The organism is Streptomyces griseus, from assembly GCF_900460065.1.
Classification (GTDB): domain Bacteria; phylum Actinomycetota; class Actinomycetes; order Streptomycetales; family Streptomycetaceae; genus Streptomyces; species Streptomyces griseus.
The window spans coordinates 1-57,671 of sequence record NZ_UAVD01000011.1 but is presented as its reverse complement, the minus strand read 5'-3'; the positions used below and the strand labels follow the sequence as shown (position 1 = coordinate 57,671).

Annotated in this window: 42 protein-coding genes and 1 tRNA gene (1 of these 43 running past the window's edge); 27 read left to right on the top strand and 16 right to left on the bottom strand. The window is 73.7% G+C overall.

Annotation, left to right across the window (positions count from 1 at the left end):
- Together DTB53_RS06490 and DTB53_RS06485 are read left to right on the top strand one after the other, a co-directional pair.
- On the top strand, nt 1-716 hold the final stretch of the coding sequence (locus DTB53_RS06490; protein WP_012380950.1) for a S8 family serine peptidase. It extends 2,593 nt beyond the left edge of the window; the window shows 716 of its 3,309 coding nt (coding positions 2,594-3,309); its start codon lies beyond the left edge, outside the window; its stop codon occupies nt 714-716.
- 269 nt (nt 717-985) lie between these two features.
- The gene (locus tag DTB53_RS06485) at nt 986-2,014 is read left to right on the top strand and encodes an aspartate-semialdehyde dehydrogenase (protein WP_012380949.1); all 1,029 of its coding nucleotides are present in this window, start codon (nt 986-988) and stop codon (nt 2,012-2,014) included.
- 77 nt (nt 2,015-2,091) lie between these two features.
- Here the strand turns inward: DTB53_RS06485 and DTB53_RS06480 are convergent, their stop codons facing one another.
- Nucleotides 2,092-2,592 carry a DUF1203 domain-containing protein gene (locus DTB53_RS06480; protein ID WP_012380948.1) on the bottom strand — a complete coding sequence of 167 codons (501 nt, stop codon included), beginning with the start codon at nt 2,590-2,592 and terminating at the stop codon, nt 2,092-2,094.
- A 124-nt stretch (nt 2,593-2,716) separates the two neighbouring features.
- Here DTB53_RS06480 and pepN point away from each other — a divergent pair, with 124 nt between their 5' ends.
- The gene (gene pepN / locus DTB53_RS06475) at nt 2,717-5,290 is read left to right on the top strand and encodes an aminopeptidase N (protein WP_012380947.1); all 2,574 of its coding nucleotides are present in this window, start codon (nt 2,717-2,719) and stop codon (nt 5,288-5,290) included.
- A gap of 68 nt (nt 5,291-5,358) precedes the next feature.
- Here pepN and DTB53_RS06470 read toward each other — a convergent pair whose 3' ends face one another.
- Nucleotides 5,359-5,820 (bottom strand): hypothetical protein, encoded by a 462-nt coding sequence (locus DTB53_RS06470; protein WP_012380946.1) that lies wholly within the window; start codon nt 5,818-5,820, stop codon nt 5,359-5,361.
- Nucleotides 5,821-6,130: 310 nt separating this feature from the next.
- Between DTB53_RS06470 and DTB53_RS06465 the strand changes: the two genes are divergently transcribed.
- The gene (locus tag DTB53_RS06465; protein ID WP_012380945.1) at nt 6,131-6,664 is read left to right on the top strand and encodes a hypothetical protein; all 534 of its coding nucleotides are present in this window, start codon (nt 6,131-6,133) and stop codon (nt 6,662-6,664) included.
- A 95-nt stretch (nt 6,665-6,759) separates the two neighbouring features.
- On the opposite strand, the gene alc is transcribed toward DTB53_RS06465, so the two are convergent.
- From alc to DTB53_RS06440, 5 genes are all read right to left on the bottom strand, one after another.
- The gene (gene alc, locus DTB53_RS06460) at nt 6,760-7,914 is read right to left on the bottom strand and encodes an allantoicase (protein WP_012380944.1); all 1,155 of its coding nucleotides are present in this window, start codon (nt 7,912-7,914) and stop codon (nt 6,760-6,762) included.
- Nucleotides 7,915-7,979: 65 nt separating this feature from the next.
- Nucleotides 7,980-8,891, bottom strand: coding sequence for a LysR family transcriptional regulator (locus DTB53_RS06455; RefSeq protein ID WP_012380943.1), 912 nt, complete (start codon nt 8,889-8,891; stop codon nt 7,980-7,982).
- A 121-nt stretch (nt 8,892-9,012) separates the two neighbouring features.
- Nucleotides 9,013-9,243 carry a hypothetical protein gene (locus DTB53_RS06450; protein WP_012380942.1) on the bottom strand — a complete coding sequence of 77 codons (231 nt, stop codon included), beginning with the start codon at nt 9,241-9,243 and terminating at the stop codon, nt 9,013-9,015.
- A 20-nt stretch (nt 9,244-9,263) separates the two neighbouring features.
- The gene (gene malQ / locus DTB53_RS06445; RefSeq protein ID WP_012380941.1) at nt 9,264-11,783 is read right to left on the bottom strand and encodes a 4-alpha-glucanotransferase; all 2,520 of its coding nucleotides are present in this window, start codon (nt 11,781-11,783) and stop codon (nt 9,264-9,266) included.
- The gene (locus DTB53_RS06440) at nt 11,784-12,095 is read right to left on the bottom strand and encodes a hypothetical protein (RefSeq protein ID WP_003969131.1); all 312 of its coding nucleotides are present in this window, start codon (nt 12,093-12,095) and stop codon (nt 11,784-11,786) included.
- A gap of 352 nt (nt 12,096-12,447) precedes the next feature.
- Between DTB53_RS06440 and DTB53_RS06435 the strand changes: the two genes are divergently transcribed.
- Complete coding sequence (locus DTB53_RS06435) at nt 12,448-15,438, top strand: glycoside hydrolase family 84 protein (protein ID WP_042497187.1); 2,991 nt, start codon at nt 12,448-12,450, stop codon at nt 15,436-15,438.
- Nucleotides 15,439-15,477: 39 nt separating this feature from the next.
- Here the strand turns inward: DTB53_RS06435 and DTB53_RS06430 are convergent, their stop codons facing one another.
- Entirely contained in the window at nt 15,478-16,014 is a 537-nt protein-coding gene (locus DTB53_RS06430) for an HNH endonuclease (protein ID WP_003969129.1), read from the bottom strand.
- A gap of 314 nt (nt 16,015-16,328) precedes the next feature.
- Between DTB53_RS06430 and DTB53_RS06425 the strand changes: the two genes are divergently transcribed.
- From DTB53_RS06425 to DTB53_RS06360, 14 genes are all read left to right on the top strand, one after another.
- Complete coding sequence (locus DTB53_RS06425; RefSeq protein ID WP_042497185.1) at nt 16,329-17,393, top strand: mechanosensitive ion channel family protein; 1,065 nt, start codon at nt 16,329-16,331, stop codon at nt 17,391-17,393.
- A gap of 215 nt (nt 17,394-17,608) precedes the next feature.
- Entirely contained in the window at nt 17,609-18,832 is a 1,224-nt protein-coding gene (locus DTB53_RS06420; protein WP_012380938.1) for an ROK family transcriptional regulator, read from the top strand.
- 59 nt (nt 18,833-18,891) lie between these two features.
- Complete coding sequence (locus DTB53_RS06415) at nt 18,892-20,223, top strand: ABC transporter substrate-binding protein (RefSeq protein WP_012380937.1); 1,332 nt, start codon at nt 18,892-18,894, stop codon at nt 20,221-20,223.
- Nucleotides 20,224-20,229: 6 nt separating this feature from the next.
- Nucleotides 20,230-21,171 (top strand): carbohydrate ABC transporter permease, encoded by a 942-nt coding sequence (locus DTB53_RS06410; RefSeq protein ID WP_012380936.1) that lies wholly within the window; start codon nt 20,230-20,232, stop codon nt 21,169-21,171.
- Between the two features lie 3 nt (nt 21,172-21,174).
- Nucleotides 21,175-22,083, top strand: coding sequence for a carbohydrate ABC transporter permease (locus DTB53_RS06405; protein WP_003969123.1), 909 nt, complete (start codon nt 21,175-21,177; stop codon nt 22,081-22,083).
- 1 nt (nt 22,084) lies between these two features.
- A complete protein-coding gene (locus DTB53_RS06400) occupies nt 22,085-23,350 on the top strand; it encodes a 6-phospho-beta-glucosidase (protein WP_003969122.1) in 1,266 nt (421 codons plus the stop codon).
- Nucleotides 23,341-24,324 (top strand): N-acetylglucosamine kinase, encoded by a 984-nt coding sequence (locus tag DTB53_RS06395; protein WP_042497184.1) that lies wholly within the window; start codon nt 23,341-23,343, stop codon nt 24,322-24,324. The genes DTB53_RS06400 and DTB53_RS06395 overlap by 10 nt, the downstream gene beginning before the upstream one ends.
- Nucleotides 24,325-24,612: 288 nt before the next feature.
- Nucleotides 24,613-26,001, top strand: a complete 1,389-nt coding sequence (locus tag DTB53_RS06390) for a GlnX family signal transduction membrane protein (protein ID WP_042497182.1) — start codon at nt 24,613-24,615, stop codon at nt 25,999-26,001.
- 11 nt (nt 26,002-26,012) lie between these two features.
- Nucleotides 26,013-27,053, top strand: coding sequence for a glutamate ABC transporter substrate-binding protein (locus tag DTB53_RS06385; protein ID WP_042497180.1), 1,041 nt, complete (start codon nt 26,013-26,015; stop codon nt 27,051-27,053).
- A 110-nt stretch (nt 27,054-27,163) separates the two neighbouring features.
- Nucleotides 27,164-28,522 (top strand): coiled-coil domain-containing protein, encoded by a 1,359-nt coding sequence (locus DTB53_RS06380; protein ID WP_012380932.1) that lies wholly within the window; start codon nt 27,164-27,166, stop codon nt 28,520-28,522.
- The gene (locus DTB53_RS06375; protein ID WP_012380931.1) at nt 28,519-31,302 is read left to right on the top strand and encodes a serine/threonine-protein kinase; all 2,784 of its coding nucleotides are present in this window, start codon (nt 28,519-28,521) and stop codon (nt 31,300-31,302) included. Before DTB53_RS06380 ends, DTB53_RS06375 begins: the two co-directional genes overlap by 4 nt.
- A gap of 2 nt (nt 31,303-31,304) precedes the next feature.
- A complete protein-coding gene (locus tag DTB53_RS06370) occupies nt 31,305-32,735 on the top strand; it encodes a PP2C family protein-serine/threonine phosphatase (protein WP_012380930.1) in 1,431 nt (476 codons plus the stop codon).
- A gap of 98 nt (nt 32,736-32,833) precedes the next feature.
- The gene (locus DTB53_RS06365) at nt 32,834-34,195 is read left to right on the top strand and encodes a vWA domain-containing protein (RefSeq protein WP_012380929.1); all 1,362 of its coding nucleotides are present in this window, start codon (nt 32,834-32,836) and stop codon (nt 34,193-34,195) included.
- 131 nt (nt 34,196-34,326) lie between these two features.
- Nucleotides 34,327-35,763 carry an FHA domain-containing protein gene (locus DTB53_RS06360; protein ID WP_012380928.1) on the top strand — a complete coding sequence of 479 codons (1,437 nt, stop codon included), beginning with the start codon at nt 34,327-34,329 and terminating at the stop codon, nt 35,761-35,763.
- A gap of 25 nt (nt 35,764-35,788) precedes the next feature.
- Here the strand turns inward: DTB53_RS06360 and DTB53_RS06355 are convergent, their stop codons facing one another.
- Nucleotides 35,789-36,784, bottom strand: coding sequence for a methyltransferase domain-containing protein (locus DTB53_RS06355; RefSeq protein ID WP_012380927.1), 996 nt, complete (start codon nt 36,782-36,784; stop codon nt 35,789-35,791).
- A 101-nt stretch (nt 36,785-36,885) separates the two neighbouring features.
- Between DTB53_RS06355 and DTB53_RS06350 the strand changes: the two genes are divergently transcribed.
- The 5 genes from DTB53_RS06350 to DTB53_RS06330 all read left to right on the top strand — a co-directional run bounded on the left by DTB53_RS06350 (nt 36,886) and on the right by DTB53_RS06330 (nt 46,356).
- Nucleotides 36,886-37,290, top strand: a complete 405-nt coding sequence (locus tag DTB53_RS06350; protein WP_003969111.1) for a globin — start codon at nt 36,886-36,888, stop codon at nt 37,288-37,290.
- A gap of 246 nt (nt 37,291-37,536) precedes the next feature.
- Nucleotides 37,537-40,821: an FtsX-like permease family protein gene (locus DTB53_RS06345; protein WP_042497173.1), complete on the top strand. Its 3,285-nt coding sequence runs from the start codon at nt 37,537-37,539 to the stop codon at nt 40,819-40,821.
- 1 nt (nt 40,822) lies between these two features.
- Nucleotides 40,823-43,654 carry an ABC transporter permease family protein gene (locus tag DTB53_RS06340; protein WP_012380925.1) on the top strand — a complete coding sequence of 944 codons (2,832 nt, stop codon included), beginning with the start codon at nt 40,823-40,825 and terminating at the stop codon, nt 43,652-43,654.
- On the top strand, nt 43,651-44,655 hold the full coding sequence (locus DTB53_RS06335; RefSeq protein WP_012380924.1) for an ABC transporter ATP-binding protein: 1,005 nt from the start codon (nt 43,651-43,653) through the stop codon (nt 44,653-44,655). The genes DTB53_RS06340 and DTB53_RS06335 overlap by 4 nt, the downstream gene beginning before the upstream one ends.
- 153 nt (nt 44,656-44,808) lie before the next feature.
- Nucleotides 44,809-46,356, top strand: a complete 1,548-nt coding sequence (locus tag DTB53_RS06330; protein ID WP_012380923.1) for an alpha/beta hydrolase — start codon at nt 44,809-44,811, stop codon at nt 46,354-46,356.
- A gap of 30 nt (nt 46,357-46,386) precedes the next feature.
- Here DTB53_RS06330 and DTB53_RS06325 read toward each other — a convergent pair whose 3' ends face one another.
- The 7 genes from DTB53_RS06325 to DTB53_RS06295 all read right to left on the bottom strand — a co-directional run bounded on the left by DTB53_RS06325 (nt 46,387) and on the right by DTB53_RS06295 (nt 55,109).
- Nucleotides 46,387-47,103, bottom strand: coding sequence for a DUF8010 domain-containing protein (locus DTB53_RS06325; RefSeq protein ID WP_012380922.1), 717 nt, complete (start codon nt 47,101-47,103; stop codon nt 46,387-46,389).
- Nucleotides 47,100-47,522 carry an acyl-CoA thioesterase gene (locus tag DTB53_RS06320; protein ID WP_003969105.1) on the bottom strand — a complete coding sequence of 141 codons (423 nt, stop codon included), beginning with the start codon at nt 47,520-47,522 and terminating at the stop codon, nt 47,100-47,102. The genes DTB53_RS06325 and DTB53_RS06320 overlap by 4 nt, the downstream gene beginning before the upstream one ends.
- Nucleotides 47,523-47,527: 5 nt before the next feature.
- Complete coding sequence (gene ettA, locus DTB53_RS06315) at nt 47,528-49,192, bottom strand: energy-dependent translational throttle protein EttA (RefSeq protein ID WP_003969104.1); 1,665 nt, start codon at nt 49,190-49,192, stop codon at nt 47,528-47,530.
- A 125-nt stretch (nt 49,193-49,317) separates the two neighbouring features.
- Nucleotides 49,318-50,802: a Cys-Gln thioester bond-forming surface protein gene (locus DTB53_RS06310; RefSeq protein ID WP_003969103.1), complete on the bottom strand. Its 1,485-nt coding sequence runs from the start codon at nt 50,800-50,802 to the stop codon at nt 49,318-49,320.
- Between the two features lie 198 nt (nt 50,803-51,000).
- Nucleotides 51,001-51,462 (bottom strand): single-stranded DNA-binding protein, encoded by a 462-nt coding sequence (locus DTB53_RS06305; protein ID WP_012380920.1) that lies wholly within the window; start codon nt 51,460-51,462, stop codon nt 51,001-51,003.
- A 135-nt stretch (nt 51,463-51,597) separates the two neighbouring features.
- A complete protein-coding gene (locus tag DTB53_RS06300; RefSeq protein ID WP_042497170.1) occupies nt 51,598-53,469 on the bottom strand; it encodes a YfjP family GTPase in 1,872 nt (623 codons plus the stop codon).
- Entirely contained in the window at nt 53,466-55,109 is a 1,644-nt protein-coding gene (locus tag DTB53_RS06295) for an ATP-binding protein (RefSeq protein WP_003969100.1), read from the bottom strand. Before DTB53_RS06295 ends, DTB53_RS06300 begins: the two co-directional genes overlap by 4 nt.
- A 306-nt stretch (nt 55,110-55,415) precedes the next feature.
- Between DTB53_RS06295 and DTB53_RS06290 the strand changes: the two genes are divergently transcribed.
- The 3 genes from DTB53_RS06290 to DTB53_RS06280 form a co-directional block, all read left to right on the top strand.
- A tRNA-Arg gene (locus DTB53_RS06290) sits at nt 55,416-55,488 on the top strand.
- 589 nt (nt 55,489-56,077) lie between these two features.
- Complete coding sequence (locus DTB53_RS06285) at nt 56,078-56,953, top strand: peptidoglycan-binding protein (RefSeq protein ID WP_012380918.1); 876 nt, start codon at nt 56,078-56,080, stop codon at nt 56,951-56,953.
- A gap of 184 nt (nt 56,954-57,137) precedes the next feature.
- A partial coding sequence (locus DTB53_RS06280; RefSeq protein WP_146777715.1) for a GNAT family N-acetyltransferase occupies nt 57,138-57,671 on the top strand: 534 nt, incomplete at its 3' end.

Sequence of the window (57,671 nt, the reverse complement as noted above, 5' to 3'; positions counted from 1 at the left end):
CGCAGCCCGGCGTGTGGGAGATCGAGGTCGAGGCGCGCCGTACGTCGCCGCTGCTGGACAACCCGTACAAGCTGGATGTCTCGCTGCTCGGCACGACCTTCGACCCGGCGGTGCAGACCATCGCCGAGGCGAAGATCGGCACGCCCGCCCCGGTGAACTGGACGGTCCACAACAGCGCCGCCGCCTTCCAGGGCAAGCTCCAGGGCGGTTCGCTGGGCTCGGCCAAGGTGGCGAAGCCGTCGATCTCCACGGGCCAGACCCGTGAGACCACGGTCACCATCGGCGCGGGTGTCGAGAAGCTCGACATCGCCGTCGGCGGCACCTCGGACACCAACGCGGACATCGACCTGTTCGTCTTCCGCGGCGCCACGCAGGTCGGCAGCTCGACCTCCGCCGGTTCCGAGGAGACGGTCAGCCTGCTCAAGCCCGCCGCGGGCACGTACACGGTCGTCGTCGACGGCTACTCGGTCCCGTCCGGGACCACCACGTACGACTACCGCGACGTCTTCTACTCGGCGTCGCTCGGCACGCTCAAGGTCGACTCGACCAAGGTCGTGAACCTGGCCAACGGTGCGTCGGCCCAGGTCGGCGCCGAGGTCGTGGTCGCCGGGGCGGCCCCCGAGGGCCGGCAGTTCTTCGGTGAGGTCAAGCTGGTCAACACGCGCGGCACCGCCGCGGGCACCGGCAGCGTCGTGATCGAGAAGGTCACGCCGTAACGACCCCTTCGCGGGACGGCGGGGCGGGTGCTCTCACGGGCACCCGCCCCGCTGTGCGTGTTCCTCGTCACACCCCCCGAACACCCGCCGCAGATGTTTCCCCCCGCACGCACGGACGTTGCAGAATCTGCGGTTCTCGCGCGAAGAGTCCGCAGGTCGGACAATGGATTGGACAAGGCGGGCCAGGACATACGCATCATGGAGCGGCAAACGGGCCGCACAGCCGCACGGGCGGGCAGCAGCCGGACGTGCAGAACAGAGGAGTCCTCGTGAAGGTCGGAATCGTCGGCGCCACCGGTCAGGTCGGCACAGTCATGCTCAGGATCCTGGCCGAGCGGGACTTCCCGGTCGACGAGCTGCGGCTGTTCGCCTCGGCCCGGTCCGCGGGCTCCACGATCGACTTCAAGGGCTCCCCCGTCACCGTCGAGGACGCCTCCGCGGCCGACTACACGGGCCTGGACATCGTGCTGTTCTCCGCCGGCGGCGCGACCTCGAAGGCGCTGGCCGAGAAGGTCGCCGCCCAGGGCGCCGTGGTGATCGACAACTCCTCCGCCTGGCGCAAGGACCCCGAGGTCCCCCTCGTCGTCTCCGAGGTCAACCCGCACGCGGCCCGCGTCCGGCCCAAGGGGATCATCGCCAACCCGAACTGCACGACGATGGCCGCGATGCCGGTGCTGCGCCCGCTGCACGACGAGGCCGGCCTCGAAGCGCTGACCGTCGCCACCTACCAGGCCGTCTCCGGCTCCGGTGTCGCCGGCGTCGCCGAGCTGCACGGCCAGGCGGCCAAGGTCGTCGCCGAGGCGGAGAAGCTGGCCCACGACGGCGAGGCCGTGGACTTCCCCGAGCCCGCCGTCTACAAGCGCCCGATCGCCTTCAACGTGCTGCCGCTGGCGGGCTCGATCGTGGACGACGGCTCGTTCGAGACGGACGAGGAGCAGAAGCTCCGCAACGAGTCCCGCAAGATCCTGGAGATCCCGGAGCTGAAGGTCTCCGGCACCTGCGTGCGGGTCCCGGTCTTCTCCGGCCACTCGCTCCAGATCAACGCCCGCTTCGCCCGCCCGATCGGCGTCGAGCGCGCCTACGAGCTGCTGAAGGACGCCGAGGGCGTCGAGCTCTCGGAGATCCCGACCCCGCTCCAGGCCGCCGGCAAGGACGCCTCCTTCGTGGGCCGCATCCGGGTCGACGAGACGGTCGACCACGGTCTCGCGCTGTTCGTCTCCAACGACAACCTCCGCAAGGGCGCGGCGCTGAACGCCGTGCAGATCGCGGAGCTGGTGGCGGCCGAGCTGAAGGGCTGACCCGCGGCGTCACGCGTACGGGGAAGGGGGCGGCCACCGGAGTCCGGTGGCCGCCCCCTTCCCCGTACGCGGCCCGCTCAGCCGCGCCGCACCTCGAAGTGGAAGCACCCGTACTCCACGGCCCGTACGTGCGCCAGGGCCACCTCCGGGTCCGCGAACGCCTCGTCGAGGGCCGCGTCGAAGCCCTCGTCCGGCTCGGCCGGGATCTCCAGCAGCCGCCCGCCCACGATGTGCCCCCGGGCGTCGTAGCGGCGCACCGTGCGCAGTGCGCCCGCCCGTGCGAAGGGGTATCCGCCCCGCCGCGGATCGGGGCCCGCGCACGGCTCGGCGTGGATGAAGACGGGCCCCTGCTCGTCGTACGCCCCCGGGCCCGCCCCGGTCGCGGCGGCCCAGCGGCGCAGCGGGGCGTAGGAGACGAGGGCGATGCGCTCCCCCGGCTCGCTGCCGCGCAGGCAGCAGCGCAGGGGGTGGCCGCCCTCGGTCGCGGTGTACGGGCGGCAGGGCCGGCCCGCGTCGTCGGCGGCGCGGAGTTCGGCGAGGGCGGCGGGGTCGATGGGGCGTGGCTGGTGTCCGGTCATGGTCCGAGGGTGTCCCGGTGAGCGGTTCGCGTCCGGCGGAAAACGGACATCGCGTTGGGGGCACGTGCGTGGAAGGATGGGCCGAAACGCCGCTTATCAAGTCGCACACCTAGGAGATGACCGCGTGCCTGGCACGAATCTGACCCGCGAAGAGGCACAGGAGCGGGCGCGCCTGCTGACCGTGGACGCGTACGAGATCGACCTCGACCTCTCCGGAGCGCAGGAGGGCGGCACCTACCGGTCCGTGACCACCGTGCGCTTCGACTGCGCGGAGGCGGGTGCGGAGTCGTTCATCGACCTGGTCGCCCCGGCCGTCCACGATGTCGTGCTGAACGGCAAGGACCTGGACGTGGCCACCGTCTTCCGCGACGCGCGGATCGCCCTGCCGCATCTGCGCGAGGGCGCCAACGAGCTGAAGGTCGTCGCCGACTGCTCGTACACCAACACCGGTGAGGGCCTGCACCGGTTCGTCGACCCGGTCGACGAGCAGGCCTACCTGTACACGCAGTTCGAGGTCCCGGACGCGCGCCGCGTCTTCGCCTCGTTCGAGCAGCCCGATCTGAAGGCGACCTTCGCGTTCACCGTGAAGGCCCCGTCCGGCTGGACGGTCATCTCGAACTCCCCGACGCCGGAGCCGAAGGACGACGTCTGGACCTTCGAGCCGACGCCGCGCATCTCCACGTACATCACGGCCCTCATCGTGGGTCCGTACCACGCGGTGCACAGCAGCTACGAGAAGGACGGCCAGTCCGTTCCGCTCGGCATCTACTGCCGCCCCTCCCTCGCGGAGTACCTGGACGCGGAGGACATCTTCGCCGTCACCCGGCAGGGCTTCGAGTGGTTCCAGGAGAAGTTCGACTACGCGTACCCGTTCGCCAAGTACGACCAGCTCTTCGTCCCGGAGTTCAACGCGGGCGCGATGGAGAACGCGGGCGCGGTCACCATCCGCGACCAGTACGTCTTCCGTTCCAAGGTGACGGACGCGGCGTACGAGGTGCGGGCCGAGACCATCCTGCACGAGCTGGCCCACATGTGGTTCGGCGACCTCGTGACGATGGAGTGGTGGAACGACCTCTGGCTGAACGAGTCGTTCGCCACCTACACCTCGATCGCCTGCCAGGCGGACGCGGCGGGCTCGAAGTGGCCGCACTCCTGGACCACGTTCGCCAACTCCATGAAGACCTGGGCGTACCGGCAGGACCAGCTGCCCTCCACGCACCCGATCATGGCGGACATCAGCGACCTGGACGACGTCCTGGTCAACTTCGACGGGATCACGTACGCCAAGGGCGCGTCCGTGCTCAAGCAGCTCGTGGCGTACGTCGGCAAGGACGCGTTCTTCCAGGGCGTCCAGGCGTACTTCAAGGCGCACGCCTTCGGCAACACCCGCCTCTCCGACCTGCTGGGCGCGCTGGAGAAGACCTCCGGCCGCGACCTGAAGACCTGGTCGAGGGCGTGGCTGGAGACGGCGGGCATCAACATCCTGCGCCCGGAGATCGAGACCGACGCCGAGGGTCGTGTCACCGCGTTCACCGTGCTCCAGGAGGCCCCCGCGCTGCCCGCCGGCGCGAAGGGCGAGCCGACGCTGCGCCCGCACCGCATCGCCATCGGCTGCTACGACCTCGACGCGGACGGCAAGCTGGTGCGCACCGACCGGATCGAGCTGGACGTCGACGGCGAGCGGACCGACGTGCCCGCGCTGGTGGGCAGGGCCCGCCCGGCGGTCGTCCTGCTCAACGACGACGACCTCTCGTACGCGAAGGTGCGCCTGGACGCCGAGTCGCTGCGGGTCGTCACCGAGCACCTGGGCGACTTCACCGAGTCGCTGCCGCGCGCCCTGAGCTGGGCCTCGGCCTGGGACATGACGCGCGACGGGGAGCTGGCCACCCGTGACTACCTCTCCCTGGTGCTCTCGGGCATCGGCAAGGAGTCGGACATCGGGGTCGTGCAGTCGCTGCACCGCCAGGTGAAGATGGCCCTCGACCTGTACGCGGCGCCGGAGGCCCGTGAGGCCGCGCTGATCCAGTGGACCGACGCGACGCTGGCGCACCTGCGCGCGGCGGAGCCCGGCAGCGACCACCAGCTGGCCTGGGCCCGCGCCTTCGCGGCCACCGCCCGCAACCCGCAGCAGCTGGACCTGCTCCGGTCGCTGCTGGACGGCGCGGAGACCATCGAGGGCCTGGCCGTCGACACCGAGCTGCGGTGGGCGTTCGTGCAGCGTCTCGCGGCCACCGGGCTGCTGGACGAGGAGGAGATCGCCGCCGAGTACGAGCGGGACAGGACGGCGGCGGGCGAGCGCCACGCGGCCTCCGCGCGGGCGGCCCGGCCCACCCCGGAGGCCAAGGCCGAGGCGTGGGCCTCGGTCGTGGAGTCCGACAAGCTGCCCAACTCGCTGCAGGAAGCGGTCATCAACGGCTTCGTCCAGACGGACCAGCGCGAGCTGCTGGCCCCGTACACGGAGAAGTTCTTCGCCGCGGTGAAGGACGTCTGGGACTCGCGCAGCCACGAGATGGCCCAGCAGATCGCGGTGGGCCTCTACCCGGCCCTCCAGGTGTCCCAGGAGACGCTGGACGCCACGGACGCCTGGCTGGCCTCGGCCGAGCCGAGCGCGGCCCTGCGCCGGCTGATGTCGGAGTCGCGGTCCGGTGTGGAGCGCGCGCTGAAGGCCCGGGCGGCGGACGCGGCAGCCACTGCCTAGCGACACCCCCTACGGCCCTGGGGCGTCCTCTCCGTCGCGGCGGAGGGGGCGCCCCTTGGCTGTGTCGGCTACTCCGGCGGGGGAGCCATCACCAGGGGCAGGTCCTCGCCCGACCGGACCAGTGCCACGGCCTCTTCGGCGGGGCTCCCGGCGGGGGCCGTCAGGAGGAGGGTGACCTCCGAGGCCCGCTCGTACGCGGCGGCATCGACGCGCGCCTCCACCCGCAGCAGCCTCAGCGCCGCGGGGTCGGACGACGACCGCTCGGCGAACCCTCCGGGGTCCGCCTCCAGCCCCTTGAGCAGGGCCGGGTACGCGACGATGTCCACGGTCAGCAGCTCGCCGTCCAGCCGCCGTTCGGCCCAGCCGTCCGTCCGCGCCAGGTAGAGGCAGTCCTCCCCCTCGTACCCGTACGAACCGAGCCGGGCCGCGGCGCGCTCCTGGTGGTCCGCCTGTTCCGCGACGACCACGACGAGCGTCGTGGCGTCCGGGTCGTCCGGATCCAGTCCGGCGCACAGCAGTGCCTGGGCCATCCGGCTTCCCCCCGGGGTGTGAGGTTCGGTTGCGATCGGAGGCAGACTAGGCCATGTCGTCAAACCGCCGCATGCCCCGCGGGGCCGCCCTCAGGGCGACGACGGCAGTTTGGCGACATGGCCCGGCGCCCCGCGAGAACCGCGCGTCCGGCGGCCGTCGGCGCGCGGCGGGGCTCCCGTGGCCCGGAGGCGTCCGGCCGTTCCGCGCGGTTCGGCGGGCGTCGCCCGCCCGCGCGGAACGGTCAGGCACCCCCTAGTGTCCGAAGGGTCGTCGCAGGAAGCTTCGGTCGCGGGCCACGGGAGGGTTCGGATGCCCGGATTCGCCGCCGTGCCGGTCGTGCTGGCGCTGTGCGCCGGTCTGGTGACGGGCCCCGCCGCCCCGGTGGCGGACCGCCCGGACTGCCGGGCGGGTCCGGTGGGCTGCTACGACCTCTACACCTACGGCTACAGCCTCGGGCTGCATCCGTTCACCGGCGCGGACGACGTCCGGGAGCAGCTGACCGACCACTTCTGGCTGTTCCCGGTCAGCGGCGGCTGTGCGGGGCGGATCCGGGCGGGGGCGCGCTGCGAGCTGCTGGGCGGCAATCCGGTCGAGGTGGAGTACATCGGGAACGACTTCTTCCAGATCAACACGCTGCCGGGGCACCAGTTGGGCCGGGGCATGCACATCCGCTTCGCCTTCTCGCGGACCCTCGGCTTCCACTCCTTGACGGTCCGGGCCTGGCAGGACCGGCCCACCGACTGCACGGGCGAGGCCTTCTGCAACGCGGTGAACCGGGTGTTCGCCTGGGGGACCTGGAAGGTGCTGGCGAAGACGCTGCGCTTCTCCGCGTACGTCGCCTGAGCCGCCGGCCCGGTTGGAAGCCGCCCGGCGGACGGGCGCGGAAGCGCAGCCGTCCGCCGGGCGGGAACTGGGGGCGCCGGCCCGGATCTACGGGGTCACGCGCCCGACTCCTCGTAGCGGCGGGTCAGCTCGGCCGTACCGGACTCCGTGAGCGTGCCGTGCAGGCGCATCCGGGCCACCCCGCCGTCGGGGAAGGCGTCGAGGCGGACGTGGGTGACGACGGCCTGGGCGCGCAGGACGAAGCGGTGCAGGGTGTCGGGCTGGAGGCGGGTGCGCGGGACGATCTCGAACCACTCGCCGGTGTCGCCGTTGCGGCCCTGGAGGGCGATCCAGCCGGCGGAGTTGCCCTTGAGGTAGGCGGTGTCGATCTCGATCGCGCGGACCGCGCCCTGGGCGGGGAGGCGGAAGCGGACCCAGTCGTTGGTGTCGCGGACCCGGCGGCGGCGGTTCTCCCAGCCGTCGTCCATCTTGCGGGAGGTGCCCGGCAGGATGATCTGGGTGGGCGAGGAGTAGAAGCGGTCGGAGGCGTCCTCGTACGTACCGCCGTTGAGCACGGAGATCAGGTCGATGGTGCCGAGCGCGGCGAGCCAGGCCGGGTCCGGCACGACCTCGCCGTGCACGCGGAGGCGGGCGATGCCGCCGTCGGGGTGCTGGCAGAGGCGCAGGTGGGTGTAGCGGCGGCCGCCGGTGATCTCGAAGGCGTTGGCCGCGTGGCCGCGTACGGGGGTGGGCGGGAGGATCTCCTCCCACTTCACGTCGTCGGCGAGCAGCTGCTCGGGGCCCGGGGCGCCCTCGACGGAGGTGGCCTGCACGGAGACGCGCTGCGGATAGTTGCCGCGGAAGTGGGCGGTGTCGACGATCAGGCCGCGGATGATGCCGGGCGCGCCGAGGCGGACGATGGCCCAGTCGTGGTCCTCGGGGGCCGGGAAGGGGCTCTCGGCGTCCGCGCCCCTGCGGCGGCGGGTCTCCCAGCCGTCCATGATCTTGCCCTTGTGCCCGAAGTGCTCGGGGTCGAAGACGGCGCGCTCACGGATCAGGAGGTTCTCGCGCTCGGCGAAGAACTCGTCGTTGGCGGCGATCACGCCCGCGCCGAGGCGGCGGTCGGCGAGGTCGACCAGCTCGGTGAAGGAGAGGTCCCCGGCTTCGCGGTAGTCGGCGTACGGGTCGCCGCCGCCGTAGGGCGCGGCGTCATTGGCGTGGGGGTCGGTGTCGGGGTCCTGGAATGTGGTCTCGCTCGCGTCGAAGGTCATGGCTCCCACCTTCGCGCCACCGGACCCATCAGGTCCATCGAAAGTTTTCGCACAGGTCGTTCAGTTCAGCTGAACGATTGGGCGGCCCGGGTGAGCGCGCCGATCACCCGCTCCACGGCCGGCCCGCTCTCCGCCCCGTGCCGGACCGCCGCCACCACGTGGCGGCGCGGCCGGTCCGCCTCCAGCACCCGCATCAGCACTCCCTCGCGGCGCTGTTCGCGGGAGGCCATCCGGGGGACGAGCGCGACGCCCATGCCCGCCTCGACCAGGGCGAGGATCGCGGTCCACCCGGCGGCGCTGTGGGCCTGTTCGGGGACGAAGCCCGCCGCCTCGCAGGCGGCGGTGGTGATCTCGGACCAGGGCCCGGAGCCGCCGAAGATCCAGCGGTCGGCGGCCAGGTCCGCGAGCCGCAGCACCGGCGCTCCGGCCAGCGGGTGGTCGGCGGGGAGCGCCACGTCCAGGGGGTCGGCGAGCAGCGGGAAGAGGCTGAAGCGGGGGTCCCGTGCGGTGGGCGCGTGGGCGGCCAGCGAGAGGGCGAGGTCCACCTCGCCCGCGGTGAGGAGCTCGTAGGCCTGGGCCGCCTCGGCCTCCCGTACGCGTACGTCGGGCCCCGGGCGGTCCTCGGCGCGCAGCAGCCGGACGGCGGGGACGACGAGGGCGGGCACGGCGGTGGAGAACGCGGCCACCCTGACCTCGCCCGCCTCGCCGCGCAGATAGCCGGTCAGCTCGGCCTCCGCCCGCTCCAGCTGGGCGAAGACGGCCTCCGCGTGGCGCAGGACGAGGTGGGCGGCGTCGGTGAGGCGGACCCGGCGGCCCTGGGCCTCCAGGAGGTCCACGCCGAGTTGTCTGGAGAGGTTGGTGAGCTGCTGGGAGACCGCGGAGGGGGTCATCAGGAGCGCCTGGGCGGTCGCCGTCACGGTGCCCCGGTCGCGCAGGGTGCGCAGGATGCGGAGCTTCTTGACGTCCCACTCGGTCATGGGCGCAACCTACCGGGCGGGCGCGCTCCCCGGCTGGCCCGCCGGGGGCCGGACGCACGGATGCGCCGCGCGGCAGTCGCTACCGGCGGCGCACCTTTCGCGCTGGGCGTACGTGTGCGGGTCAGACCTGCTTCTTGGACTTGTCCAGGACCATGACCAGGCCCGTGATCACCACGAACAGGGCGATGGGCGCGACGACGTAGAGACCGATGGTCTCCATCGCGCTCAGGCGCGGAGCGGGGTCGTCACCGTCGTCGGGCGTGAGCGCGAGCGCCGGGCTCGACATGAGCAGCATCATCAGCGTCGTCCCGGCCGCAACGACGCCGGCGCGCATAGCGTTCTTCTTGTCCACGGTGCCAACGTAGCGAACGCCTAGGGACGGCGCTCGCCCGGGGGTGCCGTATGAGGCTTTCGGGGCCGCAGGACGTCCATCAGCGCGTGCAGCCGGGGCGAGGCGGTGATCTCCTCCAGGGTGACCGGATGCCCCTCGGCGTCGGCGATCGGGAGGCGCCAGTTGGGGTACTGGTCCCAGGTGCCGGGGAGGTTCTGCGGGCGGCGGTCGCCGACGGTGTCGGGGAGCCAGACGCCGGTCATCCGGGCGGGGGTGCGCAGCAGGAAGCGGTGGACGGCCCGGACGGCGGCCTCCTCGTCGCCGTCGCCCTCGGGGAGCATCCGCAGCCGGGCGAGGAGCGCCAGCCATTCGGCGGTGTCGGTGAGGTCGGCGGTCAGCTCCTCCTCCAGGGAGCGGGTGAGCAGGCCGAGCCGGTGGCGCAGCGTCACATGGTCGCCGGTCAGCCGGGCGGCGGTGGAGGGCAGATCGTGGGTGGTGGCGGTGGCCAGGCAGTCCCGGCGCCACTTCTCCGGGGCGATCGGCCGTCCGTCGCCGTCCCAGTCCCGTTCGAACCAGAGCACCGAGGTGCCGAGCACGCCGCGCCGGGCGAGCGCCTCGCGCACCCCGGGGGCGACGGTGCCGAGGTCCTCGCCGACGACGACGGTGCCGGCCCGGTGGGCCTCCAGGACGAGGACGGCGAGCATCGCCTCGGCGTCGTGGGCGACGTACGTGCCGTCGGTGGGCGGGCTGCCCTCGGGCACCCACCAGAGCCGGAACAGGCCCATGACGTGGTCGATGCGCAGGGCCCCGGCGCCGGCCAGCAGTCCGCGCAGCAGGCCCCGGTAGGCGGCGTAGCCGGTGGCGGCGAGGGTGTCGGGGCGCCAGGGCGGCAGGCCCCAGTCCTGGCCGCGCGCGTTGAAGGCGTCGGGCGGCGCGCCGACGGACATGCCGTGGGCGAAGGCCTCCTGCTGGGCCCAGGTGTCGGCGCCGGCCGGGTGCACGCCGACGGCGAGGTCGTGGACGATCCCGACGCTCATCCCTGCTTCCTCGGCGGCGCGCTGGGCGGCGGCGAGCTGGTCGGCGGTCAGCCAGGCGAGGCGGCAGTGGAAGTCGACCCGGTCGAGCAGTTCGGAGCGGGCGCGGGCGGTCCCGGACGAGCGGGGGTCGCGCAGGGCCTCGGGCCAGGTGCGCCAGTCGGGGCCGTGCACCTCGGCGAGCGCGCACCACAGGGCGTGGTCCTCCAGCGCCTGGCCCTGCTCGGCCAGGAAGTCGCAGTAGGCGGCGCGGCGGCCGGGGGTGAGCGGCACCTCGACGACCAGCTCCAGGGCCTGCCGCTTCAGCTCCCAGACGGCGTCCCGGTCGATCAGGGCGCCCTTGTTCAGCACGGCCTCGCTGAGGGCGTCGGCGCCCTGCCGGAGGTCGTCCAGGGCGGCCCGGTCGCGGACGTGGCCGTATTCGGGGACCGACTCGACGCGCAGGTGCACCGGATCGGGGAACCGGCGCGAGGACGGGCGGTAGGGGGAGGGGTCGGTCGGCCGCCCGGGAACAGCCGCGTGCAACGGGTTGACCTGGACGAACCCGGAGCCGAGGGTCCGACCGGCCCAGGCGGCGAGGTCGGCCAGGTCACCGAGGTCGCCCATGCCCCAGGAGCGGGCGGAGAGCAGGGAGTAGAGCTGGACCAGGAAGCCGTGGGAGCGCTCGGGCGGCTGGGGGACGCGGGCCGGGGCGACGACGAGGGTGGCCGTGGCGCGGCGGTGGTCCGGCGTACGGACGTGGACGCGGTGGACGCCGGGGGGCGGCGGGATCCACCAGGCGGGAACGGCCGCCGGGACCACGGGCGCCTCGTCGGCGCGACGCGGGTGCGTGTGCGGCGCGGATGCCGACGGGAGGGCGGTGGCGGGCGCGGACGCGGTGGCGGGCGCGGACGCGGTGGCGGGCGCGGACGCGGTGGCGGACGGTGACGCGGACGCGGACGCGGACGCGGCGGGGGACGCCGATGCGGTGGCGGTCCCCGCGACGGGCGTCACGGCCGGGGCGGAGTCCGCGTTTCCCGCCTGCGTCACGGGCGGCACGGCGACTGCGGCGGGCGCGGCGGCTTCCGTGGCGGGCGGCGCGGCGGCTGCGGCGGCGACGGGCGCGGTGGTGGTGGCGGCGGTCCCGGGGGGCGTCAGGGGCGCGGCAGCGGCTCCCGGGGGCGGCGGCACGGGCGGGGCGGGGGCCGACGCCCGGGCCCGCATGCTCAGCGGGGCGGGCGGGCGGCCCGAGGGGCCCGGGGTGTCGGCCGGCTCCGGCTCGACCGTGACGGTCGAGCCGGAGGGCAGCCCGGCGAGGGAGGGCGGCAGGGGCTCGCCGGCCCAGACCACCACGGTCGGCGGCAGCAGGCGCGAGCGGGACTCCGCGGCGACGAGGCACTTCCGTACGTCCGCCGGAGTGCCGGCGTCGACGCCCAGCGCGGCGAGCACGGCGATGACCGTGTCGTCGGGGACGGACACCGTGACATCCGGCGACGGGGAGTAGGAGGTGGCGACACCGTGCAGTGCGGCGAGCCGGGACAAGCCCATTCAGACTCCTGGGAACTCCATGCCCCCTGCGGTGCCGGGTGCGGTCGGCTCGCTGGTCAGAGGGGCGACGGCGGCGAGCGGAGGCTCGCTCGTGAGAGGGGTGGCATCGGCGAGCGGCGGCTCGCTGGTCAGCGGCGCGGAATCGGCGAAGGAGGATTCGCCGAGCAGGAGGGAGACGTCGGCGAGCGGCGGCCCGCTGATCAGGTGGGCGACGTCGGCGAGGGGGAGTTCGCTGGTCAGCGGCGCGGACTCGGACTGCGTGGGTACCTGTTTGGAGAGGGCGGAGAACAGAAGCTGCGCGGCAGCGGGCATGGTGGCCTCCTGGCCGTGGAGAACAGGACACAGCAGGCCTACCCAGGCCTCGTCGCGGCAGACGTGGACGTGATGCAGGCGTTATGACAACGAGCCCAACGTGCTCTGGGTCACACTCGGTTCCCCCGGACGGCAGGTATGGGCCGTTTTCAGCCAGTCCCGTCCGCCCCACCGGCCCCAGAGGGCTCGAAGGCGTCGCTATTACCGGCAAATACGGCAGAACGGCCACGCGCATTGACACCCTCGCGCCCGGGTGGTGGGCTCGGAACCCGCCGGGGCCCGCACGCGCGGTCCGAGGGGTCGGCACGGCGGTCCATCGTCGGCTGTTGGTACGTACGAAGGGGAGCGCGACGTGCGGATCGGGCGCAGAAGGCAGGCAACGGCCGTGGCCGTCGCCGTGATCGGCGGACTCCTCGGATCCGTCTCCGTCGCTCCGGCCGCGACGGCCGCTCCCGCCGACCCCGGCAGGCCCGCGGTCGGCTCCGCCGACCGGACCGACAGTCCGCGGACCCCGTCCGTCTGGCCCCGGCCGCAGAGCCTGCGGACCACCGGACCCGCCGTGGAGCTGGGCTCGCAGGCCACGCTCGTCGCCGCGCCCGACGCCGATCCGTACGCCGTCGAGCAGGCGCGCGCGCTGCTGCGCGGGGCGGGCGTCCGGACCCTGCACGAGAGCCTGCCGGGCGGCGGGCCGGTGGTCCGTGTCGGCGGCAGCGGAGCCGTCGAGGCACTGCGGGCGCTGCGCGCGCCCGACCGGGCCGATCTGCCGTCGGGCGGCTACCGGATCGCGGTCGGCCAGGTCTCCGGACGCGCCACCGTCGCTCTGGACGGGCTCGGCGCCGACGGCCTCTTCCACGCCGTCCAGACCCTGCGCCAGCTGATCGCCGACGGCTCGGTGGCCGGTGTGACCGTACGGGACTGGCCGGGAACCGCCGTCCGCGGCATGGCCGAGGGGTTCTACGGAGAGCCGTGGACCAGCGAGGAGCGGCTCGCCCAGATCTCCTTCATGGGCCGCACCAAGCAGAACCGCTATCTCTACGCGGCGGGCGACGACCCCTACCGGCTGGCGCGCTGGCGCGACCCGTACCCGGCCGAGAAGCGGGCCGACTTCCGCGCGCTCGCCGAGCGGGCGCGCGCCGAGCACGTCACGCTCGGCTGGGCGGTCTCGCCCGGTCAGGCGATGTGCATGGCCTCGGACCAGGACGTCCGGGCGCTGACCAGGAAGATCGACGCCATGTGGGCGCTGGGCATCCGGGTCTTCCAGCTCCAGTTCCAGGACGTGAGCTACAGCGAGTGGCACTGCGACCTGGACGCGGAGACCTTCGGCAGCGGTCCGAAGGCGGCGGCCCGCGCGCAGGCCAGGGTCGCGGGCGCCCTCGCCCGTCACCTGGAGGAACGGCACCCGGACGCGGTCCCGCTCTCGGTGCTGCCGACGGAGTTCTACCAGGACGGGGCCACCGACTACCGCACCGCGCTGGCGGCCGAGCTGGACGACCGGGTGCAGGTGGCCTGGACCGGCGTCGGCGTGGTGCCGAAGAAGATCACCGGCGGTGAACTGGCCGGGGCCCGCGCCGCCTTCCGGCACCCGCTGGTGACGATGGACAACTACCCGGTCAACGACTACGCCCAGGACCGCATCTTCCTCGGCCCCTACACCGGCCGGGACCCGGCGGTGGCGAGCGGTTCGGCGGCGCTGCTGGCCAACGCCATGGAGCAGCCGTCCGCCTCCCGGATCCCGCTGTTCACCGCCGCGGACTTCGCCTGGAACCCGAAGGGCTACGACCCCGCCGCGTCCTGGCGGGCGGCGATCGACGATCTGGCGGGCGGCGACGCGGGCGCCCGGGAGGCGCTGCTGGCGCTGGCCGGGAACAGCGCGGGCTCGGTGCTCGGCGCTGAGGAGTCCGCCTACCTCCAGCCCCTGTTCGACGCGTTCTGGAGCTCCCGCGCGGACGCCGCGCGCCGCGACCGGGCGGCGGACGGGCTGCGGGCGGCCTTCTCCGTGATGCGCGGCGCCCCCGAGCGGCTGAAGACCCCCGCCGACGGCCGGCTCACCGAGGAGGTGCGCCCCTGGACGGAGCAGCTGGCCCGCTACGGCCGGGCCGGTGAGCTGGCGGTGGATCTGCTCCAGGCCCAGGCCGCCGGGGACGGCGCCGCCGCCTGGCGCGTCCAACTGGCCCTGGAGCCGTTGCGCGAGGAGATCGGGGCGAGCCGGGCCACGGTCGGCAAGGGGGTGCTGGACCCGTTCCTGGACCGGGCGGCGAAGGTGGCCGCCGGGTGGAACGGCACCGACCGCGCCTCGGGCCGGGTCACGAAGGACGCGCACAGCTATACGGTCGAGCTGGCCGGGCCCCGCCCGGTGGAGGCCGTCACGGCGCTCGCCGAGCCCGGGTCCGCCCTCACCGGCGCGGTCGTGGAGGCGCGCGTGCCCGGCCAGGGGTGGCGGGCGCTCGGGAAGCTCTCGCCGAGCGGCTTCACCCAGACCGCCGCGAAGGGGCTGCGCGCCGACGCCATACGGGTCACGGTGCCCGAGGCCGCCCGGACCGTCCCGCCCTCGTACCTGAGCCCGTCCCTGCCCCCCTCCCCCGCCGTCGTGGCGGGGTCCCCGCAGGTGCGCGCCCTGGTGCCGTGGTTCCGCGACGAGCCCGCCGCCACGCTCGACCTGGCGCGCGGCGAGACGGACGCGGAGATCGGCGGCGAGCCCCAGCGGGTCGAGGCCCGGCTGGCCGGGCGGCGTCCGGTCGAGGTGAAGGGCAAACTGACCGCGAAGGCCCCCGAGGGCATCGAAGTGCGGGTGCCCAAGCAGACGACCGTGCCGCGCGGATCGCGTACCGACGTGCCGGTGGAGGTGACGGTCCCGGCGGACACCCCGGCGGGCGAGTACGAGGTCCCGCTGGCCTTCGGCGGCCAGGAGTCCACGCTGACCGTGCGGGCCTTCCCGCGCACCGGCGGCCCGGATCTGGCACGTACGGCGAGGGCCTCGTCGTCCGGCGACGAGACCCCGGACTTCCCCGCGTCGGCGGCCCTCGACGGCGATCCGGAGACGCGGTGGTCCTCGCCGGTGGAGGACGGGGCCTGGTGGGGGGCCGAGCTGCCGAAGCCGGTGCGGCTGGGCCAGGTGGTGCTGAACTGGCAGGACGCGTACGCCTCGCGCTACCGGATACAGGTCTCCGCCGACGGCCGCGTCTGGCGCACCGCCGCGACGGTGACGGAGGGCCGGGGCGGGCGCGAGTCGGTCCGGATGGACGCGAAGGACACCCGGTTCGTCCGGGTGCAGGGGGACGGCCGGGCGACGGAGTACGGCTACTCGCTCTGGTCGGTGGAGGCGTACGCGGTCGTGGACGACTGAGCCGTACGCCTGACGCGGCGGGACGACGAAGGCCCGGTCTCAGGCGGACACGCCGTCGATCCGGGCCATCACGTCGTCCGCGCCGAACGGTTGCAGATACGGCAGCCAGCGCGGGTCGCGGTGTCCGGTCCCGATGATCCGCCAGGCCAGGCCGGTCGGCGGGGCGGGCTGGTGGCGCAGCCGCCAGCCGAGCTCGGGCAGATGGCGGTCGGCCTTGACGTGGTTGCAGCGGCGGCAGGCCGCCACCACGTTGTCCCAGGCGTGCTGTCCGCCGCGGCTGCGCGGGATGACGTGGTCGACGCTGGTCGCGGCGGCCCCGCAGTACATGCAGCGCCCGCCGTCCCGGGCGAACAGCGCCCGCCGCGTCAGCGGGACGGGGCCCCGGTAGGGGACGCGGACGAAGCGCTTGAGCCGGACCACGCTGGGGGCGGGCACGGCACGGGTGGCGCTGTGCAGGAAGGAGCCGGACTCCTCGAGGCAGATGGCCTTGTTCTCCAGGACGAGGACGAGCGCGCGGCGGAGCGGTACGACGCCGAGCGGCTCGTACGACGCGTTGAGAACCAGGACGTGCGGCACGGTGGATGCCTCCTTGTACGCCGGCGGCGCGTGGCTCGCGCCGGGACGATCCGATCTCAGTCTCTCCTCATGCCTGGTCAAAGCGCCACCACGTACGGGTAACGGGCCGGGAGGATTTTTCTCACTCCGGGCTCCGCACCCCGTCCGCCGATACCGAACAGGTGTTTCACCTGGGAGGCCGTCCGCCCTGTGTGATCGGCCACAGCGGAGGTGTTCCCGGTGAGACCCGTCTCTCCTGCCGCGACGGCAACGATCCACTCCCCCGGCTTCGTTAGTGTTGTTGACCAGCCGTCGTCCCCGTGGAGGTCCCTGTCGTGTCGCTGTCCGTCCTCTTGGCCGCAGCTCCGTCTCCCGAGCCGGGCGGCTCGCTGGGCGAAGCCGCCGAACAGGCCGGGAACGCCGCGGGCTGGGTCGAGGAGAACTGGTCCACCTGGCTGAGCACCGGGTTGCGCATCCTGCTGATCGTGGCCGTCGCGATCACGCTGCGTTATCTGATCCGGCGCGCCCTGACCAATCTGATCGAGCGGATGAACCGCAGCGCCCAGGCGGTGGAGGGCACGGCTCTGGGCGGGCTGCTGGTGAACGCCGAGCGCAGGCGCCAGCGCTCGGAGGCGATCGGCTCGGTGCTGCGCTCGGTGGCCTCGTTCGTGATCATGGGCACGGCCGCCCTGATGGTCCTGGGCGCCTTCAAGATCAATCTGGCGCCGCTCCTCGCCTCCGCCGGTGTCGCGGGTGTGGCGCTCGGTTTCGGCGCCCGCAACCTGGTCACGGACTTCCTCTCCGGCGTCTTCATGATCCTCGAGGACCAGTACGGGGTCGGGGACACCGTCGACGCCGGGGTGGCCTCCGGCGAGGTCATCGAGGTCGGGCTGCGCGTCACCAAGCTCCGCGGCGACAACGGCGAGATCTGGTACGTCCGCAACGGCGAGGTGAAGCGGATAGGCAACCTCAGCCAGGGCTGGTCCACGGCCGGGGTCGACGTCACGGTCCGCCCGACCGAGAACCTGCAGCACGTCCGCGAGGCGATCGCCACGGCCGCCGACGCGATGACGAAGGAAGAACCCTGGTCGGAGCGGCTCTGGGGCCCGGTGGAGGTGCTCGGCCTGGACGCGGTCCTGCTGGACTCCATGACCGTCCGCGTCACCGCCAAGACGATGCCGGGCAAGGCGCTCGGGGTGGAGCGCGAGCTGCGCTGGCGCATCAAGCAGGCGCTGGACGACGCGGGCATCCGGATGGTCGGCACCCTGCCGCTCCAGACGGAGGGCGAGTCCGCGGCGGACCCGACCGCCGCGATGGCGGCCCCCTCCGCGTACGCCTCGGCGACCTCCCCTCAGTCCCTGGCGACGACGCCGATACCGCCGCCGAACCTGAGCAAGTAGTCCCGGCCGCGACGCCCCCGGCCGCCCCCCGCACACCGGGGTGGCGGCCGGGGGCGTCGCCGTGCCGGGTAACACTTTGATTGCCGGACGGGGGTCACCCATTGACGCCCCGGTGACCTGCGCCCTACCGTCCTCTCAACCGAATAGGAAACTTTCCTAACAGAGTTTCTCCGGATCCGCTCCGGAGCTCCCGAACAGAGGGCGGTGCATCCACGATGGCGGGAACCACTCCCGGCGCACCCGGCACACCGGGCACACCACGGGTGCTGCGGGCCATGAACGACCGGGCCGCCCTCGATCTGCTGCTGGAGCACGGGCCGCTCTCCCGGACCCGGATCGGGAAGCTCACCGGCCTCTCCAAGCCCACCGCCTCCCAGCTCCTGGCCCGGCTGGAGGCGGCCGGCCTGGTCGTCGCCACCGGGACCAGCGAGGGGCGCCCCGGGCCCAACGCGCAGCTCTACACCGTGAACGCGCGGGCCGCCCATGTGGCCGGGCTCGACGTGAACGGGCGGCGCATCGTCGCCGCCGTCGCGGACGTGACCGGGCGGACCGTCGGGGAGTTCGAGCTGGCGACCCCGGGGCGGCGCGCCGACAGCGTGGTGCGGCAGGTCGCCGACGCGCTGGACGGGGCCGTGAAGGACGCCGGGCTCACCCGCGCCGACGTCCACCGGATCGTCATCGGCACGCCGGGCGCCTTCGACCCGGGCACCGGACGGCTGCGGTACGCCTCGCACCTGCCCGGCTGGCACTCCTCCACCCTGCTGGACGAGCTGGCCGCGTTCCTGCCGATGCCGGTGGAGTACGAGAACGACGTCAACCTGGTCGCCGTCGCCGAGCAGCGCCTCGGTGCGGCCCGCGGCCACGAGGACTTCGTCCTGCTGTGGAACGAGGAGGGCCTCGGCGCCGCCCTCGTCATCAACGGCCGGCTGCACCGCGGCTTCACCGGCGGCGCGGGCGAGGTCGGCTTCCTGCCGGTGCCCGGCACCCCGCTGGTGCGCCAGGTCGTCAAGGCCAACAGCGGCGGCTTCCAGGAGCTGGCGGGCGCCCAGGCGGTGCCCCGGCTCGCGAAGGCGCTGGGCGTCGACACCCCGCAGCAGCCGTACGCGAAGGTCGCCGCCGACCTGCTGGCGCGGGCGGCCGACGCGTACGAGCGGGACGCGGCGCTCACCGAGCTGCTGCGCCAGTACGCCCAGCGGCTCGCCACCGGGCTCGCCTCCGTCACCGCCGTCCTGGACCCCGGGCTGATCGTGCTCTCCGGCGGCGCGGTCGCGGCGGGCGGCGAGATCCTGCGCTCCCTGATCCAGTCCGAGCTGGCCGAGCTCGCCGCCTCCCGGCCGCGGCTCGTGGTCGGCGAGATCGACCGCACCCCCGTCCTGCGCGGCGCCCTGGAGAGGGCGCTCGCCGACACCCGCGACGAAGTGTTCGACACCTCGCGCTGAACCACGCTCCTCCCCTGTCCCCCGTCGTCTGCCTCTTCCCCTTCCCTGGGAGTTTTGTCATGCGCACAAGCCGTCTCACCACCACCGCTGTCGCCGTCGCCGCGATATCGGTCCTCGCCACCGCGTGTACCGGCCAGTCCGAGGCCGGGGCCTCCGACGACCCGAACGCGAAGACCACGATCAACTTCTGGCACGGCTGGAGCGCGCCCGCCGAGGTGAAGGCGGTCGAGGACAACATCGACCGGTTCGAGAAGGCCCACCCGAACATCACGGTGAAGGTCTCCGGCAACATCAACGACGACAAGCTCAACCAGGCGCTGCGCGCGGGCGGTTCGGACGGGCCGGACGTCGTCTCCTCCTTCACCACCGCCAACGTCGGCAAGTTCTGCTCGTCCGGCGCGTTCGCGGATCTGAAGCCGTTCATCGAGAAGTCCGAGCTCGACCTGGAGAAGACCTTCCCGAAGGTCCTCCTGGACTACACCCAGTTCGAGGGCAAGCGCTGCGCCCTGCCGCTGCTCACGGACGCCTACGGCCTCTACTACAACAAGGACGCCTTCGAGAAGGCCGGGATCACGGCGCCGCCGAAGACGATGTCGGAGCTGGCGAGCGTCGCCAAGAAGCTGACCGTCGAGAAGGGCGGCAGCTACGAGCAGCTCGGCTTCATGCCGACCTTCCACGGCTACGAGACCGTCGCCAGCCACTACATGTCCTCGTGGGACCACACGTACTTCGACGAGAACGGCAAGTCGAACATCGCCAAGGACCCGGCGTTCGCGGAGATGTTCACGTACCAGAAGAAGCTCGTCGAGGACCTCGGCGGCTACGAGAAGCTGGAGAAGTACCGCGGCACCTTCGGTGACGAGTGGGGCGCCAAGCACCCGTTCCACACCGGCCAGGTGGCCATGCAGCTGGACGGCGAGTGGCGGCTCGGGATGGCCGAGAGCGCGGGGGCCGGCTTCGAGATCGGCGTCGCGCCGATGCCGGTCGCCGACGACGAGGCCGACAGCTACGGCAAGGGCTTCCTCTCCGGCACCATCGTGGGCATCGCCCCGGCCAGCAAGAAGCAGAACGCCGCGTGGGAGCTGGTCAAGTACATGACCAGTGACACGAAGGCGGTCGTCGAGTTCGCCAACGGCATCCGCAACGTGCCGTCCACCCTCGACGCCCTGAAGTCGCCCGACCTGAAGTTCGACCCGCGGTTCAAGACCTTCCTGGACATCGCCCAGCACCCCAAGTCCAGCACCTCGGACGGGGCCGTCAACGGGTCGACGTACCAGCTGACGCTCCAGGACTTCGGCTACCAGTACGAGAAGGGCGCGGTGAAGGACCTCCAGGCCGGCCTGGAGAAGACCGCCCGGCAGATCGACACCGACATCGCCAAGGCCAAGTAGCCCCCGATGACGACGCACACGCTCCGCTCCAAGCGCCGCAGGTCGGCGCTGCGCACGGTGGCCTTCATGTCGCCGTGGCTGATCGGGTTCTCGGTCTTCTTCGCGTATCCGATGGTCTCGACCGTCTACTTCTCCTTCACGCGGTACGACGGCTTCGGGGCCCCGGCCTTCAACGGGCTGACCAACTGGACGTACGTCTTCAGCGACTACCCGATGTTCTGGCCGTCGCTGTGGAACACCCTGTGGCTGGTCCTCGTCATGGTCACCTGCCGGGTCGTCTTCGGCCTCGGCATCGGCATGCTGATCACCAGGATCAAGACGGGGACCGGGGTCTTCCGGACCCTGTTCTACCTGCCCTATCTGGCCCCTCCGGTCGCCGCGACGCTCGCCTTCGTCTTCCTGCTCAACCCCGGTACCGGGCCCGTCAACGCGATCCTCGGGGAGCTGGGGCTGCCGACGCCGGGCTGGTTCAACGACGCCACCTGGTCCAAGCCGGCGCTCACCCTGCTCGCGGTCTGGGGCATCGGGGACCTGATGGTCATCTTCATGGCGTCGCTGCTGGACGTGCCGACCGAGCAGTACGAGGCGGCCGAGCTGGACGGCGCGTCCGCCTGGCAGAAGTTCCGCTTCGTGACCCTGCCGAACATCTCGCCGATCGTGATGTTCGCCGTGGTGACGGGCGTCATCCAGGCGATGCAGTACTACACGCAGCCACTCGTCGCCGGGAAGGTCGCCTCGGGGGTCATCGGCGGCTCCGGCCAGTCCTTCGAACCCGGCTATCCCGACAAGTCGACGCTGACGCTCCCGCAGCTCGTCTACAACCTGGGCTTCCAGCGCTTCGACTACGGCGCCGCCACCGTCGTCGCCCTCGTCCTGTTCGCCCTGGCCATGGCCTTCACCGCGCTGCTGATGCGGGGCCGCAACAACCTGATCCAGGCCGGTGACTGAGCCATGACCCAACTCCTCGACCCCGTCGGCAGGACCGCCGCCTCCCCGGAGCGGCCCGTGCTCACGCCCGCCGCACGCACCGCCCGCCGCAAGGCGCTGCTGCACTGGATCGCCGTGCACTCCCTCGGGATCGCCGCCGCGCTCTTCTTCGTGCTGCCGTTCGTCTTCGTGGTGCTCACCTCCCTGATGAGCGACCAGCAGGCGCTGACCCGCGACCTCACCCCGAACACCTGGGAGTGGGGCAACTACGAGCGGGTCTTCAACACCCCGGGCTTCCTGACCTGGTGGCGCAACACCCTGCTGTACGCGGGTGTCGGCACCGTGCTCACCGTGGTGTCGTCGGTCCCGGTGGCCTACGCCCTGGCGAAGTTCCGCTTCCGGGGCCGCAAGCTGTCGCTGATGCTCGTCATCTCGATGATGATGCTGCCGCCGCAGGTCATCATCATCCCGATGTACCTGTTCTGGGCGAAGCAGATGGACCTGTCCGGCACCCTGTGGCCGCTGATCATCCCGATGGCCTTCGGCGACGCGTTCTCCATCTTCCTGCTGCGGCAGTTCCTGCTGACCATCCCGAACGAGTACCTGGACGCCGCCAAGGTCGACGGCTGCGGCGAGTTCCGTACGCTGATGAAGGTCGTCCTGCCGATGGCCAAGCCCGGAATCGCGGCCATCGCCCTCTTCCAGTTCTTCGCCGCCTGGAACGACTACTTCGGACCACAGATCTACGCCTCCGAGAACCCGGCCGCCTGGACGCTCAGTTACGGCCTCGAATCCTTCAAGGGCGCACACCACACCGACTGGAACCTGACCATGGCCGCGACCGTTCTGGTCATGGCCCCCGTGATCGCCGTCTTCTTCTTTGCCCAGAAGGCATTCGTCGAGGGCGTCACACTGACCGGAGTAAAGGGCTGACATGAAGCTCGCAGTAGTGGGTGGCGGGTCCACCTACACCCCTGAACTGATCGACGGATTCGCCCGGCTGCGGGACACGCTGCCGATCGAGGAGCTGGTGCTCGTCGATCCGGCGGCCGACCGCCTGGACCTGGTGGGGGGTCTCGCCCGGCGGATCTTCGCCAAGCAGGACCACGCCGGGAGGATCACCACCACCACCGACCTGGACGCGGGCGTGGCCGGCGCCGACGCCGTCCTCCTCCAGCTGCGCGTCGGCGGACAGGCCGCGCGGAACAAGGACGAGACCTGGCCGCTGGAGTGCGGCTGCGTCGGCCAGGAGACCACCGGCGCCGGCGGCCTCGCCAAGGCGCTGCGGACCGTGCCCGTCGTCCTGGACATCGCCGAGCGGGTGCGCCGCACCAACCCGGACGCCTGGATCATCGACTTCACCAACCCGGTCGGCATCGTCACCCGGGCCCTGCTCCAGGCCGGCCACAAGGCCGTCGGCCTGTGCAACGTCGCGATCGGCTTCCAGCGCAAGTTCGCCCGGCTGCTGGACGTGAACCCCTCCGAGGTCCACCTGGACCACGTCGGGCTCAACCACCTCACCTGGGAGCTGGGCGTGCGCCTGGGCGGCCCGGACGGCGAGAACGTCCTGCCGAAGCTGCTGGCCGAGCACGGCGACGCCATCGCGGACGACCTCCACATGCCGCGCCAGATCGTGGACCGGCTCGGCGTCGTCCCCTCGTACTACCTGCGCTACTTCTACTCCCACGACGAGGTGGTCAGGGAGCTCGGCACCAAGCCCTCCCGGGCCGCCGAGGTCGCGGCGATGGAGAAGGAACTGCTCGCGATGTACGGCGATCCGACGCTGGACACGAAGCCCGAGCTGCTCGCCAAGCGCGGCGGCGCGTTCTACTCCGAGGCGGCCGTGGACCTGGCGGCCTCCCTGCTGGGCGACGGCGGCTCCCCGGTCCAGGTCGTCAACACCCACAACAACGGGACCCTGCCGTTCCTCCCGGACGACGCGGTCATCGAGGTCCAGGCCCGGGTCGGGCACGACGGCGCGACCCCGCTGGCCGTCCCGGCGCTGGACCCGCTCTACGCGGGCCTCATCGCCAACGTGACGGCGTACGAGGACCTCGCCCTGGAAGCCGCGCTGCGCGGCGGCCGGGACCGGGTCTTCAAGGCGCTCCTCGCCCACCCGCTGATCGGCCAGTACGACTACGCCGAGGGCCTCACCGACCGGCTGATCGCGCACAACCGGGAGCACCTTTCGTGGGCGTGAACGTCTCGGTCGTCGCCATCGACGCGGGCAACAGCAAGACCGACGTGGCGCTGATCGGTGAGGACGGCACGGTGCTGTCCTCGGCGCGCGGCGGCGGCTTCCAGCCGCCCGTGGTCGGGGTGCCGGCCGCGGTCGACGTGCTGGCCGCCGCGCTGGAGCTGGCCGTCGCCGAACTGCCGGAGGCCACCGGCGCGTTCGGCGCGTCCGCCCATGTCTCCGCGTGCCTGGCCAACGCCGATCTACCGGTCGAGGAGGCCGAGTTGGCCGAGGCGCTGGAGGCCCGCGGCTGGGGCGCTTCGGTGGAGGTGCGCAACGACACCTTCGCGATCCTGCGCGCCGGGGTGGACGAGCCCCGGGGCGTCGCGGTGGTGTGCGGGGCGGGGATCAACTGCGTGGGCATGACCCCGGACGGGCGGACCGCCCGCTTCCCCGCGATCGGCCGGATATCCGGTGACTGGGGCGGCGGTTCGGGGCTCGCGGAGGAGGCGCTGTGGTTCGCCGCGCGCGCCGAGGACGGGCGCGGCGAACCCTCCGAGCTGACCCGTGCGCTGCCCGGCCACTTCGGGCTCGACTCGATGTACGCGCTCATCGAGGCGCTGCACCGGGGCGGGATCCCGACGGCACGGCGGCACGAGCTGACGCCGGTGCTGTTCGCGACGGCCGCGGGCGGGGACCCGGTGGCCCTCGCGCTGGTGGAGCGGCTGGCCGAGGAGGTGGTGGCGATGGCCTCGGTCGCGCTGGGGCGGCTCGGCCTGCTGGCGGAGGAGGCTCCGGTGCTGCTGGGCGGCAGTGTGCTGGCCGCACGCCATCCGCAGCTGAACGACCGGATCACCGAACTCCTCGCGGCACGCGCCCCGAAGGCCGGGGTGCGCGTCGTGTCCGAGCCGCCGGTGCTGGGCGCGGCGCTGCTGGGCCTGGACCGTACGGGCGCGGCGCCGGAGGTCCACCGGAGGCTGCGCGCGCAGTACGTCTGAGGACCGCGACCGGTCGGGAGTCGGCGGGGCGTCCTCCCACGCGATGCGCGTGGGGGACGCCCCGCGTTCGTTTCCTCGTACGGGTGAACGGCCGGCGTACGAGGGGCGGGAGGGAACCGATCGGGCCTCCGGAACGTGTACCTGATGGGAAGTCCGTTCGCTTATGGGGATGTATCCGGGCACGTTGTGCTGCTTGCCTTGATCGGCCGCGTCCGCCCTGATCGAATGCGGGGACTGATGACGGGGACGGGACGGGGACCCACTGTCAGTGACCGAGGGGGAGGTCGAGTGACACACCCGCCGAGCGGCGGCACGCGGACACCGCGCACGCCGGACCCGGTGTCCGCTCCCGCGGGCGTGCCCGCGCAGCGCCGCACCACGTGGTCCGGGCAGGCGGAGCGTCTGCGCGCCGTGGCGACGACCGAGCCCGGCCGGCTCCAGATCATCGGGGCGGTCCTGGCCCTGCTGGTCGTGGCGTTCGGCGCGGTGACCACGCTGGAGATCTCGTCGCGGGCGTCGTCGGCCGACGACGTGGTCAGCCGCAGCCAGCCGCTCAGCGCCGACGCGGCGGACATCTACCGCTTCCTGGCGGACGCGGACACGACGGCGGCCAGTGGGTTCCTCGCGGGGGCGCAGGAGCCCGAGGCCGTGGGCCGGCAGTACCGCAAGGACATCGAGGAGGCGGCCCGGCTGCTGGTGAAGGCGTCGGGGAGCACCGAGGCCGACAGCGCGTCCAGCCGTGAGATAGCCACCCTCAACAAGCTGCTGCCGGTCTACACGGGCCTGATCGAGCGCGCCCGGGCCAACAACCGCCAGGGCCTGCCGCTGGGCGGCGCCTACCTCCGGTACGCGAACCAGAAGATGACCGGCGAGATGCTGCCGGCCGCCGAGCGGTTGTACGCGGCGGAGACGGGCCGGCTGGAGACGGACTCCGCCGACGCCCGGCAGTGGCCCCTCCTGTCGCTCGGCGCCGGCGTTCTGGTGCTCGGCGCGCTGGTGTGGATGCAGCGGCGCACCTACCGCCGGACGAACCGGGTGCTGAACCACGGGCTGCTGGCGGCGACGGCCGCCGCCTCGGTGGTGGTGCTCTGGCTGGCCGTGGGACACACGGTGGCCCGTGCGGAGCTGCGGTCGGCGATGGCGCACGGCCAGGCGTCCCTGGAAGTGCTCAACGACGCGCGGATCAACTCCCTGAAGGCGCGGGCCAACGAGAACCTCACCCTGGTGGCGCGCGGTGCGGTGCTGACCCCCGACGGCTCCGCCGACCAGTACGAGGCGGACTACACGACGGGCATGAAGGCGCTGCGGGACCGGTTGGAGAAGGCCGGCCGGCTCGCCGACGACGAGAGCGGGAAGGCGCCGGTCCTCGCCGCGACCGAGGCCGTGACCGCGTGGCAGGCCCGCCACCGCGAGGCCCGCGCCACGGACGACCGCGGCGACTACGACGGCGCCCTGGAGCAGATCATCGGGAGCGAGGGCTCCACCGGGCAGTCCTTCCAGCGGGTGGACGCGGCGCTGGAGGAGGCGCTCGCCCATGAGCAGGGCGAGTTCGGCTCGGCCGCGAAGGGCGCGCGGGGGGCCCTGCGGGGCCTGCCGACCGGTGCCGCGGCGCTCGCGGTCCTGGGGGCCGCCGCCGTGATCGTCGGGGTCAACCGCAGGCTCTCGGAGTACCGGTGAGAGGGGCAGCGATGAGCGGGTCGAGGAAGCGTTCCGCACGCGGCGGCCTGCGCGGCTGGGGCGGCGTGGCGGGGATGGCGGCGGCGTGCGCGGTCACCGCGGCGGTCACCCTGCTGCCGCTGGCCCACCACAGCGACGGGGCGGCCGGGGCCATGGCCCCGGGCGGCGGAGCGGTGACGGCCGCCGATCAGGCGCGGGCGGAGGAGTGCACGGAGCCGGAGGCGAGTCTGCCCCCGTCGAGCGCCGACGGGCCCGGCGTCGAGAAGATCAAGCAGCGCGGCAAGCTGATCGCGGGCGTCGACCAGAACAGCTTCCGCTGGGGCTACCGCAACCCGGAGGCCAGGGAGCTGGAGGGGTTCGACATCGATCTGGTGCGGGCCATCGCCAAGGACGTCCTGGGCGACCCGGACGCGGTGATCTTCCGCGCGATCCCCACCAACCAGCGCATCGCCGCCCTGGAGAACGACCGGGTCGACGTCGTCGTGCGGACGATGACGATCAACTGCAAGCGGCTGGAGCAGGTCTCCTTCTCCACCGCCTATTTCCAGGCCGGGCAGCAGGTGCTGGCCCCCAAGGGGTCGACGATCACCGGCTACGACGCGTCGCTGAAGGGCAAACGGGTCTGCTCGGCCGAGGGCTCCACGGCCTACGAGGCGCTGGAGAAGAAGTCGTTCGGGGCGCTCTACAAGGACGACTTCGACGGCACCGCGCGCGATCCGGACCTGCTGACCGTGCCCAACCAGCTGGACTGCCTGGTGCGGCTCCAGCTCGGCGAGGTCGACGCCGTCGTCACGGACAACGCCCTGGCAGCCGGTCAGGCCGCGCAGGACCCGGCGGTGGAGCTCAAGGGGAAGGCCCCGTTCACCACGGAGTACTACGGCGTCGCGACGAAGAAGGGCGCCGACGACCTGGTGGCCCGGGTGAACAAGGTCCTCGTCGACTACCGGGCGGGCGGTGACAACAGCCCCTGGATGACGTCGTACCGCAAGTGGCTGGCGGCCGGACTGCCCGGCATAGCGGGCCCGCCCGCCCCCAAGTACCGCGGCGACTGACCCCCGGCGCCCCGGGGCGCGCGGGCCGGGGCGAGCGGACCGGAGCAGATACCGAGACAGACCGATCCCGCCGGGCCCATCGGCCCGCGGGGAGAGCGGAGAGGTGATCGATGGGCGTCGCGGGATCCTTCCCCAGCTTCGCGGGGAGGCCCCCCGGCCCGGTCATGGACCGGGAGGAGGCGGACCGGGCGCTGGCCCGGCTCGGTGCGGAGCACGAGGCCATCGAGACCTCGCTCCTCGCCCTCCAGGACCATGCCGGCCGCCGGCTCCTGGAGGGCGCCGAGCTGACCGGTGTCACCCGGGAGCGCTGGGCCACGACCGAGCAGTCGATCACCCTGCTGTGGGGCTATTTCGACGCGTACGCCGGGGCCCTGGCCGAGGCCCGGGAGATCCGCGCCCGGCGGCGCCACCCGAACCGGGAGGACCTCGTCGCGCTGACCGAGCTGCTGCGCGGCGAGGCCGTCACCGTCGCCAACCCGGGCGCGGTGCCGCCGCCTTCGGTCGCGGGTCCGGCCCGGCTCTCCGAGCGGTTCTCGCTCCAGGAGCTGGTCGCCCGGATGAACGAGCTGTACGCCAGGTCCCTGGACATGGTCGTCTCCTCCGACTCCGTGTGGTCGGCGCTGCCCGCCCGGATCGATCTGCTCGCAGCCGAGCTGCACCGGACGCGTTCGCTGGCGCACTCGGTGGGGGTGCGGCCCGGTGAGCATCCGGCCGGGGACGATCTGGCGGAGATCTCCGAGGAGCTGGCCACGCTGCGGGTGCAGGTGATCTCCGACCCGCTGGCGTTCTGGCTGCCGGGGCCCGGCAGCGCCGCGCCGGGCGGCGGCCGACCCGACACCTCGCGCTACGACCGGGCCGCCCGCGCCCTGGAGGACGTGCGGCGGGAGATCGAGGCGGTGCTCACGGTCCGGCAGGACGCGGAGGCGCGGCTGGTGCGGCTGCGGGACGTGCTCTCGCGGGCCGACCGCACCCTGACGGAGGCACGGGCGGCGCGCGGCGAGGTGCTGGCCAAGATCGCCGCCTCCGAGGTGCCCGTGGTCAGCGGACCGCCGACGGCGCTCCAGGAGCGGCTGGCGGCGGCGGCCGACCACCGCAGGTACGCCCAGTGGCACCGGCTGTCGCCGCTGCTGGAGTCGCTGGAGCAGGAGGCCGAGGACGAACTGCTGCGCGCCCGGGAGTCGCTGACCTCGGTGACGGCTCCGCTGGCGGTCCGCGCGGAGCTGCGCGGCCGACTGGACGCGTACAAGGCGAAGGTGGCCCGGCACGGGCTGGCTGAGGATCCGGTGCTGATCGAGCGGTACGACGCGGCGCGCCGCATGCTGTGGAGCGCGCCGTGCGATCTGCGGGTCGCCGAGCAGGCCGTCCTGCGCTACCAGCACGCGGTGGCGGAGACGCTGACGCCGCGCCCGCCCGACGGACCGCAGGACCGGCAGGGCACCGCGACGGGCGAAGAGGGGGAGACACGATGAGTACGCAGTGCCAGCGCCCCGCGTGCGAGGGGGACTACGAGGACATGGGCGGCGGTGAGCTGTACTGCGACACCTGCGGTCTGGCGCCGGTCGTCTCGCCGACGGGCATGGTCTCCTCGCCGCCGACCGGGATCGCCGGGGGCGGCCGGGCGAGCGGCGGGGACAGTTCCTCGCAGCGCTCGGGCTCCCGTGCCTCCGCCCGGTCCTCGTCCCGTTCGTCGACCTCGCGCCGCTCGGTCTCCGGCCGGCTGTCGCGTTCCCTGTCCGGGGCCTCCACCTCCCGTTCGGTCTCGGTGCGTTCCTCCGGCTCGACGTCGGCGGCCTCGGCCCGGGGGCGGCTCGGCGTCGGCCTGGTGGAGGTCCCGGACGTGCCCCGGCCCGATCCGCGCACGGCGGTGATGGAGAACCCGGAGGTGCCCGAGCGCAAGCGGTTCTGCTCCCGTTCGGACTGCGGTGCGCAGGTGGGGCGTTCGCGGGGCGAGCGGGCGGGCCGCACCGAGGGGTTCTGCACCAAGTGCGGCCACCCGTACTCCTTCGTGCCGAAGCTGACCGGCGGCGACATCGTGCACGGCCAGTACGAGGTCGTGGGCTGTCTGGCGCACGGCGGGCTCGGCTGGGTCTATCTGGCGGTGGACCGGGCCGTTTCGGACCGCTGGGTGGTCCTCAAGGGCCTGTTGGACACCGGCGACCAGGACGCGATGGCCGCCGCGATCTCCGAGCGCCGGTTCCTCGCCGAGATCGAGCACTCCAACATCGTCCGGATCTACAACTTCGTCGAGCACCTGGACCAGCGGACCGGCTCGCTCGACGGCTACATCGTCATGGAGTACGTCGGCGGCAAGGCGCTCAAGGAGATCGCCAACGAGCGCCGCACCCCGGCCGGGAAGCGCGACCCGCTGCCGGTGGAGCAGGCCTGCGCGTACGGGATCGAGGCGCTGGAGGCGCTCGGCCACCTGCACAGCCGCAACCTCCTCTACTGCGACTTCAAGGTCGACAACGCGATCCAGACCGAGGACCAGCTCAAGCTGATCGACATGGGCGCGGTGCGCCGGATGGACGACGAGGAGTCGGCCATCTACGGGACGGTCGGCTACCAGGCCCCCGAGGTCGCGGAGCTGGGCCCGTCGGTGGCCTCCGACCTGTACACGGTGGCCCGGACGCTGGCGGTCCTCACCTTCGACTTCCAGGGGTACACGAACGTCTACGTGGACTCGCTGCCTGACCCGGACAACATCGAGGTGTTCCGGGCCTACGAGTCCTTCTACCGGCTGCTGGTGCGGGCCACGGACCCGGACCCGGCCCGCCGGTTCGGCTCCGCCGCCGAGATGGCCGAGCAGCTGACGGGGGTGCTGCGGGAGGTCGTGGCGCTCCAGACGGGCCGGCCGCGCCCCGCCCTGTCGACGCTGTTCGGCGCGGAACTGCGGGTGACCGACACGGAGTTGTTCGCCCGGCAGACGGACGACGTCTCGCTGCTGGGCGGCCGGGACACCGGATCGAAGCGGGGCGGGTCGCGGGGCCGCCGCAAGGACCACGGCCGCCCGCCGCCCGGCGTTCCGGCGCAGGGCGGCGCCGCTCCCGTCGCGCCGGGGGCCGTGACGTCCGCGGTGGCCGGGGCACTGCCGGTGGCCGGCCGGCCGGTCGGCCCCGCGGGGGCCTCTCCGCTGGTGGCGCCGCCGACCCATGTCCGGGGCTCGGCACCGGGCGGCGCCCCGTCCGCGTACGCTCCCCCGGCCCCCGCTCCGCTGCCGGCGCCCCGGGCGGCCGAGCCGTCCCCGGACGCGTCCGGGCCGTACGTCCCGACCGGACCGTATGCCGCCGGGGGTGTCCTCCTCGCCCCGTTCGACGCCCGGTCCACCTCGCTGGCGCTGCCGGTCCCCCGGGTCGACGCGATGGACCCGAACGCCGGTTTCCTCGCCGGTCTCATGGCCTCCGCCCCGGCGGAGCTGATCACGGCCCTGCACACGGTTCCGGCCCCCTCGCTGGAGACCCGGCTGCGGGAGCTGCGGGCCCGGCTGGAGATGCGGGAGCCGGACGCGGCCGCCCGTGCGCTGACCACCCTGGAGGGTGAACACCCGGACGACTGGCGGGTCGTCTGGTATCGGGGCGTCACCTCCCTGGTGACCGGGGACCACGAGACGGCGGCGCTCTCCTTCGACGCGGTCTACGACGCGTTCCCCGGGGAGATGGCGCCCAAGCTGGCGCTCGGGATCTGTGCGGAGGTGCTGGGGCAGCTGGACAACGCCGCCGAGTACTACCGCCTGGTGTGGGCAACCGATCCGGGGTTCGTCAGCGCCGCGTTCGGCCTGGCCCGGGTGCAGATCGCGGCCGGTGAGCGGGCCGGGGCGGTGAGCACCCTGGAGTCGGTGCCGGAGGCCTCGATCCACTACACGGCGGCGCGGGTCGCCGCCGTCCGGGCGCGGCTGCGCGAGCGCTCGCACCGGGAGCCGCTGCTGGCCGACCTGACGGCCGCCGGCGCCCAGGTGTCGACGCTGGCCGCCTTCGGTCTGGCCCCGGTGCGCCACGAGGAGTTGTCGACCGAGGTACTGGGCAAGGCGCTCGACTGGGTACTCTCCGGTAGTCCCGGTGTCCCGGGGTCGGTCGGACCGGCCGCCGGTCCGTCCGGGGCAGGCAAGCTGCTCGGCGCCGAACTGAACGAGCGGGGGCTGCGGTTCGGGCTGGAACGCTCGTACCGGATGCTCGCCCGGCTCGCGCAACGGGGCGACGAGAGGATCGAACTGGTGGAGCGGGCCAACCGTTTCCGCCCCCGGACGTGGGTGTGAAGATGTCACAGAGCCACCAGCAGCCCGCCCTGGCGAAGTGCCCGGGCTGCGAGGAACCGCCGGCTGCGGGCGATCTGTTCTGCGGGGTGTGCGGCTACGACCTCTCGGCCGTTCCGGCGCGCCCCGACGACCGGCCGACGATGGCCATCACCGTGCCCCCGGCCGCTCCGGCGGCCGGAGCGGCCGGAGCGGTGCGATGGCCCGCGGCCGAGGAGACGGACAGCTCGGACGTGCCCGCTCCCGTGGTCCGTCCGGCGGACGTGCCGGGGACGGATTCGGGCGGCAGGCCGCTGACCGGGCCGGACGCCCCCGACGCGACGCCCGGGCGGGGCGCGGGTTCGCCGGCCGAGCCGTTGCCGGCGGGTGGGCCAGGGGCCGCGGCCGTCCGGGTGCGCCACGACGACCGGGCGGACCCGGGAGGTGCGGAGGCCTCCGGCGACTTCGCCCTCGCCGCGCCCGATCCCCGGGCGGCGGACCACGCCGCCGCGCCCGCCTCCGGGGCGAAGGTCTGTGTGGCCTGCCGTTCCGGGCGGGTGGACCCCGACGGCTACTGCGAGAACTGCGGGCACGCGCAGCCCCGTGAGCGCGACCACATGGAGCAGGAGCTCGACGCGGTGGCCGCCGTCAGCGACCGGGGGCTGCGCCACCACCGCAACGAGGACTCCTTCGCGGTGTCCTCCACCGCGCTGCCGGACGGTTCCGCCGCGGTCGTCGCGATCGTCTGCGACGGCGTCTCCTCGGCGAGCCGTCCCGACGAGGCCTCGGCCGCCGCCGCGAGCGCCGCCAACGAGGCGCTGCTGGAGTCCCTGCCGCGCGGTACGCATCCGCAGACGGCGATGCACGAGGCCATCGTCGCCGCGTCGGAGGCGGTCAACGCCCTGGCGCGGGAACCGGCCGGGGCGCGGGAACACGACGCGCACCGCCACCAGAACGCCCCGGCCTGCACCCTGGTCGGCGCGATCGCGGCGGGCGGCCTGCTGATCGTGGGCTGGGTCGGCGACAGCCGGGTCTACTGGGTGCCCGAGGACCGGACCCAGCCGACCGCCCGGCTCACCGAGGACGACTCCTGGGCGGCGCAGATGGTGGCGGCCGGCCTGATGAACGAGGCGGAGGCGTACGCGGACGAGCGCGCCCACGCCATCACCGGCTGGCTCGGCGCCGACGCGTACGAACTGGAGCCGCACACCGCCGCGTTCAAGCCGGACCGGCCCGGCCTGGTCGTCGTGTGCACGGACGGCCTGTGGAACTACGCGGAATCCGGCGAGGAGATGGCCGCCGCCGTCCCCGCCGACGCCGGGGACCAGCCGCTGCGCGCGGCCCGGGCGCTCGTCGGGCACGCCCTCGACGGCGGGGGCCACGACAACGTAACAGTGGCGCTGCTGCCGTTCGCCGTACGGCCGCAAGGGGCAGGATCGGCCTGCGACACCGCATGAGCCGGTGCTCCGGCCCTGTCCCGCCCCGTTGTCAGCCGCCCGCGCCCGCGCGTCCCCTCTTCACCTGATCCCCTGTGGAGCCTCAAGGAGCCGACCAGATGGCCAACTTCTCCAAGTCGAACGTGCCGCAGTTCTCCGTCGAGGTGTACCAGAACGCGTTCCTGCCCGAGGGCGGTCGTGAGGTCAACGCGATCGTCACCGTGACCTCGACCGGCGGCGGCACCACCGGCGGCGTACCGCTGGCGGGATCGGCCCCCGCGCCCGCGTACGCGCCGGGGCGGGGCCCCGACGCCGCCGTGGTGCTGATGGTCGACTGCTCGGGTTCGATGGACTACCCGCCGACGAAGATGCGCAACGCGCGCGACGCCACGGCGGCGGCCGTCGACGCCCTGCGCGAGGGCACCCGGTTCGCGGTGGTCGCCGGGACGCATGTGGCCAAGGACGTCTATCCCGGCAACGGGGAGCTCGCGGTCGCCGACCGGCGGACGAAGGCCCGGGCCAAGGAGGCCCTGCGGAAGCTGAGCGCGGGCGGGGGCACCGCGATCGGCACCTGGCTGCGGCTGGCCGACCGGCTGCTGGGCGCGGCGGACGTGGACATCCGGCACGGCATCCTGCTGACCGACGGCCGCAACGAGCACGAGGCGCCCGAGGACCTGCGGGCGGCCCTGGACTCCTGCGCCGGCCGGTTCACCTGCGACGCCCGCGGGGTGGGCACCGACTGGGAGGTGAAGGAGGTCACCTCCGTCGCGTCCGCCCTCCTCGGCACCGCCGACATCGTCGCCGACCCCGCGGGGCTGGCCGCGGACTTCACGCGGATGATGGAGAACGCCATGGGCAAGGAGGTCGCGGACGTGGCGCTGCGGCTCTGGACGCCGGTGGGGGCGGAGATCCGGTTCGTGAAGCAGGTCGCGCCGACCGTCGCGGACCTGACCGGGCGGCGGAGCGAGGCCGGGCCCCGGGCCGGGGACTACCCGACCGGCTCCTGGGGCGACGAGTCCCGCGACTACCACGTGTGCGTCCTGGTGCCGGAGGCCGGGATCGGCCAGGAGATGCTCGCCGCCCGGGTCTCGCTGATCCTGCCCGACACCTCGGGCGCGGGCGCCCCGCAGACGCTGTCGCAGGGGCTCGTGCGGGCCGTGTGGACGGACGACATGGTGGCCTCGACCTCGATCAATCCGCAGGTGGCGCACTACACGGGTCAGGCGGAACTGGCACAAGTCATCCAGCAGGGTCTGGACGCACGCAAGTCGGGCGACTTGGACGGCGCGACGGCGAAGCTGGGGCGTGCGGTGCAGTTGGCGTCGGCGTCCGGGAACCAGGACACTGCGAAACTGCTTTCGAAGGTGGTCGACGTCGTCGATGCCGCGACGGGTACTGTGCGACTGAAGGCGAAGGTTGCGGAAGCGGACGAGATGACCCTCGAAACGCGCTCCACCAAGACCGTTCGCGTCAAGAAGTAACACGGCTCGGTCATCGGACGACCACCGCGCCGTCAGCACAGAGCAACCATACGTACGCGTGGGGCAAGGACGCCCGCGATCGACAGCATGACGGCCTCCGGGGCCGGAAGAGGAGAGGGGGAAGCGCCGACATGCCGACCTGCCCGAACGGACACCAGTCGGGTTCCGAGGACTGGTGCGAGGTCTGCGGACACCGCATGACGACCGGCGGTGCGCCCACGGGCGCGGTGCCCCCGCCTCCCCCGCCGCCGCCCGCACCCGGTTACGGCTACCCGCAGCCGGGCTCCGGCACCGGTGGCGGCCGGCCCACCATGCAGGCGGAGCTCTGCCCGCAGTGCCGCACGCCGCGCGAGGCGATGGCGCCGTACTGCGAGGAGTGCCGCTGGAACTTCCTCACCAACACGGCGACCTCCTACACCCCGCTGGCCCCGCAGCACTCCACGCCCGGCCCGCCGCCCGGTCTCAACCTGCCGCCCGGGTTCCAGGCACAGGGCCCCGGCCCCGGCGGTCCGGGCGGCCAGGGCGGCGCCGGTGGTCCCGGTGGCCAGGGCGGTCCGCCCGGCGCTCCCCAGCCGCGCGACCCGTTCGACTACCAGGGCTCGCGCCCCTCTCAGGTGAACCGTCCCGCCGAGCCGCTGGCCCCGGAGCAGAACGGTCCGCACGGGAACAGCGGTCCGCACGGAAACAACGGTCCGCACGGGAACGACGGCCGGGGCGGGCCTCCGCCGCAGGCGTTACAGCAGGGTCCCCCGCCGCCGCCCTCGTTCCAGCAGGGTCCTCCGCCGCAGCAGTCCGGATCCTCGCCGTTCGAACCGCAGCGGTCGGCGCCCTCGACGCGCTCGCCGTTCGAGCCGCAGCAGTCGGCGCCCTCTCCCTTCGAGCCCCAGCAGGCCTCGCCCTTCGCGCCGCCGCAGCAACAGCAGTCGGCGCCCCCGCATCCGTCGGGGAACACCGGCGGCGGGGACGACTGGATGCTGCCGCCGCCCTCCCAGGGCCAGCAGCCCGCCCAGTCGCAGCAGTCACAGCCGCCCCAGGGTTTCCAGCGGCCCGGCCCCCACCAGGGCCACGGCCAGGACCAGGGCCCGGGACAGGACCGGGACCAGGGCTACGACCAGGGTCAGCAGCAGGGCGGAGTACCCAGTCAGGGCGGGCCCCGGCAGTCCGCATCCTGGACCGCCGTGATCGCTCCCGACCGTGCGTACTTCCTCGCGATGATGCAGCGCAGCGGCCCCGAGGCGACCGGGCTGAACCTGCCCGCGTACTCCCCGGAGCAGCGCCTTGCGCTCACCGGGAGCCAGATCACCATCGGGCGCCGCCGGCACAGCACCGGCGAGTCCCCCGACGTCGATCTGTCGGTGCCCCCGGAGGACCCGGGCGTCTCGCACCAGCACGCGGTGCTGGTGCAGCAGCCCGACGGCGGCTGGGCGGTCGTGGACCAGAACTCCACCAACGGCACCACGCTGAACGGCGCCGAGGACCCGATCCAGCCCTACGTCCCGGTGCCTCTCCAGGACGGCGACCAGGTGCACGTCGGGGCGTGGACGACGATCACGGTGCGCCGGGACTGACGGGCCCCGGGGCGACGCGGTCGCCTCACCCGGCGGCGAGCGGCCAGGTGTAGGGGCCCTGCGGGTCGTCCAGCCAGGCCCACTGCCGGCCGTGTCCGACCGTGATCCCGTACCTCTCACGCCGCGGGCGCTCCTCGCGCTCCCAGAGGGCGAGGGCCTCGTGCGGGTCGAGGGCGCCCGCGGTCAGGGTCAGCAGGAACCGGAAGAGGTCGTCCCCGGCGACCCGGCGCGGCAGCCCGCCCGGGTGCGGCGGCCCGCCGGGACCCGGGAGCGCCCCGCGCAGCGGCACGAAGTACGCCGGGGTGGGCAGGAAGTGCCCCTCGGCGCGCGGTCCGTCCTCCGCCGCGCGGACCCGGAGCAGGACCAGGCCCGTGGCGAGCGGCGCGAGGATGCGTGCGCCCGGACGGCACTGTTCCGGCCAGGCCTCCGGTACGGAGGGCAGGGTGCAGGTCGCGATGATCCGGTCGTACGGGGCGTGCCGTGGGCAGCCCCGGGCCCCGTCGCCGGTGACCACCGTCGGGTGGTACCCGGCCGCGGCGAGGTGGCCCCGGGCCGACTCCGTGATCTCCGGGTCGAGGTCGACGCTGGTCACGGCGGAGTCGCCGAGCCGATGGGCGAGCAGCGCGGCGTTGTAGCCGGGTCCGGTGCCGATCTCCAGGACCGTGTGCCCGTCCCGGAGGCCGAGGGCGTCGAGCATCAGGGCCATCAGGGACGGCTGGCTGGAGGACGAGACGAGTTCGCCGTCCTTGAGGCGGGTGGCCAGCGCCCCGTCCGCGTACACCCCGCGCAGCCAGCGGGAGCGGCGTTCGGGGTCGGGATCCTCGCCCCAGAGGCGCTCGAAGCCGCGGATCCCGTGCACGTAGAAGAACGGCACGAAGAGGTGGCGGGGCACCTCGGCGAAGGCCCGGCGCCAGGCGGGGTCGGTGAACTCGCCCCGCGCGGCGATCTCCCGCACGAGGGCTTCCCGCGCCGCGTCGACCTCGGCGTCGGGCGGGGAGGGTCCTCTGCGATGTGCGCCCATGGTTCCACTGTCCTGCGCCGGGGCCTTGCGGGCGAGCGGGCTTTTCGGCCCTTGGTCCTAGGACCCCCGCCCTCGGCCGACGCGTCTGCGACCATGGACGCGTGACTGAGATTCCGCGCGACACGCTTCAGGAGCAGACCTTCTACGAGCAGGTCGGCGGCGAGGCGACCTTCCGGCGCCTGGTCCATCGCTTCTACGAGGGCGTGGCGGGCGACGAGCTGCTGCGGCCGATGTATCCGGAGGAGGATCTCGGACCCGCCGAGGAGCGGTTCGCGCTGTTCCTGATGCAGTACTGGGGCGGCCCGCGCACCTACAGCGACCACCGGGGCCATCCGCGGCTGCGGATGCGGCACGCGCCGTTCCGGGTGGACCGGGCGGCGCACGACGCCTGGCTCGCCCACATGCGGGTCGCGCTGGACGAGCTGGGGCTCGCGCCGGAGCACGAGCGGCAGCTGTGGGACTACCTGACCTACGCCGCGGCCTCGATGGTCAACACCGCAGACTGAGCACCGCGGACACCGCCGACCGGTCGCGGTCGGCGGCGTCCGCGGCGCCCGCGGCGGACACCGCCTGACCGCTTGTGCACGATCCGTGACCGGACAACTCCGGAATTCGGCACTCCACCTCCGCATAACGATCACGATCGCATCAAGGTGTGCCTGCGAGCGGTTACCAGAACCTGTTGCCTCTGAAAACATCACCGGTACGTCGGGGGGCGTGCGCACGCGGTGTTTTCGGGGCTGGGGGATCAGGTGACGGGTTTCGTCCTTCTACGGGTGAGGGCTCATCGCCTCCTGCTTTCGGCGGCCGTCCTGGCCGTCCTGCTGACCACCTCCGTCCTCGCGGCGCTCACCGCGTTCTCGGGTTCCGTGGGCGACGCGGCGCTGCGCCACTCGCTCACCCACGGGTCGGCCGCCTCCGCCGCCCTCGTCGTCTCCGCCTCCGTCGACCACGAACAGCGCGCGGAGGCCGACGAAGCCGTCCGCGAGGCCTCCCGCGACGCCTTCGACGGGCTGCCCGTGACCGTGGGGAAGCTGGAGAGTTCGGGGTCGTACGCGCTGCCGCGGAGCCTCCAGGACCCGGCCGCCCGGCGCGGGAAGGAACCGGACCTCACCCACTTCTCCGCGCTCGACCCGCGCCGGGTGCGGATCACCGGGGGAAAGGCCCCCGCGGCCACCGACGGCGCCGGCCCCGTCCAGGTCGCGCTGCCCGTCGTCGCCGCCGAGGCGCTGAAGCTGAAGCCGGGCGCGCGGCTCACCATCACCGACCGGCTGCACGACAGGAAGCAGCGGGTCCTGGTCACCGGGGTCTACGAGGCCGCCGACCAGTCCGACCCGTACTGGCAGCTCGACCCGCTCGGCGGGCGCGGGGTGCGCAAGCTCGCCTTCACGACGTACGGCCCCCTGCTCACCGACCCCTCGGTCCTCGCGTCCGGTGTGCTCGCCGGGGGCGAGACGTCCTGGCTGGCGTCCGCCGACTTCGCCGAGCTGACCACCGGCTCCATGAAGGGGCTGCGCGAGGCGTCGGCCGCCGCCCCGAAGGCCCTGACGGCCGCCCCGGTGTTCGCCTCCGGGGTCACCGCGCGGACATCGCTGCCCACCGTGCTCGACCAGCTCGACCGGGCCCTGCTGGTCTCCCGCTCGACCCTGATGATCGTCGCGGTGCAGTTGGTGCTGCTCGCCGGGTACGCCCTGCTGCTCGTGGCCCGGCTGCTGAACAGCGAGCGGGACGGGGAGCGCGAACTGCTGCGGGCCCGGGGCGGTTCGCGGGGCCGGATCACCTCGTTCGCCGCGATCGAGGCGCTGCTGCTCGCCGTGCCCGCCGCCGTGGTCGCGCCCCTGCTCGCGGGGCCGCTGACCGGGCTGCTGGCCGAGCGCAGCGCCCTGGCCCGGATCGGGCTGAAGGTCCAGGAGGCCTCGACCGGCACCGTGTGGCTGGTCTCCGCGGCCGTCGCGCTGGCCTGCGCGCTGGCCGTGGTGGCCCCGTCCCTGACGGCCGGCGCGGGCGGGCGCAGAACGCGGGCCGCGTCGCTGCCCGGTCCGGTGCGGGCGGGCGCTGACCTCGGGCTGCTGCTCGTCGCGGCGGTGGCGTACTGGCAGTTGGACCGGCAGTCCGGCGGCGGGGCGCTCAGCGGCGACCGGTCGGGCGACCTCGGGATCGACCCCCTGCTGGTCACCGCCCCCGCGCTGGCGCTGCTCGCCGGGACCGTCCTCACGCTCCGGCTGCTGCCGCCCGCGGCGAAGCTCGCCGAGCGGCGTGCGGCCAAGGGCCGGGGACTGCCCGCGGCCCTGGCGGGCTGGCAGTTCAGCCGGCGCCCGTTGCGCGGGGCGGGGCCGGTGCTGCTGCTGGTCCTGTCGGTCGCGATGGGCATGCTGGCGATCGGGCAGAGCGCTTCCTGGAACCGCTCGCAGTCCGATCAGGCGGACTTCGGCTCCGGCGCCTCGGTCCGGTTCGTGGGCGGGCACGGGAGCGGTGCGGCGACGGCCGGGTCGTACAGCGCCCTGGAAGGGGTGCGGCAGGCGGCCCCCGCCTACAGGGCCGACGTGGAGGTCTCCGGGGGGCGTACCGCGGAGGTCATCGCCCTGGACACCGCGCACGCGGACGAGCGGATGCTGATGCGCTCCGACCTCGCCGACGAGAGCCCCGCGGAGTTGTTCGGGGCCATCGCCCCGGAACGGGCCCCGCGCCCCGGACTCGTACTCCCCGGGGACAGCACCCGGCTGAAGCTGGACGTGCGGATCGCCCCGGTGTCGAAGCCCACGGGGGACAGCCCGGACCCGGAAGCGCCGGTGGTGACGGTGCTCCTGGAGGACCGCTACGGCCTCCCCTACCGCGCCCTGGCCGGTCCGGTGCCGGTGGACGGCCGGCCGGTCCCGGTGTCCTTCCCGGTGTCGGCGGCGGGCGGTCTGGCCGTGACCGGCATCGAGGTGGACGGTCAGGCGCCGTCCGACCACGCGCGCCGCCACCGGGTCTCGGTGAGCGACGTCCGGGTGGTCGCCGGGTCGGGCGCCGAACGCCCGGTGCCGGCCCCGAAGTCGCTGCGCTGGGACGCGGCCATGAAGCTCACCGAGTTCGGCGAGGACCGGCCGGGCAAGCCGCCGGTGCGCAACGGCTCGTCGGGCCTGCCGGACTTCACGTACGACACCGGCGTGGACGACGCGGACAACTGGGAGCCCACCAGCGGCACCCTGCGGGTCACCGCCGCCCGGCCGAAGGCCACCGCCGTCAAGGCGGTCGCGACCGACGCCTACCTGAAAAGCACCAACGCGAAACTGGGCGACGAGATCGACGTCACCCTCGCCGGGAACACCATCCGGGTGACCCTGGCGGAGGCGGTGCGCCGACTGCCGACCACCGGGGCCGACGGGGCGTCCGGCGCCCCTGACCCGGTGGCGAGCGGCGGCGCGCTGCTGCTGGACCTCAAGGCCGTCACCGGGGTCCTGGCCCACCGGCAGACCGCCACGATCGAGGCGAGCGAGTGGTGGCTGAGCACCGCCCCGGGCGACGCGGCGAAGGTGGCGGCGGCCCTGCGCGCCCTGCCGGACACCGATCCGGCCCAGGTGCTGGTCCGGGCCGAGGCCGCCCAGCGGCTGGTGGACGATCCGCTGGGGGCGGGCCCGCAGTCGGCGTTGCCGGCCGTCGCGGTGGTCGCCGCCGCCCTCGCGGCGGTCGGCTTCGCGGTCAGCGCCTCGGGCTCCCGGCGCGAACGCTCCGCGGAGCTGGGCGTGTTGCGGGCCCTCGGCGCTCCGCGCCGCCAGCTGGCCCGCATGATCGCCGCCGAGCAGGGCGTGCTGATCGCGCTGGCCCTGCTCATCGGGCTCGGCATCGGCACGGTGCTGACCCGCGCCGTCGTTCCGCTCATCGTGCTCACCGGACAGGCCGACCGGCCCGTTCCACCGGTGCTGGTCGAGCTGCCCGCCGGGCAGGTCGCGGCGCTGCTGGCCGGGGTCGCCGCCCTGCCGCTCGTGATCGTCGCGACGATGGCGCTCCGCCGCGGGGACCCGGCGGTCACGCTGCGCCACCAGGGGGACCACTGACATGCGTCACAACAACCGGGCGGCCACCGCCCCGTGGATCAGGACCCGGCTGCGGACCGCGCCCGGCGCGGCGACCGCGCTCGCGGTGCTGGTGCTGGTGACGGCGTTCCTCGCCGCGGCGTTCCCGCGGGCCGTGGACGCGTACGAGACGAAGGGGCTGCGCCACGACATCCGGTCGGCGGCCCCGAGCCGCAGCGTCATGGAGGTCGCCCGGCCGCAGCCCGGCCTGGAACTGCCGCAGGCGCAGCGCGAGGCCGAGGCGCGGAGCCCCGAGCTGGCACGGGTCGGCGCCGGGCTCCTGAAGGTGCTGCCCGCGCCGCTGCGCGCCGACACCTCGTCGGTGGCGCACGGCGTGCGCACCACGAAGCCGGCCGTCGCGAGCGAGCCCTGGCTGCCGCGGCCCGACGCGATTCCGCCGCGGCTCACCTATGTGGCGCAGTCGGGGCTGAAGGACCACGCCACCCTGGCCTCGGGTGCCTGGCCGACGACGCCCCGGGAGGTCACATCGGACACCCGTGCGGTGCAGGGCGCGGTCACCGAGGAGACCGCGGCCGAGCTGAAGGTGAAGGTCGGCGCGACCGTCGAGCTGCTCACCGCGGCCCAGGAACCGATCACGGTGACGATCACCGGCATCGTGGCCCCGCGCGATCCGCGCGGCAGCTACTGGTCCGCCGATCCGCTGCTGCGCTCCCCCTCCCTGGTCCCGGACCCCGAGGCCCCGTTCCCGGTGTACTACTGGACCGGCACCGTCCTGCTGGCCGAGGACACCGGTCCCGCGCTCCTGAGCACGGCCACCGAACCGGCGCTCTTCTGGCGGATCCCGCCCGACCCGGCCGGGCTGACCGGCCCCGACGGCGCCCGGCTCACCTCCGTCATCGCCTCGCTGGAGAGCGGTCCCGGGCTGCTGAAGGTCCGGGGGACCGCCGGGGACACCGCGGTGTTCGCCACCGGTCTCGGCCACATCGTGGAGGCCAACGCGCGGATGCGCGACGCGATCAGCCCCGTGATCGCGGTCGCCGCCCTCGGCATCGGCTCCGTGGCCGCCGTCGTGCTGCTGATGACGGGGGCCCTGATCGGCGCCCGCCGCCGCGGCGAACTGGCGCTGATGCGCTCACGCGGCGGCTCGCTGCGCGGGATCGGCGGGCGGCTGCTCGCGGAGACCGCGGTGACCGTGCTGCCCGCGACCGCGCTCGGGCTGCTGCTGGCGGTGCTGACCGTGGGCGACGGCCGGTGGTGGCCGGGGGCGCTGGCGGCGGCCGGCGTCGGCCTCCTGGTGTGCGTCGCCCTGCCGTTGCGGACGACGCTCCAGCACGTCCGGCCCACGCTGCACGGGGCCCGCGAGGACATGGTGAGCGCCCGGCCCTCGCGTCGGCGGACCGTGGCCGAACTGACCCTGCTGGTGCTGGCGGTCGGCGCGGTGACGGCGCTGCGCCGCCGCGGTACGTCGTCCGACGGCGGCACCGACCTGCTGGTCAGCGCCGCTCCGGTGCTGGTCGCGCTGATCGCCGCGCTGGTGCTGGTGCGCCTCTACCCGCTGCCGCTGCGGCTCGCCGCGCGTCCGATGGCCCGGCTGCGCGGGGCGATCGGCTTCCTGTCGCTGGCCCGGGCCGGCCGTTCGTCGGCGGGCGGGGCACTGCCGCTGCTGGCCCTGCTGCTGGCGCTGGCCACGGCGGCGTTCGGCGGCTCGGTGATCGCCGGGATCGGGGACGCGCGGGACGACGCGGCGCTGGCGGCCGTCGGCGCGGACGCACGGATCAGCGGCGTGAGCGAGCGGACGACGCTCCCCGACGAGCTGGTCCGCACCGTGCGCGAGCTGGACGGCGTACGGGCCGCGGCACCGCTGCGCGTCGAGCACAGCGTGGCCCTGCCGGCGCCCGCGGCCGGTGACGGCGCAGCGGACGGCGACGGTACGGGCGGCGCCCAGGACGTGGGGGCGGCGACCGTGGTGGGCGTCGATCCCGCCCGGTACGCCGAACTGGCCCGCGCGACCGGGCTGCCGGCCTTCCCGGCCGCCCGGCTCAAGGCCACCGGCTCCTCGGCCCCCCTGCCCGAGGGCGGGAGTTCCGGCCCGGAGCGCGTCCTGCCGGCCATCGCCTCCCCGGCGGTGGCGGCCCGCCTGGGCGGGCAGCCGCAGTACCTCGACACGCTGTCCGGGAACTTCAAGGTCCAGATCGTCGGGACCACCCCGCACGCCGCCTCGCTCACCACCGAGAACTTCCTGATCGTGAACTCCGCCGCCCTGGAGGAGCGGACGCCCACCACGCTGCTCCTCACCGGCGCCCCGGACCCCGGGAAGCTCCGCGCGGCGGTCGAGGAGAGCGGCGCGGAGTACGCCGTGCAGCTGCGTTCCGAGGAGCGCGCGCGGTACGTCGACACCCCGATGCAGGCGGGGGCCGAGCGGATCTACCTCGCGGCCGTCGCGGCGGGCGCCGGATACGCGCTGCTGGCCGTCCTGCTGTCGCTGCTCCAGACCGCGCCGGAGCGCAAGACGCTGCTGGCCCGGCTGCGCACGATGGGGCTCACCACCGGGCAGGGCAGGCGGCTGCTGGCCTTCGAGGCGACACCGCAGGCCCTGCTGGCGGCCGGCGGCGGGCTGTTCACGGGCTGGGCGACGATCGCCCTGCTCTCCCCCGGCGTCGATCTCGTGCCGCTGGCCCTCGCGGGCGTCGCCGGATCGGACACGAGCCCCGTCCTCCTGCGCACCGACCTCTGGTCGCTGGGGCTGCCGGCCGCCGGCGTCGTGGCGCTCGCCGCCGCGGTCGCGGGCGTGCAGGCGTGGTGGGCGAGCCGCCGCGGATCGATCACCGAACTCAGGGCAGGAGACTCCCGATGACCTCGTCCACCGAGACGGAAGGCACGGCCCGCGCGGCCGAAACGACGCTGGCGGAGCTGGAGCGGCGGGCCGCGGCCCGCCGGGACCGCCCCTCCTACGGGCACGACGCGCTGATCGCCTGCGACCGCGTGGTGCGGATCTTCACCACGGACGGGGTGGAGGTGCAGGCCCTCCAGGGTCTCGACCTGCTGGTCACCGAGGGCGAGTTGATGGCCCTGGTCGGGGCGTCGGGCAGCGGCAAGTCGACCCTGATGAACATCCTGGCCGGGCTGGACGTGCCGACGGCGGGGTCGGCGAAGGTCGCGGGCTGCGATCTGCTGTCGATGGGCCCGAAGGAACGGCTGCGCTACCGCCGGGACGTGGTCGGGTTCGTCTGGCAGCAGACCGCCCGCAATCTGCTCCCCTACCTCACCGCGGTCCAGAACATCACCCTGCCCATGCAGTTGCGCGGCGGCAAGGACAAGCGCGAGCGGGCCTCCCGCGCCGAGTCGTTGCTCGCCATGCTCGACATCGCGGACTGCCGCGACCGGCGGCCCCAGCAGCTCTCCGGCGGACAGCAGCAGCGGGTGGCCATCGCCGTGGCGCTGGCCAACAACCCGTCCGTGCTGCTCGCGGACGAGCCGACCGGCGAGCTGGACTCCGCCACCGGGGAGCAGGTCTTCGCCGCGTTCCGGCGCGCCAACGAGGAGTTGGGCACCTCGATCGTGATCGTCACCCATGACCAGGCGGTGGCGGACGAGGTACGGCGCACGGTCGCCATCCGCGACGGCCGTACGTCCTCCGAGGTGCTGCGCCGCACGGAGGTGGACGCGGCGACGGGCCAGGAGTCGCAGGTGGCCCGGGAGTACGCGATGCTCGACCGGGCGGGACGGCTCCAGCTGCCTGCGGACTACACGCAGGCCCTGGGCATGGAACACCGGGTGCTGCTGGAGCTGGAGCAGGACCACATCGGCGTCTGGCCGGACGCGCACGGGACGGCCCCGAAGGAGCCGGGAGAGTAGCGGCCCAGCCGGGCGTCCGCCACCCCGTACGCCCGGCGGGCGGTCCACAAGTAGGGCTGGCACCAGGACAGTTCGAGGGGCTGTCCGGATGGTGGCGGCACCGGGTGTGCTCGTAGCGTCGGTCAGGTCATTCCCCCTGTTCCGAGGAGCGCCATGCGCGTCGTCCCCCTCTTCTGCGCCGGTCTGGCACTGGCCGGTCTGCTGGCCGGAGCGACACCCGCGACCGCGGCATCCCCGCCACCGGTCCCCGCGCGCCACCACCTCGACTGGGGGGCCTGCCCGGACCGGTACGAGGAGCTGAACGCGGCGGGCGCACAGTGCGCGGACGTCACCGTGCCCCTCGACCACGCCGATCCCCAGGGCCGCACCATCCGGGTCGCCGTCTCCCGGATCCGGGCCGCGGACCCGTCGCGGCGGCGCGGCGTCCTCCTCTCCAACCCGGGCGGGCCGGGCGGGCCCGGGCTGGACAGCACCCTGCGCCTGCGACCGGCCCTGGGGGACGTGGCGGACCGCTACGACCTGATCGGCTTCGACCCCCGCTTCCTCGGCGACTCCACCCCGGTCGGCTGCGCACCGGCGGCACCGGCCGTGCCGCCCGGCCCCGTCACCTCCGCGCGCCGGGACTTCGACCGGTCGGTCCGTGCGGCCCGGGACACCGCGCGGCGCTGCGGCCGGCACGGGGACAACGCCGCGCTGCTCCCGCACGCCTCCTCACGCAATGTCGCCCGCGACATGGACGCGATCCGGGCGGCGCTGGGTGAGCCCCGGCTCTCGTACTACGGGGTCTCGTACGGGGCCGATCTCGGCGCCGTCTACACGCAGTTGTTCCCGGGGCGGGCGGACCGGATGGTGCTCGACTCCAGCACCGACCCGGCGGCCACCCAGTACGAGCTGTTCCGGTCGGCCGGGGAGCCGCTCGAAGAGGCCCTGGACGCCTGGGCCGGCTGGACCGCCCGGCGCCACGGCTCCTACGCCCTGGGCCGCACGGCCGCCGAGGTGCGGGCCCGGGTGCAGCGGCTCCTCGACGGGGCGGAGAGACGCCCGGTGCCCGTCGCCGGGGTGCGGCTCGACGCCCCCGTCCTGCGGCTGGTGCTCAGGCAGTTGATCCAGCACGAGGAGTACGACGCGGCGCTCGCCGGCACGGTACGGGACCTGGTGGACGCGGCCGGAGGGAAGCCGGTCGAGCCCGGCCCCGAACTCGCCGCGATGCTGGAGATGCTCGCCTCCCCGGAGCTCGCGGACAGCATGCTGGGCGGGGCGGTGTTCATGTGCGGGGACGGCGGCTGGCCGGCCGGCGGCTGGCCGGCCGACCCGGAGACGTACTGGAAGAACTCCTGGCGCAGCCGGGCCGCACAGCCCGTCTTCGGTCCGTTCGTCAACGGGATGACGGCCCCTTGCGCCTTCTGGGAGACCGAGCCGGCCGAGCCCGGCACGGAGATCGGCAACGACGTGCCGGTCCTGATGCTCCAGGCCCGCCGCGACAACAACGTCCCGTACGAGGGGGCGTTGGCCCTGCACCGCAGGCTGACCGGTTCACGGCTGGTGACGGCGGACATCCGGGCGCACGGCGTCTACGGGCGCGGAAGCGACGGGCTGCGGCCGGTGCCCTGCGCCGACCGGGCCGTCAACGACTACCTGCGCGGCGGGAAGCTGCCCGCGCGGGACCTCACCTGCCCGACGGCCGGGAGGCCCGGGCGGTGACCGGCGGGCTCCCGGGCGAGTGGCCTCGGCTCAGCGGGGGCCGACGGTGAAGGGCAGGGCGCCGAGCTCGCCGCTCGTCGCCCCGCGCAGGGCGATCGAGCCGTACGGGGTGCGCAGCCGGAGCCAGCCGCCCGCGGAGAGCAGCGACACCGGGAACCCCGGGTCGGCCCGGAGGAAGCCGAGGGACTGGGCCGCGTGGACGGCCCGGAGCGGAAGGTCGGTGGTCCCGACCGGCCGGGACCAGATCTCCCGGCCGATACGGTCCCGCTCGGCACGGGTGCGCCGCTCCTCGGGCAGGGCCTCGTCCCGGGTGCGGAACTCGGCGACGGCCCCGTCCAGCGCGGCGCGCAGGGCGTCCGGCCCGGGCAGGCCCGGCTGCTCCCGCCAGGGGCCCCGGGGTGGCAGGACACCGGTCCAGGGCGGCCCGGTGACCGGGGCGGGCAGCGCACCGGCGCCCGGCTCCGCGGCGCCCGCCGGGTCGCCGGGGACGGGAACGTCCAGGGTTTCCAGCAGCTCCCCGGCCGACACCGTGACGTCGAGCGTCTCGGGGCGGGCCAGGCGGGCGGCGCGGATGGCGAGGACCTCGAAGGAGGGCGGGCGGCCGAACACGGCCAGCGCGTCGCCGCCGCCCGCCTGCAACCGGACCGCGGCGGCCCGGTCGTAGTGGAGCAGCCGGCCGAGGAAGGCGGCGAGATCCGCCGCCTCCCTCGCGTCGGCGAACCGCAGCGACTGCACGGGCACGGTCATGCCGCGGCGGGCTCCTCTGCCAGGTACTGCTGGAGGAAGAGCTTCTCCTCGGCGGAGATCCGCCGGGGCCGCTCCGCCGCCAGGTCGTACGGCACGACGACGGTCGAGGCGCGCACGTACACCTGCTCGGGGTCCTTGATCTCATAGGCGATCGTCAGCGACGCGGCGCCGATCTTCGTGACCCACGACTCGACGGTCACCGGCTCGTGCCGGTGGACGAGCGGCCGTACGTAGTCGATCTCGTGACGGGCCACGACGGACCCGCCGGAGAACGACGGCGAGCCGTCCCCGGGCGCCAGCCGGAACATGAAGTCGATGCGCGCCTCCTCCAGGTAGCGGAGGAAGACCACGTTGTTGACGTGGCCGAAGGCGTCCATGTCCGACCAGCGCAGGGGGCAGCTGTAGAGGTGACGAGCCAAGACGATCAGCCTCGCGTGAGCTTCTTGTACGTGGCGCGGTGCGGGCGGGCCGCGTCCGCGCCGAGACGCTCGATCTTGTTCTTCTCGTACGACTCGAAGTTGCCCTCGAACCAGTACCACTTGGAGTCGCCCTCGTAGGCGAGGATGTGCGTGGCGACGCGGTCCAGGAACCAGCGGTCGTGGGAGATGACCACAGCGGCGCCCGGGAACTCCAGGAGGGCGTTCTCCAGCGAGGAGAGCGTCTCGACGTCGAGGTCGTTGGTGGGCTCGTCGAGGAGCAGCAGGTTGCCGCCCTCCTTGAGCGTCAGCGCCAGGTTGAGGCGGTTGCGCTCACCACCGGACAGGACGCCGGCCGGCTTCTGCTGGTCCGGGCCCTTGAAGCCGAACGCGGAGACGTAGGCGCGGGAGGGCATCTCGACCTGGCCGACGTTGATGTAGTCCAGCTCGTCCGAGACGACGGCCCAGAGGGTCTTCTTCGGGTCGATGTTGGCGCGGGACTGGTCGACGTAGGAGATCTTGACCGTGTCGCCGATCTTGACCGAGCCGCTGTCCGGCGTCTCCAGGCCCTGGATCATCTTGAACAGCGTGGTCTTGCCCGCGCCGTTCGGACCGATGACGCCGACGATGCCGTTACGGGGCAGCGTGAACGACAGGTCGTCGATGAGGACCTTGTCGCCGAAGGCCTTCGAGAGGTGCTCGACCTCGACGACGATGGACCCGAGACGGGGGCCCGGCGGGATCTGGATCTCCTCGAAGTCCAGCTTCCGCATCTTGTCGGCCTCGGCCGCCATCTCCTCGTACCGGGCGAGACGGGCCTTGGACTTGGTCTGGCGGCCCTTGGCGTTGGAGCGGACCCACTCCAGCTCCTCCTTGAGGCGCTTCTGGCGCTTCTCGTCCTTGCGGCCCTCGACCTTGAGGCGGGCGGCCTTCTTGTCGAGGTAGGTGGAGTAGTTGCCCTCGTAGGGGATCGCGCGGCCGCGGTCGAGTTCGAGGATCCACTCGGCGACGTTGTTGAGGAAGTAGCGGTCGTGGGTGACGGCGACGACGGCACCCGCGTACTTCGAGAGGTGCTGCTCCAGCCAGTTCACCGACTCGGCGTCCAGGTGGTTGGTGGGCTCGTCGAGGAGGAGCAGGTCCGGGGCCTCGATGAGGAGCTTGCAGAGCGCCACACGGCGCTTCTCGCCACCGGAGAGGTTGGTGACCGGCCAGTCGCCGGGCGGGCAGCCCAGGGCGTCCATGGCCTGCTCCAGCTGGGCGTCCAGGTCCCACGCGTTCGCGTGGTCCAGGTCCTCCTGGAGCTTGCCCATCTCCTCCATCAGCGCGTCGGAGTAGTCGGTCGCCATGAGCTCGGCGACCTCGTTGAAGCGCTTGAGCTTGCCCATGATCTCGGCGGCGCCGTCCTGGACGTTCTCCAGGACGGTCTTCTCCTCGTCGAGCTTCGGCTCCTGCATGAGGATGCCGACGGTGAAGCCGGGCGACAGGAAGGCGTCGCCGTTGGACGGCTGCTCCAGGCCCGCCATGATCTTCAGCACCGTGGACTTACCGGCGCCGTTGGGTCCCACGACACCGATCTTCGCGCCGGGCAGGAAGTTCAGGTTGACGTCATCGAGAATCACCTTGTCGCCGTGCGCTTTGCGCGTCTTGCGCATGGTGTAGATGTACTCAGCCAAGAGAAACCGTCCGGCAGCAATAGAGGTGTGGGCAGATACACCCCATCTTGCCTGACGGCCCTCCCCGGACGGAAACCCGTCCGGGGATCGACACGGGAACGACGCCGCTTCCCGCGTACGGCCGGTCACTCACCGTTGGCGTGGGGTGCCTTCCGGCGGAGGAGGAAGACCGCGCCGCCGCCCACCACGAGCAGTCCGATGGCGACCGCCGCGAGCATCGGGGTGGCGCTGGAGCCGCCGGTCGCGGCGAGATCGACCGCCGGGCCCGATGTGGTGGAGCCGGTCGTGGCCGGAACGGACTGCTGGGCGCTCTGGGTGCCGATGTCGTTGCCGGCGTCGCCCGCGCCCGCGCGCTCCAGGACGCTGCCGCTGGTGGCGCAGTCCAGCACCCCGGTGAAGGTCCTGGCGAACCCGGGCCCCGTGATGGTGAAGTCGTACGCCTGGTCCTCGGCGACGGGGACCGTCACCGTGCGGGTGGCCCCGGCGGCGATGGTGTGCTCGGTACCGGCCAGCTCGAAGGTGAAGGGGGCGTCGCCCCGGTTGGCGGCCGTGATGTCCACGCCGCCCGCCGCGCAGTTCTTCCGCGCGGTCAGGGCGGGGGCGGCGCCCTGCTCGGTCCAGGTGGCGCCGGCCCGCGCGGAGACCGTGGACTCGCTGGAGCCGGCCAGGATCTGGGTCTGGGTGCGGCCGGTCCCGACGAGGGCCCGGCCGACCGGCACGGAGGTGGTGGCCTGGGCGGTCAGGGACGCGGTGCCGTCCGCGGTGTCCTTCGGCACGGCGAAGTAGAGCCGGTCCCCGTCCGCCGCGGCGGTGACGGGGGCGCCCTTCTCGTCCGTGACCTTGACGCCGCTGGCCGCCGCGTCCACCGGGGGCGACACCGAGACCTGGTCCGCGGCGGTGCGGACGGTCACGGGGCCGAGCCGCTCACCGGCCCGGCCGGAGACGGCGGCCGGCTCCAGGGTGAGCGAGGCGCGGGGCTCCTTCGTGTTCCGCGCGTTGCGGTGCAGCCAGTCGGCGAGCTTCTCCGCCTGCTTGTCCGACGCGCTGACGTCGGCGTCGTCCGAGTAGCGCCAGATGGCGACCTGGGTCCCCGCGGCGGCGGTCCGCTCGGTCAGCGGGCCGGTGCCGGCCGCTTCGGCGAGCGCGGCCAGGTCGTCGACCTGGGGGTAGGAGTGCTGGAGGATCCAGCGGATCTTCCCCGCGTCCCGGTTGGTGCTCAGCGAGGTCTCGGCCCACGGGGTCTCCAGGTATCTCGCCTGGTCCTGGGTGGGGTTGTGGAGGTCGATGCAGTAGGTCTTGAGCTTGCCGCCGCCGTCGACGGTCATCTCGAACAGCCCGGCGGGCAGTTCCTGGGTCCGGTCGGGCGCACCGTCCTTCCCCTCGACGCGGAGGACGGCGCTGTCGAAGGTCTTCAGCCCGTCGAGCACCGCGGCCGCGCCGCCGTGGTGCCGGCCCGGGTCGTCGGCCGCCGCCGGTCCGGCGCCGACGAGCGCGGCAGCCGCGACGAGACCGGAGATCAGCAGCGCGGCGACCGGACGGCGGATGCCGCGGCCGGGGGGCGCCCCTGTCGTGCCGGACGGCGCAGCGGACGCTGAAGACGCAGAAAACACAGAATTCCCCTCCGGGCGAGGCCCTCGCGCGTGGTGCGCGTGTGGGGAATGCCTCGCCAGCAGACCCGAGTGACCCGTGAGCACTGGGAATCCTAAAGAACGGGGCAAGGGCAGTCCCCCGTACTGCCCTTGCACAACCATTCCGAATCGGAATCGTTATGGCGCGACGGCGGTCGCGCTTGTCGGCGATGAGCTTTTTCAGGACACCGCGGCCATTGCGTCGACCGGTTCCCGCTGTTTCTCGGACGGCCGCGCATCGCCGTCCGTGACACTTTCCGAACGCTCCGTCAGAAGGGGTTCCGCTCGGGCGGCCCGGCGGAAGGCGGCCGTTCCCCGGCTCAGGTCGTGGCCGACGGCGACGGCCTCCACGTCGACGAACGTCCGCCGCTGACCGGCCTGTTCCTCCTCCCGCACCTTCAACCGGCCGTGCACGACGAGGGGTTCCCCGATCGAAACGGAACCGGCCAGATTCGCGGCGAGCGTCCGCCAGGACCAGACGGTGTAGAAGCTGGTACGGCCGTCGGCCCAGAGCTGTTTCGCACGGTCCCAGCGCCGCGGGGTCACGGCGAAACGGAATCGCGCCATTCCTCCGGTGGCCGTCTCACGGAACTCCACCGCCGTCGCGGCGTTACCCACCAGGGTCACCAAGGTCTCGTTCATTTCCCGCCCCCGTTTTCCTTGTCGTACCGGATCGCACCGCTCGTACCGCATCGCGCCGCTCGTGCCTCTCCGGGCGTCTGCGGGGTGCGGACTCCATGGTGGACGCCGGGCGGGAATCGCGCCGGGGCCTGTGGACTACCGGCCGGTTGTGGAGAACTCCGTCACCGTCACGTACCGCTCGCGCACTTCGCGGTAGCGCACCAGCTCGGCGGCGACCGGATCCAGGACCCTGGCCCGGCCGCATCCGGCGGCGGCCTCGCGCAGCCGCCGCTCGGCGTCCTGCCCGTACCTCCTGGCCGGTCCCCGGATGGCCGCGGCGCAGGACCACTCCACGAGCGGGCCGCCGACGACTCCGGCCAGCATGATGAGCGCGGGCGTGACGAGCCCCGGCTCCAGGACGCCGATGATCTGGCCGACCAGCCACAGGCCGCCGAAGACCTGGAGGAGCGTCATCGACACCTGGGCCAGCACGGCGGCGGGCCACCACTTCGGGCGGGGCGGCTTGGCCGGACGGCCGCCGAGCGGGGCTCCGGGGGACGTTCCGGCGGCTCCCCCCGCCGTCTCCGTTCCGCCGCCCCGCTTGGACGTGCCGGGGGCCCCGGCCCTGACCGCCAGCTCGTCCAGCGCCTCGGACAGTCCCCGCGCCCCGGTGAACGCGGCCTCGCGGACCGCCTGCGCCCAGGGGCCCGGCAGCCCGTCGGCGGCGTCGTCCGCGACGATCCGCACCGCCTGCTCGACCCGCTGCCGGGCCGTCAGTTCCTCCTCGGGCGGGGTCAGCGCCTGCCCCATCCGGTCCAGGCTGCCGGGCAGGCCCCGGTTCTCGTACCAGCGCCAGAGCCGCAGCCACGGCGTCCCGCAGGCGCGTCCGGCGTTCCTGCGCCACTCCCGTTCGGCGGCCTGTCCGGCGGCGGCGGCCCCGACGGCCTCGGCCAGCCGGTCGGTGAACTCGTCGCGGGCCCGCTCGCCGAGTCCGGGCCGGCCCTCGGCCACGTAGACCGGGCGCAGCCGCGCCGCCGTCGCGTCGACGTCGGCCCAGAGGCGGCGGGTGGCGGCCGTGCGGTCCTGGACGAAGCGGCCGATCAGCTCGCGGAGCTCGGGGACCCCGTCGCCGGTGAGCGCGGACAGGGACATGACGGTGGCGCCGGGCTCGCCGTGCTCGCCGAGCGCGATGCCGTCCTCGTCGAGGAGGCGGCGCAGGTCGTCGAGGACGAGGTCGGCCGCCTCGCCGGGCAGCCGGTCGGTCTGGTTGAGGACGACGAAGGTGACCTCGGCGTGTCCGGCGAGCGGGCGCAGGTAGCGCTCGTGGAGGGCGGCGTCGGCGTACTTCTCCGGGTCGACGACCCAGATCACCGCGTCGACCAGCGCCAGCACCCGGTCCACCTGGTCGCGGTGCTCGGTGGCCGCCGAGTCGTGGTCGGGCAGGTCGACCAGGACGAGCCCTTGGAGCGCCTCGTCGAACGCGGCGGGCCCCGGGTGCGGCCTGCGCCGCAGCCGCCCGGGGACGGCGAGGCGGTCCAGCAGGCCGGCGGCCCCGTCGGTCCAGCTGCACGCGATGGGCTGGGAGGTGGTGGGGCGGCGCAGTCCGGTGTCGGAGATCGGGGCCCCGGCGAGCGCGTTGAACAGGGTCGACTTCCCGCTGCCGGTGGCTCCGGCGACGGCGATGACCGTGTGCCGCGAGGAGAGGCGCTGCCGGGCGGCGGCCTCGTCCAGCACGCGTCCCGCCTCGGCGAGGGTGTCCCGGTCGAGCCGGGCGCGGGAGAGGCCGACGAGCTCGCGCAGGGCGTCGAGCCGGGGCGGCAGCGGCCCGCCGGAGGGGACGTACGCCTCGACCTGCGGCTCCACGTCGTCCTCGGCGGGCGTGCGGGGGGCGGTTCCCCCGGCCTCGCGGGCCTCGCCCGCAGCCGCGCGCCGGGCGATGAGCCCGTCGTCCCAGCGCCCGTCCGCGCGCCGGTCCGCCTTCGGCGTGCCGTTTCCGTTGTCCTGGTCCTCGTCCGTGACGGCGGTCATCGCTGCCACCTCTCCTTCTGCAGTACGGACAGCGCGGCGATCAGTTCGGCCTGGGGTTCGGGGGCGACGTCGAGTACGTCGAGGGGGGCGAGGCGGCGGTCGCGTTCGCCGCCGAGGACCTGGTCGAGGTAGGTGGTCAGCAGCTCGCCGCCCTTGTCGCGGAGGCGCAGCGCGCCCTGGGCGCCGATGCGTTCGGCGAGCTGCTCCCCCGCCGCGCGGGCGCGCCGCCCGCCGAGGAGGGCGGCCGCGAGCAGTGCGGCGACGGTCTCGGGGGCGGGCGCCACGTTCCGTTCGAGCTGGCGCACCTCCTCATCGGCCAGTTCCTCCAGGACCCGCCGCCACCGGCGTACGGCGACGGAGATCCGGCCTTCGACGTCCTCGGCGGGCCCCCAGCCGCCGGCCTCGCGTCCGGCCTCCTCGAACCGGAACAGGCTCCCGGCGGGTTCGCGGCGCCACTGGGTGCGGATCTGTTCGTCGGCGGCGGAGACCGAGCACTGGAGCAGGGCCACCAGGCTGTCGACGAGGGCTTCGAGGAGCTCCTCGGGCGAGCTGTAGAGCGGGTAGCCGCGCCACCGGGTCCGCGCGTCCCCGGAGAGCACGGCGCCGCTGCGCAGGCGGCGCCGGATCCGGGCGGCCTCCGTGCCGTACGCGTCCTGGACCACCCCGGTCAGCCGTACGGAGGCGGCGTACTGGGCGGCGACGGCGGAGGCGAGGGCGGGCATCCGCACGTTGAGCGACTGGATGACGCCGGAGGCGGTGCGCGCCACCGCCTGCTGCCGGGCGGCGGGGTCCTGGGCCCGGTGGGCGAGCCAGGCGCGCAGCGGGGCGACGGCGGTGGTGGGGAGCAGTCCGCTGCCGCCGCCCGCGGACTCGGGCAGCTCCGGGATGGTGAACCGGGGTACATCCCCGAGTCCGGCCCGGGTCAGCAGGGCCGCGTACTGCCGGGACACCTCGGCGATCACCTGGTGGGGCACCCGGTCGAGGACGGTGACGAGGGCCGCGTCGTACTCCTTCGCGGTACGCAGCAGGTGCCAGGGCACGGCGTCGGCGTAGCGCGAGGCGGTGGTGACCATCACCCAGACGTCGGCGGCGCAGATGAGTTCGGCGGCGAGGACCCGGTTGCGGACGACGAGCGAGTCGATGTCGGGGGCGTCCAGGAGGGCGAGGCCGCGGGGCAGGCTGACGGCGGTCTCCACCCGCAGCGCGGTCTCCCCGTCCTCGCCCCGGGCCGCGAGGTCGTCCAGTCCGTCGGGGTCGGGGCTCTGGCCCGGCGGCAGCCAGATCCGGGTCAGCTGGGGGAGCACCCGCACCCCGGCGAACCAGTGGTGGTCGTCCGGGTGGCAGACCAGCACCGGGGTCCGGGTGGTGGGCCGCAGCACCCCGGCCTCGCTGAGCCGGCATCCCACCAGTGAGTTGACCAGGGTGGACTTCCCGGCCCCGGTGGATCCGCCGATCACGGCGAGGAGCGGGGCCTCGGGGTCCTTGAGACGTGGCAGGAGGTAGTCGTCGAGCTGGGCGAGGAGTTCGACCCTGGTCTGCCGGGCGCGTTCGGCCCCGGGCAGGGGCAGGGGGAGACGCACGGCGGCGACACGGTCGCGCAGGGCGGAAAGTGCGTCGATGAGCTGAGGCCGTACGTCCATGGTCGCCACATGCGAAGAATGCCCAATTTTAGATCCTTTTTGAAGCGTATAGACCTCTCTGCGCGGCGGTTCCACCCTCTGGACAGAGTCAGGACAGAGGGGACGAGTGGGGCGGGGGCATAACGAGTACACAACACCCGGCGCGAGGGGAGCGAAAACCGATGCAGGAATCGCACCTACCTGCGATTATCGGTTCGCTTCACCGAACCTCCACATCGTGCCACGCAGGTGAAGCAACCGGGTCCAGGGGATCGGAGCCCTATCCTTGTCCCGGCACGGCCACGGAACCACCGATCAGGACTCCCGGCCCCCGTAGCTCAGTGGATAGAGCAGGCGCCTTCTAAGCGCTTGGCCGCAGGTTCGAGTCCTGCCGGGGGCGCACCGACCGCACGACCGAGAGGCCCTCCGCACCGGAGGGCCTTTTCGCTGGTCAGGGGGACGTTAGCGAGCGCGGTGTCATGGCGGCGTAAAGCTGCGGCACCCGACCGCGCCGGTGCGGTGGAAACCGGCCGACCGCCCGGCCCGCGCTCCCGGACACCGCTCACCGCGCCGGCGGCCACGGCAGTCGCAGACCGCGACGGCGGGCGCGCCCGTGTCCCGGTCCCCCGTCGGGGCGCCCGTGAACGCCTTCGGTCGACCCGGCGCCCCGGCTCGTGCCGGAGGCCTTTCCCCGGGGCGCGGTGGCGAGGGCCTCGGCGCCCGGCCTGTCGGGCAGGAGTTCGGACATACCCGGGCGGGAGTTCGGGCACGGCGCAACCTTCCGTCCGGCTGGACGTTCGGCAGGGCACGGGAGCGGGCAAATCGATCAGGTGGGCCCGAAGGCGGAATCCCCGCGGCAGGGCGCTCCCGACCGTCCCGCCACCCGGTGGGCGTGCGCGGCTCCACGCCGCCGTCCGCCCGCCGGTCCCGCCGACCCCACACCGAAGCGCCCGCGTGATCTACGCACCATCAGGGAAAGGAGCGCCGCGATGGCGACGCCGCTGTCTGCAGCCAGGCTGCTCAAAGCCCTCCGCGACGAAGGCCTCCATGTCGTCGAGCACCGGAGTTGGCGTACCAACAACCGGAACCACAAGGGACCCTGGGGCCCGACACACGGCGTGATGATCCATCACACCGTCACCTCGGGCACCGCGTCCTCCGTCGAACTCTGCTACAACGGCCACTCCGCCCTGCCCGGCCCGCTCTGCCACGGGGTCATCGCCAAGGACGGGACCGTCCACCTCGTGGGGAACGGGCGGGCGAACCACGCCGGGCTCGGCGACGACGACGTGTTGCGCGCCGTCATCGCGGAGAAGGCGCTGCCCCCGGACAACGAGGCCAACACCGACGGCAACCGGCACTTCTACGGCTTCGAGTGCGTCAACCTCGGTGACGGGAAAGACCCGTGGCCGGCCGCCCAACTGCTGGCGATCGAGCGGGCCGCCGCCGCCGTCTGCCGGGCGCACGGCTGGTCGCAGCGGTCGGTGATCGGGCATCTGGAGTGGCAGCCGGGCAAGATCGATCCGCGCGGGTTCACCATGAACTCCATGCGCGCGCGGATCGCCAAGCGGCTGGACGGTTCCCCGGACGGGCCCTCCGATCCGCCGCCGAAGCCGACGTACGAGCCGTTCCCGGGGGCCGCGTTCTTCAAGGTCGGCCGCAACAGCGCGGTCGTCACGGCGATGGGCAGGCGCCTGGTGTCCGAGGGCTGCGGCCGGTACACGGTGGGGCCGGGCCCGGCCTGGTCCGAGGCCGACCGCACGTCGTACGCCGCCTGGCAGCGCAAGCTGGGCTACACGGGCGGCGACGCGGACGGCATTCCCGGCAAGAGCAGTTGGGACCGGCTCAAGGTGCCCAACGTGTGACGGCGGCGCCTTGGGGTCCGGACCCGGACCCGGAACCGGCCCCCTCCCGCTCGCCGCCGCCGCGGGTCGGAGAGGGGCCGGACGACCCGGACGCCCACGGCGGTCCCCTGTGGTTTCCTCGTAGCGCCGATGGCGGCCCGGTGGTCCGCCGCCGGATCGCCGACGAGATCCGAGGGACGGTGCGATGACGGCCGAGGTGGAAGTGGTGGCGGCCGGGGAGTTGAACCGGTACGCCGACGGGATCCGCGACGTGTACGCGCGGGCGTTCGCGGCCCCGCCCTGGAACGAGGACCCGGCACAGGCCGACCACTACGCGGAACGCCTCGCGCGCGACGCACGCCGGCCCGGGTTCACGGCGGCGGTGGCGACGGCCGACGGGGCCGTGACGGGTTTCGCCTCGGCCTGGACCACCCCGGAGGCCTTTCCGGCCGACCGCAGTTACGGGCAGGTCGCCGAGGCCCTCGGGCCCGGGCGGACGCGGGCGTGGCTCTGCGGCGCACTGGAGGTGAACGAACTGGCGGTGGCACCGGAGGCGCACGGCGCGGGGCTCGGCGCGGCGCTGCTCCACGCGGTGACGGGGCCCGCCCCGGACGGCCGTTGCTGGCTGCTGACCTCCGTACGGGCCGAGGCGGCGCTGCGCCTGTACGAGCGGGCCGGCTGGCGGCGGGTCGACGCGCCCGTGCCGGGCAAGGCGGCCCTCGTGGTGCTGCTCGGCCCC

Coding starts and splice junctions, on each gene's coding strand:
- DTB53_RS06375 (WP_012380931.1), top strand. CDS start 28,519: ATGAGTACGCAGTGCCAGCGCCCCGCGTGCGAGGGGGACTACGAGGAC.
- DTB53_RS06465 (WP_012380945.1), top strand. CDS start 6,131: ATGCCCGGATTCGCCGCCGTGCCGGTCGTGCTGGCGCTGTGCGCCGGT.
- DTB53_RS06405 (WP_003969123.1), top strand. CDS start 21,175: ATGACCCAACTCCTCGACCCCGTCGGCAGGACCGCCGCCTCCCCGGAG.
- DTB53_RS06385 (WP_042497180.1), top strand. CDS start 26,013: ATGAGCGGGTCGAGGAAGCGTTCCGCACGCGGCGGCCTGCGCGGCTGG.
- DTB53_RS06370 (WP_012380930.1), top strand. CDS start 31,305: ATGTCACAGAGCCACCAGCAGCCCGCCCTGGCGAAGTGCCCGGGCTGC.
- DTB53_RS06415 (WP_012380937.1), top strand. CDS start 18,892: ATGCGCACAAGCCGTCTCACCACCACCGCTGTCGCCGTCGCCGCGATA.
- DTB53_RS06340 (WP_012380925.1), top strand. CDS start 40,823: ATGCGTCACAACAACCGGGCGGCCACCGCCCCGTGGATCAGGACCCGG.
- DTB53_RS06400 (WP_003969122.1), top strand. CDS start 22,085: ATGAAGCTCGCAGTAGTGGGTGGCGGGTCCACCTACACCCCTGAACTG.
- DTB53_RS06285 (WP_012380918.1), top strand. CDS start 56,078: ATGGCGACGCCGCTGTCTGCAGCCAGGCTGCTCAAAGCCCTCCGCGAC.
- DTB53_RS06440 (WP_003969131.1), bottom strand. CDS start 12,095: ATGCCCGCTGCCGCGCAGCTTCTGTTCTCCGCCCTCTCCAAACAGGTA.
- malQ (WP_012380941.1), bottom strand. CDS start 11,783: ATGGGCTTGTCCCGGCTCGCCGCACTGCACGGTGTCGCCACCTCCTAC.
- alc (WP_012380944.1), bottom strand. CDS start 7,914: ATGACCTTCGACGCGAGCGAGACCACATTCCAGGACCCCGACACCGAC.
- DTB53_RS06295 (WP_003969100.1), bottom strand. CDS start 55,109: ATGGACGTACGGCCTCAGCTCATCGACGCACTTTCCGCCCTGCGCGAC.
- DTB53_RS06455 (WP_012380943.1), bottom strand. CDS start 8,891: ATGACCGAGTGGGACGTCAAGAAGCTCCGCATCCTGCGCACCCTGCGC.
- DTB53_RS06300 (WP_042497170.1), bottom strand. CDS start 53,469: ATGACCGCCGTCACGGACGAGGACCAGGACAACGGAAACGGCACGCCG.
- DTB53_RS06480 (WP_012380948.1), bottom strand. CDS start 2,592: ATGACCGGACACCAGCCACGCCCCATCGACCCCGCCGCCCTCGCCGAA.
- DTB53_RS06305 (WP_012380920.1), bottom strand. CDS start 51,462: ATGAACGAGACCTTGGTGACCCTGGTGGGTAACGCCGCGACGGCGGTG.
- DTB53_RS06360 (WP_012380928.1), top strand. CDS start 34,327: ATGCCGACCTGCCCGAACGGACACCAGTCGGGTTCCGAGGACTGGTGC.
- DTB53_RS06410 (WP_012380936.1), top strand. CDS start 20,230: ATGACGACGCACACGCTCCGCTCCAAGCGCCGCAGGTCGGCGCTGCGC.
- DTB53_RS06355 (WP_012380927.1), bottom strand. CDS start 36,784: ATGGGCGCACATCGCAGAGGACCCTCCCCGCCCGACGCCGAGGTCGAC.
- DTB53_RS06470 (WP_012380946.1), bottom strand. CDS start 5,820: ATGGCCCAGGCACTGCTGTGCGCCGGACTGGATCCGGACGACCCGGAC.
- DTB53_RS06330 (WP_012380923.1), top strand. CDS start 44,809: ATGCGCGTCGTCCCCCTCTTCTGCGCCGGTCTGGCACTGGCCGGTCTG.
- DTB53_RS06380 (WP_012380932.1), top strand. CDS start 27,164: ATGGGCGTCGCGGGATCCTTCCCCAGCTTCGCGGGGAGGCCCCCCGGC.
- DTB53_RS06420 (WP_012380938.1), top strand. CDS start 17,609: ATGGCGGGAACCACTCCCGGCGCACCCGGCACACCGGGCACACCACGG.
- DTB53_RS06325 (WP_012380922.1), bottom strand. CDS start 47,103: ATGACCGTGCCCGTGCAGTCGCTGCGGTTCGCCGACGCGAGGGAGGCG.
- DTB53_RS06335 (WP_012380924.1), top strand. CDS start 43,651: ATGACCTCGTCCACCGAGACGGAAGGCACGGCCCGCGCGGCCGAAACG.
- DTB53_RS06365 (WP_012380929.1), top strand. CDS start 32,834: ATGGCCAACTTCTCCAAGTCGAACGTGCCGCAGTTCTCCGTCGAGGTG.